The 57,671-nt window shown below is 54.6% G+C and carries 53 protein-coding genes, 3 tRNA genes, 1 pseudogene and 1 riboswitch (1 of these 58 only partly in view); of the genes and pseudogenes, 25 read left to right on the top strand and 32 right to left on the bottom strand.

Annotated features, from left to right (window positions below):
- The first annotated feature begins 293 nt into the window (after positions 1-293).
- Positions 294-920 (top strand): helix-turn-helix domain-containing protein, encoded by a 627-nt coding sequence (locus C4N24_RS15610; protein WP_242983193.1) that lies wholly within the window; start codon positions 294-296, stop codon positions 918-920.
- A gap of 22 nt (positions 921-942) precedes the next feature.
- Here C4N24_RS15610 and C4N24_RS05835 read toward each other — a convergent pair whose 3' ends face one another.
- The 4 genes from C4N24_RS05835 to C4N24_RS05820 all read right to left on the bottom strand — a co-directional run bounded on the left by C4N24_RS05835 (position 943) and on the right by C4N24_RS05820 (position 6,397).
- Positions 943-1,758 carry an Rpn family recombination-promoting nuclease/putative transposase gene (locus tag C4N24_RS05835; protein WP_347475213.1) on the bottom strand — a complete coding sequence of 272 codons (816 nt, stop codon included), beginning with the start codon at positions 1,756-1,758 and terminating at the stop codon, positions 943-945.
- A gap of 613 nt (positions 1,759-2,371) precedes the next feature.
- Complete coding sequence (gene malQ, locus C4N24_RS05830) at positions 2,372-3,874, bottom strand: 4-alpha-glucanotransferase (protein WP_112090678.1); 1,503 nt, start codon at positions 3,872-3,874, stop codon at positions 2,372-2,374.
- A 16-nt stretch (positions 3,875-3,890) separates the two neighbouring features.
- Complete coding sequence (locus C4N24_RS05825) at positions 3,891-4,709, bottom strand: endonuclease/exonuclease/phosphatase family protein (protein WP_112090677.1); 819 nt, start codon at positions 4,707-4,709, stop codon at positions 3,891-3,893.
- 5 nt (positions 4,710-4,714) lie between these two features.
- Positions 4,715-6,397, bottom strand: a complete 1,683-nt coding sequence (locus tag C4N24_RS05820; RefSeq protein ID WP_112090676.1) for a PTS transporter subunit IIBC — start codon at positions 6,395-6,397, stop codon at positions 4,715-4,717.
- A 283-nt stretch (positions 6,398-6,680) separates the two neighbouring features.
- Between C4N24_RS05820 and C4N24_RS05815 the strand changes: the two genes are divergently transcribed.
- Positions 6,681-7,724, top strand: coding sequence for a LacI family DNA-binding transcriptional regulator (locus C4N24_RS05815; RefSeq protein ID WP_112090675.1), 1,044 nt, complete (start codon positions 6,681-6,683; stop codon positions 7,722-7,724).
- Positions 7,725-7,981: 257 nt separating this feature from the next.
- Here C4N24_RS05815 and C4N24_RS05805 read toward each other — a convergent pair whose 3' ends face one another.
- The 7 genes and pseudogenes from C4N24_RS05805 to C4N24_RS05775 form a co-directional block, all read right to left on the bottom strand.
- A complete protein-coding gene (locus C4N24_RS05805) occupies positions 7,982-8,608 on the bottom strand; it encodes a hypothetical protein (RefSeq protein ID WP_242983197.1) in 627 nt (208 codons plus the stop codon).
- Positions 8,563-8,727, bottom strand: a pseudogene (locus C4N24_RS15795) (type I restriction enzyme endonuclease domain-containing protein); the annotation flags it as partial. The pseudogene C4N24_RS15795 and the gene C4N24_RS05805, both read right to left, overlap by 46 nt.
- Positions 8,728-8,876: 149 nt before the next feature.
- Positions 8,877-11,036 carry a 1,3-beta-galactosyl-N-acetylhexosamine phosphorylase gene (gene gnpA, locus C4N24_RS05795; RefSeq protein ID WP_112090674.1) on the bottom strand — a complete coding sequence of 720 codons (2,160 nt, stop codon included), beginning with the start codon at positions 11,034-11,036 and terminating at the stop codon, positions 8,877-8,879.
- Between the two features lie 27 nt (positions 11,037-11,063).
- Entirely contained in the window at positions 11,064-11,255 is a 192-nt protein-coding gene (locus C4N24_RS05790) for a DUF6903 family protein (protein ID WP_097793535.1), read from the bottom strand.
- 11 nt (positions 11,256-11,266) lie between these two features.
- Positions 11,267-12,163 carry a carbohydrate ABC transporter permease gene (locus tag C4N24_RS05785; protein WP_112090673.1) on the bottom strand — a complete coding sequence of 299 codons (897 nt, stop codon included), beginning with the start codon at positions 12,161-12,163 and terminating at the stop codon, positions 11,267-11,269.
- Positions 12,164-12,175: 12 nt separating this feature from the next.
- Complete coding sequence (locus C4N24_RS05780) at positions 12,176-13,060, bottom strand: carbohydrate ABC transporter permease (protein ID WP_005926926.1); 885 nt, start codon at positions 13,058-13,060, stop codon at positions 12,176-12,178.
- 87 nt (positions 13,061-13,147) lie between these two features.
- Positions 13,148-14,521 carry a carbohydrate ABC transporter substrate-binding protein gene (locus C4N24_RS05775; RefSeq protein WP_112090672.1) on the bottom strand — a complete coding sequence of 458 codons (1,374 nt, stop codon included), beginning with the start codon at positions 14,519-14,521 and terminating at the stop codon, positions 13,148-13,150.
- Between the two features lie 415 nt (positions 14,522-14,936).
- Here C4N24_RS05775 and C4N24_RS05770 point away from each other — a divergent pair, with 415 nt between their 5' ends.
- From C4N24_RS05770 to C4N24_RS05760, 3 genes are all read left to right on the top strand, one after another.
- Positions 14,937-15,803, top strand: a complete 867-nt coding sequence (locus C4N24_RS05770; protein WP_112090671.1) for a helix-turn-helix domain-containing protein — start codon at positions 14,937-14,939, stop codon at positions 15,801-15,803.
- 19 nt (positions 15,804-15,822) lie between these two features.
- A complete protein-coding gene (locus C4N24_RS05765; protein ID WP_181573061.1) occupies positions 15,823-16,932 on the top strand; it encodes a phosphotransferase enzyme family protein in 1,110 nt (369 codons plus the stop codon).
- Between the two features lie 242 nt (positions 16,933-17,174).
- Complete coding sequence (locus tag C4N24_RS05760; RefSeq protein WP_242983191.1) at positions 17,175-17,330, top strand: hypothetical protein; 156 nt, start codon at positions 17,175-17,177, stop codon at positions 17,328-17,330.
- Positions 17,331-17,457: 127 nt separating this feature from the next.
- On the opposite strand, the gene C4N24_RS05755 is transcribed toward C4N24_RS05760, so the two are convergent.
- The 9 genes from C4N24_RS05755 to C4N24_RS05715 form a co-directional block, all read right to left on the bottom strand.
- A tRNA-Pro gene (locus C4N24_RS05755) sits at positions 17,458-17,535 on the bottom strand.
- A gap of 150 nt (positions 17,536-17,685) precedes the next feature.
- A complete protein-coding gene (locus C4N24_RS05750; protein WP_242983190.1) occupies positions 17,686-18,471 on the bottom strand; it encodes a ComF family protein in 786 nt (261 codons plus the stop codon).
- Between the two features lie 9 nt (positions 18,472-18,480).
- Positions 18,481-20,622, bottom strand: a complete 2,142-nt coding sequence (locus C4N24_RS05745) for an S-layer homology domain-containing protein (RefSeq protein ID WP_112090668.1) — start codon at positions 20,620-20,622, stop codon at positions 18,481-18,483.
- A gap of 40 nt (positions 20,623-20,662) precedes the next feature.
- Positions 20,663-21,874 carry an ABC transporter permease gene (locus C4N24_RS05740; RefSeq protein WP_112090667.1) on the bottom strand — a complete coding sequence of 404 codons (1,212 nt, stop codon included), beginning with the start codon at positions 21,872-21,874 and terminating at the stop codon, positions 20,663-20,665.
- Entirely contained in the window at positions 21,871-22,620 is a 750-nt protein-coding gene (locus C4N24_RS05735; protein ID WP_112090666.1) for an ABC transporter ATP-binding protein, read from the bottom strand. The genes C4N24_RS05740 and C4N24_RS05735 overlap by 4 nt, the downstream gene beginning before the upstream one ends.
- Positions 22,621-22,634: 14 nt before the next feature.
- Positions 22,635-24,428: an HlyD family efflux transporter periplasmic adaptor subunit gene (locus C4N24_RS05730; protein ID WP_112090665.1), complete on the bottom strand. Its 1,794-nt coding sequence runs from the start codon at positions 24,426-24,428 to the stop codon at positions 22,635-22,637.
- Between the two features lie 218 nt (positions 24,429-24,646).
- Positions 24,647-26,200 carry a 4Fe-4S dicluster domain-containing protein gene (locus tag C4N24_RS05725; RefSeq protein WP_112090664.1) on the bottom strand — a complete coding sequence of 518 codons (1,554 nt, stop codon included), beginning with the start codon at positions 26,198-26,200 and terminating at the stop codon, positions 24,647-24,649.
- A gap of 244 nt (positions 26,201-26,444) precedes the next feature.
- A complete protein-coding gene (gene mtaB / locus C4N24_RS05720) occupies positions 26,445-27,740 on the bottom strand; it encodes a tRNA (N(6)-L-threonylcarbamoyladenosine(37)-C(2))-methylthiotransferase MtaB (RefSeq protein ID WP_112090663.1) in 1,296 nt (431 codons plus the stop codon).
- A gap of 186 nt (positions 27,741-27,926) precedes the next feature.
- Positions 27,927-28,520: a twin-arginine translocation signal domain-containing protein gene (locus C4N24_RS05715; protein ID WP_112090662.1), complete on the bottom strand. Its 594-nt coding sequence runs from the start codon at positions 28,518-28,520 to the stop codon at positions 27,927-27,929.
- A 221-nt stretch (positions 28,521-28,741) separates the two neighbouring features.
- Between C4N24_RS05715 and C4N24_RS05710 the strand changes: the two genes are divergently transcribed.
- From C4N24_RS05710 to C4N24_RS05670, 9 genes are all read left to right on the top strand, one after another.
- Positions 28,742-29,974 (top strand): D-alanyl-D-alanine carboxypeptidase family protein, encoded by a 1,233-nt coding sequence (locus C4N24_RS05710; RefSeq protein ID WP_112090661.1) that lies wholly within the window; start codon positions 28,742-28,744, stop codon positions 29,972-29,974.
- A 226-nt stretch (positions 29,975-30,200) separates the two neighbouring features.
- Positions 30,201-31,532, top strand: coding sequence for a glucose-6-phosphate isomerase (locus C4N24_RS05705; protein ID WP_005920256.1), 1,332 nt, complete (start codon positions 30,201-30,203; stop codon positions 31,530-31,532).
- A gap of 61 nt (positions 31,533-31,593) precedes the next feature.
- Positions 31,594-31,998: a hypothetical protein gene (locus C4N24_RS05700; protein ID WP_005944262.1), complete on the top strand. Its 405-nt coding sequence runs from the start codon at positions 31,594-31,596 to the stop codon at positions 31,996-31,998.
- A gap of 145 nt (positions 31,999-32,143) precedes the next feature.
- Positions 32,144-32,647: a YceD family protein gene (locus tag C4N24_RS05695; RefSeq protein ID WP_112090660.1), complete on the top strand. Its 504-nt coding sequence runs from the start codon at positions 32,144-32,146 to the stop codon at positions 32,645-32,647.
- A 23-nt stretch (positions 32,648-32,670) separates the two neighbouring features.
- Complete coding sequence (gene rpmF / locus C4N24_RS05690) at positions 32,671-32,850, top strand: 50S ribosomal protein L32 (protein WP_005920250.1); 180 nt, start codon at positions 32,671-32,673, stop codon at positions 32,848-32,850.
- 92 nt (positions 32,851-32,942) lie between these two features.
- Entirely contained in the window at positions 32,943-34,280 is a 1,338-nt protein-coding gene (locus C4N24_RS05685) for a DUF512 domain-containing protein (RefSeq protein WP_112090659.1), read from the top strand.
- Positions 34,281-34,330: 50 nt separating this feature from the next.
- Positions 34,331-35,674 (top strand): ribosome biogenesis GTPase Der, encoded by a 1,344-nt coding sequence (gene der / locus C4N24_RS05680; protein WP_005920245.1) that lies wholly within the window; start codon positions 34,331-34,333, stop codon positions 35,672-35,674.
- Between the two features lie 18 nt (positions 35,675-35,692).
- On the top strand, positions 35,693-36,355 hold the full coding sequence (gene plsY, locus C4N24_RS05675) for a glycerol-3-phosphate 1-O-acyltransferase PlsY (protein ID WP_112090658.1): 663 nt from the start codon (positions 35,693-35,695) through the stop codon (positions 36,353-36,355).
- A gap of 260 nt (positions 36,356-36,615) precedes the next feature.
- Positions 36,616-37,089: a pilin gene (locus tag C4N24_RS05670; RefSeq protein ID WP_112090657.1), complete on the top strand. Its 474-nt coding sequence runs from the start codon at positions 36,616-36,618 to the stop codon at positions 37,087-37,089.
- Between the two features lie 52 nt (positions 37,090-37,141).
- Here the strand turns inward: C4N24_RS05670 and C4N24_RS05665 are convergent, their stop codons facing one another.
- A complete protein-coding gene (locus C4N24_RS05665; protein ID WP_097779496.1) occupies positions 37,142-37,348 on the bottom strand; it encodes a hypothetical protein in 207 nt (68 codons plus the stop codon).
- Positions 37,349-37,512: 164 nt separating this feature from the next.
- Here C4N24_RS05665 and C4N24_RS05660 point away from each other — a divergent pair, with 164 nt between their 5' ends.
- The 5 genes from C4N24_RS05660 (at position 37,513) to C4N24_RS05640 (ending at position 41,273) form a co-directional block, all read left to right on the top strand.
- Positions 37,513-38,361, top strand: a complete 849-nt coding sequence (locus C4N24_RS05660; RefSeq protein ID WP_112090655.1) for a bifunctional hydroxymethylpyrimidine kinase/phosphomethylpyrimidine kinase — start codon at positions 37,513-37,515, stop codon at positions 38,359-38,361.
- The gene (locus tag C4N24_RS05655; protein WP_097779495.1) at positions 38,358-38,864 is read left to right on the top strand and encodes a tRNA (cytidine(34)-2'-O)-methyltransferase; all 507 of its coding nucleotides are present in this window, start codon (positions 38,358-38,360) and stop codon (positions 38,862-38,864) included. The genes C4N24_RS05660 and C4N24_RS05655 overlap by 4 nt, the downstream gene beginning before the upstream one ends.
- Complete coding sequence (locus C4N24_RS05650; protein WP_112090654.1) at positions 38,855-39,745, top strand: DegV family protein; 891 nt, start codon at positions 38,855-38,857, stop codon at positions 39,743-39,745. Before C4N24_RS05655 ends, C4N24_RS05650 begins: the two co-directional genes overlap by 10 nt.
- A 225-nt stretch (positions 39,746-39,970) precedes the next feature.
- Positions 39,971-40,072: riboswitch (PreQ1-III riboswitch) on the top strand.
- 7 nt (positions 40,073-40,079) lie between these two features.
- Entirely contained in the window at positions 40,080-40,607 is a 528-nt protein-coding gene (locus tag C4N24_RS05645) for a QueT transporter family protein (protein ID WP_112090653.1), read from the top strand.
- A gap of 15 nt (positions 40,608-40,622) precedes the next feature.
- On the top strand, positions 40,623-41,273 hold the full coding sequence (locus C4N24_RS05640; RefSeq protein ID WP_015536844.1) for an HAD family hydrolase: 651 nt from the start codon (positions 40,623-40,625) through the stop codon (positions 41,271-41,273).
- Positions 41,274-41,630: 357 nt separating this feature from the next.
- On the opposite strand, the gene C4N24_RS05635 is transcribed toward C4N24_RS05640, so the two are convergent.
- The 10 genes from C4N24_RS05635 to C4N24_RS05585 all read right to left on the bottom strand — a co-directional run bounded on the left by C4N24_RS05635 (position 41,631) and on the right by C4N24_RS05585 (position 50,841).
- A complete protein-coding gene (locus C4N24_RS05635) occupies positions 41,631-42,722 on the bottom strand; it encodes a hypothetical protein (RefSeq protein WP_207657269.1) in 1,092 nt (363 codons plus the stop codon).
- Between the two features lie 12 nt (positions 42,723-42,734).
- Positions 42,735-43,583 carry a glycosyltransferase gene (locus tag C4N24_RS05630; protein ID WP_242983188.1) on the bottom strand — a complete coding sequence of 283 codons (849 nt, stop codon included), beginning with the start codon at positions 43,581-43,583 and terminating at the stop codon, positions 42,735-42,737.
- A gap of 26 nt (positions 43,584-43,609) precedes the next feature.
- Positions 43,610-45,016: a class I SAM-dependent methyltransferase gene (locus C4N24_RS05625; protein ID WP_112090652.1), complete on the bottom strand. Its 1,407-nt coding sequence runs from the start codon at positions 45,014-45,016 to the stop codon at positions 43,610-43,612.
- Positions 45,013-46,335 (bottom strand): ABC transporter ATP-binding protein, encoded by a 1,323-nt coding sequence (locus C4N24_RS05620; RefSeq protein WP_112090651.1) that lies wholly within the window; start codon positions 46,333-46,335, stop codon positions 45,013-45,015. Before C4N24_RS05620 ends, C4N24_RS05625 begins: the two co-directional genes overlap by 4 nt.
- A gap of 13 nt (positions 46,336-46,348) precedes the next feature.
- The gene (locus tag C4N24_RS05615) at positions 46,349-47,134 is read right to left on the bottom strand and encodes an ABC transporter permease (RefSeq protein ID WP_112090716.1); all 786 of its coding nucleotides are present in this window, start codon (positions 47,132-47,134) and stop codon (positions 46,349-46,351) included.
- Between the two features lie 54 nt (positions 47,135-47,188).
- Positions 47,189-48,007 carry a glycosyltransferase family 2 protein gene (locus tag C4N24_RS05610; protein ID WP_112090650.1) on the bottom strand — a complete coding sequence of 273 codons (819 nt, stop codon included), beginning with the start codon at positions 48,005-48,007 and terminating at the stop codon, positions 47,189-47,191.
- A 5-nt stretch (positions 48,008-48,012) separates the two neighbouring features.
- Entirely contained in the window at positions 48,013-48,915 is a 903-nt protein-coding gene (locus tag C4N24_RS05605) for a glycosyltransferase (RefSeq protein ID WP_181573055.1), read from the bottom strand.
- A gap of 7 nt (positions 48,916-48,922) precedes the next feature.
- Positions 48,923-50,026, bottom strand: a complete 1,104-nt coding sequence (locus tag C4N24_RS15145; protein WP_146746791.1) for a glycosyltransferase — start codon at positions 50,024-50,026, stop codon at positions 48,923-48,925.
- 634 nt (positions 50,027-50,660) lie between these two features.
- Positions 50,661-50,736 (bottom strand) — tRNA-Pro (locus C4N24_RS05590).
- Positions 50,737-50,767: 31 nt separating this feature from the next.
- A tRNA-Gln gene (locus tag C4N24_RS05585) sits at positions 50,768-50,841 on the bottom strand.
- 272 nt (positions 50,842-51,113) lie between these two features.
- On the opposite strand from C4N24_RS05585, the gene C4N24_RS05580 reads away from it, so the two are divergent.
- A complete protein-coding gene (locus tag C4N24_RS05580) occupies positions 51,114-52,193 on the top strand; it encodes a 6-phosphofructokinase (RefSeq protein WP_112090647.1) in 1,080 nt (359 codons plus the stop codon).
- Positions 52,194-52,280: 87 nt separating this feature from the next.
- On the opposite strand, the gene C4N24_RS05575 is transcribed toward C4N24_RS05580, so the two are convergent.
- Positions 52,281-53,276, bottom strand: a complete 996-nt coding sequence (locus C4N24_RS05575; protein ID WP_112090646.1) for a D-isomer specific 2-hydroxyacid dehydrogenase family protein — start codon at positions 53,274-53,276, stop codon at positions 52,281-52,283.
- Between the two features lie 234 nt (positions 53,277-53,510).
- Here C4N24_RS05575 and pepT point away from each other — a divergent pair, with 234 nt between their 5' ends.
- From pepT to C4N24_RS05550, 5 genes are all read left to right on the top strand, one after another.
- Entirely contained in the window at positions 53,511-54,728 is a 1,218-nt protein-coding gene (pepT, locus tag C4N24_RS05570) for a peptidase T (protein WP_112090645.1), read from the top strand.
- 419 nt (positions 54,729-55,147) lie between these two features.
- Positions 55,148-55,588 carry an Lrp/AsnC family transcriptional regulator gene (locus C4N24_RS05565; RefSeq protein ID WP_015536797.1) on the top strand — a complete coding sequence of 147 codons (441 nt, stop codon included), beginning with the start codon at positions 55,148-55,150 and terminating at the stop codon, positions 55,586-55,588.
- A gap of 158 nt (positions 55,589-55,746) precedes the next feature.
- On the top strand, positions 55,747-56,304 hold the full coding sequence (locus C4N24_RS05560; protein WP_112090644.1) for a DUF4358 domain-containing protein: 558 nt from the start codon (positions 55,747-55,749) through the stop codon (positions 56,302-56,304).
- 406 nt (positions 56,305-56,710) lie between these two features.
- Positions 56,711-57,277, top strand: a complete 567-nt coding sequence (locus C4N24_RS05555) for a glycerol-3-phosphate responsive antiterminator (RefSeq protein WP_112090643.1) — start codon at positions 56,711-56,713, stop codon at positions 57,275-57,277.
- Positions 57,278-57,517: 240 nt separating this feature from the next.
- On the top strand, positions 57,518-57,671 hold the 5' end (the start) of the coding sequence (locus C4N24_RS05550) for an NAD(P)/FAD-dependent oxidoreductase (protein ID WP_112090642.1). The gene runs 1,292 nt beyond the window's last position; 154 of the gene's 1,446 nt are visible here — the first part of the coding sequence; it begins with the start codon at positions 57,518-57,520; the stop codon falls past the right edge of the window.

The following is a 57,671-nucleotide window of genomic DNA, read 5'->3' as shown; positions in this document are numbered from 1 at the left end:
TGTAAATCCATGTAAATACAAGATAAACTGTGTAAATCTATTTTTCACATTCCTATCAGAAGCCGTGCAAAACACTTTTCTCCATACATAGCGCGTTCACTCGCTGTTCTCTCGGAACAGAAAGAGGAACGCGCTTTTTTGTTTTCGGGCTGAACTTCCCGAATCCATCAAAGGAGGGTTTATCGAACCCAATCCTGCTGTTTGACATCCTCAACATTTCAAGCGAAATCTGCTATTCTTTAGCCGGGACGAGAATTCCCGGCTAAATTTTTACATAGATGGAGGTGTCCTTCATGGATGATGTGCAGAATATTTCGGCTCCCTTATACGGAAAAGCCGAACCTACCACCGCTAAAACAACCATGTCGGTTCGTAAGATGCAGCATCTTCTCGGTCTCGGCAAAACGGATAGTTATTGGCTGCTTCATAAGAATTTCTTTGAAGTCATTCTGATAAACGACAAAATGCGTATCGTTATTTCCAGTTTTGAAAAATGGTACGCCAATCAGGTCAAATACCATAAGGTCAATGGTCCTCCACCGGGCGAGGAACTTTGCAAGCGGTCATATTCTATTTTGGAAGTTGCTGAAATATTAAAGGTAAACTCTGACACTGTCTATACACTCATCCGTCAGGGAAAGTTGAAAGCAGAAACGGTAGACTTCTGGATGCGGATGCACAGCGTTTTGATGATTTCTTCTACCAGCATCATGGCGCAGAGCCTGAAATGCCCCATCAAGCAGCGCAGTCCATCCCTGAAAACAGTGCGGTCGATGCCGACGCGGCAGCAGCACTTACCAAATTGCTGGCCACCCCCTCTATGGCCGAACTCATCAAAAATCTTGCAAAGAACTTATAAGCCTCTATACATAAACAGCGACAGCTTTCCGATTGGGAAAACTGCCGCTGTTTGTTTTTAAGAATATCTTGGCTGAATTAAGATCAGGCGGGTTTCTTTGTATCCAGTGCCTTTACTTCTTCAACAGGAAGCTGAACCGACCGAGCAATTTCTTCATAGGTCATTTTTCCAACTTCTAGCAAAGATTTTGCAATTTCAATCGACTGCTCATGCTTTGTCTCTTCTCTCACTTCTTCAAATGCTCTGCACATCGTTGCCACTCCCTTCGTATCTTCTTTGAAATAACGCACCCGCTGTGCCAGAACAGGATAGTTCATGTCATCCGGGTTCGTACAGGTAAAGTCGTGCATCAGCTTTCCCAATGCGGTGTCGTCCTTGATCTGAGAGTTTACATAGATAATATGTGCTTCATCTCCGAAAGATTTCCCCATTTCCTCAATGATGCGATTGATATGATAAATAGGAAGTCCGCCCCGAAGCACATCGTTCTCTGTGATAAAGATTACATAGGTCTCGTTCAGTGCGTCATACGCATCGCCCTTTCGGGTGAGATTGGCATCCAGCAGGCTGCTGTTATATCTTGCCCGCTTTGCGACTGCTCCACTGTCACTGCGCTGAACCTCGACATTGTAGGCACGATTTTCATGATCCACTGCCAGAATGTCAAGCCGCACGGAACGCCCCTGTATATTGTTCAGGTCATGCTGCCCATGGACTTCTTTAACCTTTAAATCATCCCGATTCAGGATGATCCGGAGCAGGAATTCCGCACACGGCTTATCTTCAAAGACCTTGCTCATAAAGTTATCATCCATGAGCCGAAAATCACGGATACGCCGCAGATCTTCCTCATGCTTGCGTTCAAAATCAAGGCCTTTTTGCATTTTGACTTCTGCCACCGGTTCACCTGCTTTCTGTTCCTTGTCTAAGGTAAGAATACCATAAAACCGTTCTTTTTACAAGATGAAGTACTTCCCACCACATAGGTCAGAATCCTTTCATATCGTGTTCTGGCCATGTTCCTATTACAACTGCGATTCCGACATGGTATCATAAATCCAGAAACAGGCTTCAGCTGCTTTTTGCAACTGGTGTTCTTCTGGTGCCTATGAACAGCCACGCGCCTTCCAGCTAATGAAAGGTGAGCGTTGTACAATAGAGCGGCCACTTTTCATTAGCTCAGCTAATTTCCAGCTAATAAACATCTGTTTACACAGAATAAAAAAGGTTCGATTCTATTTGCATACGTTGACATCCCAACAAAAAATTCATTGATATAGAGTAGAATATATTACCCTATTTTGCAATGGGTTTACAGATGCACGGTCTACTCCTAAGCGGAAGGCCGTGTGTTCGAATCACATCGGGGACGCCACTTAAAAATGCGAAGATCATTTTTCCATGGGAAAGACGATCTTCGCATTTTTTCATTTTGAACCTATCACCAAAATCAGCCAGCGAATGCCATTAGCAGAATTTTCAGTTCCGGCTAATCAAGCTTCATAGAGCACCTTATGCCCAGTTCATTCGGCCGTAGCGGGTGGTCAGCTGGCAGATCTCTTTTTGGAGTTTCTTGGTCAGCTGGGTCTTTTTCAGCCGCCAGCGCCAGTTCTGGCCTACGGTAGAGGGCTTATTGATGCGGGCGGCATTATCCAGCCCCAGCCAGTCCTGCATGGGGATGATGCACCTTGCCGCTGCACTGCGCAAAATCAGTGCGATCATGCTTTTATAAAGCTGCTCGTCCGGGGTGGCGTAGTCGTACAGGTAATCCCGCACCATGGCGCGCTCGGCGTCCGAGATGGTCTGGTACCACGAGACCAGCGTCTCGTTGTCGTGGGTGCCGGTATAGGCTACGCTGTTCACCGGGTAGTTGTGGGGCAGGTAGTCGCTGGCGCTGCCGGTATCGCGGGAATCAAAGGCAAATTCCAGCACCTTCATGCCGGGGAAGCCGCTGTCCCGCACCAGCTGCCGCACGGTGTCGCTCATGTAGCCAAGATCCTCTGCGATGATCTCCCGCTTGCCCAGCGCCTGCTCCACGGCTCGGAACAGCTCGATGCCGGGACCTTTTTCCCAGTGGCCATCCACCGCCGTCTCGCTGCCGTAGGGGATGGAGAAATACTCATCGAAGCCGCGGAAGTGGTCGATGCGCACCACATCGTACAGCTCAAAGCAGTACCACAGCCGGGTGATCCACCACTGATATCCGGTCGCGCGGTGGGTTTCCCAGCGGTAGAGCGGGTTGCCCCACAGCTGACCGGTAGGCGAAAAGCCATCCGGGGGAACGCCCGCCACTGCCGTGGGAATGTTGTCCTTGTCCAGCTGGAAGAGCCCCGGGTTTGCCCAAGCGTCCGCAGAATCCAGCGCCACATAGATGGGGATGTCGCCGATGATCTGGATGCCCTTGCTGTTGGCGTAGGCTTTCAGCTTGCGCCACTGCTCGTCGAACTTGAACTGAAGATACTTGTGGTACTCCACCTCAAAGTACAGCTCCCGGCGGTAGTAGTCCATGGCGGGCTGCCAGCGCAGACGGATATCCTCTGCCCACTCGATCCACGGCTTGCCCTCAAAGCGGCCTTTCACCGCCATAAACAGGGCAAAATCGTCCAGCCACCACTTGTTTTTCTCGCAGAATGCCGTAAACGCTTCGTTGTGGCCGATGTCGCTGCGGGAGTACGCCAGCCGCAGCAGACGGCCGCGCTCGGTATACAGGCGGCTGTAATCAATGTCATCTGCCTTGCGGCCGAAGTTTGCCTTTTTGCACTCGGCGGCGGTCAGCACTCCTTCCTCCACCAGTGCGTCCAGATTGTTGAAATAGGGGTTGCCCGCAAAGGCGGAAAAGCTCTGATACGGGCTGTCGCCGTAGCTGGTCACACCCAGCGGCAGGATCTGCCAATAGGTCTGTCCGGCTTCCTTGAGCCAATCCACAAAGTCGTATGCTTCCTGCGAGAAGCAGCCGATGCCGTAAGGGGACGGCAGACTACTGATGGGCAGCAAAATGCCTGCACTTCTCTGCATCTTCTTTTCCCTTCCTTTATAACTCGATCATAACACCGGCGTGGTCAGACACCTGCGGCTCCTGCAAGCCGCCAAACACCACCCGGCTGCTCTTGACAGCCACCGCCTTGGAACACCAGATCTGGTCGATGCGCTTTTTTGCCGCTGCATCCGGGGCATCCCGCCAGCCGTCAATGGCTTCCACCACCGTGTAGCCCGCATCCCGCTGCTGCGCCAAGCGGTAGGTATCCTGCCAGCCGCTGCCCAGCACGAGGTCGTAGCCCTCGCCCCGCACATCGGCTTCGCTGTTGAAGTCGCCCAGCAGAAAGGCGGTCTTTTTAGCGCCCGCCGCCTTTGAAAGCTTTTCCCACTGGGGAGCGAAAGGCTCTACCTCGTCCTTCCACCAGCCCAGATGCACCGTATAATACCAGACATCTCCTGCACAGATGCCCAGCGTGCGGCGGGTCCTCCAGTTGCTGTAATCATTGATCTGGCTCAGCAGCAGGTTTTCGGCGTCGGTGATGGGTGCACGGCTGAACACCGCCGCGCCCTCATCGTAAATGTCGTAGCCCACCTTTGCCGGAAGCCAGCTCCAATAATAGTGCACGCCCTGCGCTTCCAGCATTTTTGCCACGGCTGCGGCGTGGTTGTCCGCTTTCAGCAGCACCATATTGCCGGGGCAGGGGTAGTACCCCGCCGGAGCCTCTGCCAGCAGCGGCGCAGCGGCGGTCTGGTTCACCTCCTGCAGGGCGAACACCTCCGGCTGCTCCTTTGCGATGAAGTCTACAAAAATCTCCCGCTTTGCCTCATGCTCCGGGATGATAAGGCTGTGGGTATTCAATGTCAGCAGTTTCATAGTTTTTACAGAATATCGTTGATGTCAGATTTCAGAACGTCTGCCTTGGGGCCGTACACAGCCTGAATGCCGTCGCCCTTCACCAGCAGGCTCAGCGCACCCTCGGCCTTCCATGCGGCAAGGTCGGCCACCTTGGCAGGGTCTTTTACGGTAACACGCAGACGGGTCATGCAGGCGTCCACTAGCACGATGTTCTCCCGGCCGCCCAGCAGAGCGATGATGCGCTCGGCCTGACCGTTATCGGCCTTTTTGTCGGCCTTCTTTTCGGTCTTTGCGGCGGCGGCAGAATCGTCTGCGTTGTCATCGGTGTAGTTGCCCAGACGACCCGGCGTTGCCAGCTGAAGCTTGCCGATCATGAAGTAGGCCACGAAGTAGCCGATGACGAAGAATGCCACGACACAGATCACGAAGTTGATGATATCGCCGCCCAGACCTGCCTGCAGGGACATGGGAATGCGGGTGATGAACTCCAGATTGCCGAAGGAGTGCAGACGCAGATGGATGATGCCTGCCATGGCGAAGGCGCAGCCCTGCAGCAGTGCGTACACGATGTACAGCGGCATGGCGCAGAACATGAACATGAATTCCAACGGCTCGGTAACGCCGGTCAGGAACACAGCCAGTGCGGTGGAGATGAACATGGACTTATAGTTTGCGCGCTTGTCGGCGTCCACCCGGCGGAACATGGCCAGTGCAATGCCCAGCAGCAGACCGGTAGCACCGATCATCTGACCAACCTTGAAGCGGGCGGGGGTGACGGTAGCCAGCAGATTGTTGTAAGCGGCCATATCGCCGGCCTTTTTGAAGTTGATGAGGTCGTTTGCCCATGCCAGCCACAGCGGGTCCTGACCAAACACCTGACTGCCTGCGTTGACGCCGGTAGCGATGGTGTAGGTGCCGCCGAAGGAGGTATAGTTCATGGGGATGGTCAGCATATGATGCAGACCGAAGGGCAGCAGCAGACGCTCCAGCGTACCATAAATGAACGGAGCCAGAATGGGAGAAGTCTCGGAAGAGTTGGCGATCCAGATGCCGAAGTTGTTGATACCGGTCTGCACCACAGGCCAGAACAGCGACAGCACGATGGAAATAACCACCGAGTAGACAATGACCACCATGGGCACGAAGCGCTTGCCGTTGAAGAAGGCCAGCGCATCCGGCAGCTTGCGGAAGTTGTAGTACTTATTGTAAGCTACGCCGCCCACAAAACCGGCGATGATGCCCACGAACACGCCCATGTTCAGCGCCGGTGCGCCCAGCACAGAGGTGAAATAGCCGTTGACGGCGATCTCCTGCCCGAACAGGGTGTGGGTCACGGCGTTGGGGTCTGCCAGCATGGCACTGGTGACGCCGAAGATGTTGCCGGTGATGACGTTGATGAGGGCGAACGCCAGCACGGCGGCAAAGGCACCGCCCGCACGCTCCTTTGCCCAGCTGCCGCCGATGGCAACGGCGAACAGGATGTGCAGGTTATTGATGACCGCCCAGCCGATGTTCTCCATCGTAGTGCCGATGGTCATGACCGCCGCAATGTCGCTGCCGCCCATCTGCACCAGCTTGCCCAGACTGATCATCAGACCGGCAGCGGGCATAACGGCGATGACCGTCATCAGCACCTTGCCCAGCTTCTGTAAGAAGTCGAAGTTGATGAGCCCCTTTTTACCCGGAGCCGCTTTTGTTGTTGCCATGATGTTCCTCCTTATTCCTTTTGCATCGTTTTGTGCAAGCGTTGCACTACGTTTGCATTACTTTACGCAACAAGGATAATCCAACTCCGCAATTTTTACAAGAGTTTTTTGGGTCAAAAACAAGCTTTCTACGTTTTCTACAATCGCGCGAAGGATTATTTGTGGAAATTGTCGAAGGTACGCAGGCACGGTGTTGCACAGTTTACGCAATCCCGTGCGCAAACATTGACATTGCGCGCAAACAGCTTTACAATAGAACTACTATATCAGGGAGGAACAAACTATGGCAGTTACCATCAAGGATGTTGCAGCGGCAGCGGGGGTCTCGCCCTCCACGGTATCCCGCACCTGCAAGGACAGCCCTTCCATCAGCCGGGAGACCAAGGAGCGGGTGCGCCGCATCATGGCGCAGCTGGGCTACGAGCCGAATTTTGAGACTGAACCGGTGGAGGCTTTTTCCAAGACCATCGGCATCATTCTGCCCTCCTCCCAGCGGGACGTCTACGAAAACGCCTTTCATCTGGAGATCATCCGCGGCATCGGGCAGTTCTGCAACCTGCGGCGGTATGTGAACACGGTCATCACCGGGCAGGACGATGCCGAAGTGCTGGACGCCATCCAGAGCATGGTGGCCAACGCACAGGCGGATGGGTTTATTTTGCTCTATTCCAAAAAGGACTGCCCGGTGGCGGCGTATCTGCGCAACGAGGGGCTGCTCCATGTCATTGTGGGCAAGGCAGCGCAGTCCGCCAACCAGACTATCTACATCGACAACGACAACGCCCTTGCCGGTGAGGAAGCTACCGATTACCTTTATGAGATGGGCCACCGCCGCATTGCGTATTTCGGGGTCAATAACGCCATGCTGTTCTCCGCAGAGCGCAAGCGGGGTTACCAGATGTCCCTGCTCAAGCACGGCATCATTCCCCGGGAAGAGGACTGTGTGGAGGTCAACACCCTGAACGACGCCTACGAGGGAGCGCTGAAAACCCTGCTCACTGCCCCGGACCACCCCACCGCCATGCTGGTCAGCGACGACATCCTTGCCGTGGTGCTGGAACAGTTCTGCGGCAAGCTGGGGCTGCGCGTCCCGAAAGACCTGTCCATCGTGTCCTTCAACAATTCGCTGTTCTCCCGCATCACCAGCCCGCAGCTGACCACCGTGGACGTGAACCCCTACCAGCTGGGCATGGAAGCCGCCAGCCAGACCATCAACCACATTGAGAACCCGAACCTTCTGGCCACAAAGATCATCGTGCCGCATAAGCTCATCCCCCGGGAAAGCTGCTGCCCGCCGCCGGAGGTCTATAGCAATTCAACTTTTTAATGCAACAGCAACATCGTTGAATTGCATATCGCAGAGATGCCGTTTTGATGTTGCGCTAATTTCTTGACTTGCGATAATAAGAATAATGGGATTGTTTTCTCTTTTTCAGAGAAGAGGGGGTACAGAGCCCTGCTATGCAAAAAGTCCACTTGCCCCTGCGATCGACCAGATAAAATCGCCCGCATTGTGGTCAAAATCAAATGAGGCCAGACTATAAACAAAAAAATCCAACAATTTCTAACGTGAAGTCGTTAGATTTATAGTCCAGCAAGGCTGGACAAATCCGAACTTGTCGGGGCAAAGCCCCTCCATCTTGCTTGCGCAAGACCGTTCTGTTGCTCAAAAGCCCCACTGGGGCTTTCGTTGCTTCGCAAACGCAAACTTTTTTCTCCGCAATCGGTGGTCAGAGTGTCCTCAAAACGGACGGTTTGGGTGCCATCCTTGTAGTTGAACGTGATCAGCATCCGGTCATCGTACAGAAAAATGGCATTTACAAAAATTTCAATCCGCGCTTTCCGCTGTTTTTTCTGCGAAATATCGAATTTTCTGAATTTCATCAGCCAGAATCGAATGAAATCTTCATTGAAGCTGGGCTTCTTCAGCTTTTCGTCTGCAATTTTTGCAGTCAGCTCATCTTTCTGGATTTCCAGCGCTTCCAGACGCTCTTTCGTTGTCCGGGTGTACAAGCCGTCCTCGATCGCCTTCATCAGGTTGTCCAGCTTTTTGTTGACCTCTCGCAGTTGCTTTTCCAGCAGCGGGATCGTGGTATTTTCCTGATTCTGGACATCCATGACCAATTGAACGATCTTGTCGATCACCGCATCGTCCTGAATCAGATTCATGGTCTCCCGGACGACCAGATCTTCCAGCCAGTCCTTCTGCACAGTCTTTTTGTTGCAGCCCTTACGCCGCTTGACGTTGGCGCATACTTATATTTTTTCAGCAAGTGCTTCACCATCTTACGCATACTCGCACGGGCAGTTTCTTTTTTCTGCAGGTCTATTACGCTCGCATTACTGAATTTCTGCGTTTCCAGCCATCTCCATTGCAGCGTTCGATTGACACAGGTTGAGTTATCGGCAGATACAGCAAACACAACGGGCGGCTCTGGTAACAGAGCTGCCCGTTGTGTTCGTTTATGAAAAGGAGAACTTAGATCTCATACCACTTGATCTCGTTGGCGTCCAGATGCAGCGCAAAGCTGCTGCCGCCGGTGGTGTAAACGGTGGTATCCTGCGGCTCGTAGGTGTTGTTCACCACGCAGTACTTGCCGTTTTTGACGTAGGCGTGCACCTCCACGTTGTAGTTGGAGCTGAACCATGTATGCAGTTCCTCCTCGCTGTGGGCACTCCACAGGATAGCGCGGTAAAGGGTGCGGCTGTTGGCAAAGCTGTACGGCACGCCGCTGATGTACACGGCACGCCCCTTGCCGAAGTCGTGGGCGGCCATCTGCACTTCCTTGTTCCGCTGCACCAGCACTTCGGTGCCTTCGAGGGCGTAGATGTTCTTTTTGCCCTCGCCAAAGTCCACGGGTTGATCGGCGTCCTGTAGGATAAAGTGGTCGGGGTGCTCCTCCCAGTTGTATTTGTCGTAGTTGAGGGTGAAGCCGTTTTCTTCCTCCACGCCCAGCACGCTGGCAAGCTGGAGAATGTGGCCCTGATACGGGTGACCGGAAGGCTCACCCACGCCGATAAAGCCGCCGCCGTTCCAGACGAACTTGCGGATAGCGGAGGAAATCTCCGGGTCTTCCCACCAGATGCCGCCGGTGTGTGCGGTGTCGGCATCGCCGACATTGATAATGACATCCAACGAATCCAGCAGATGCGGGTCGTTCTTGATGTCCTCAAAGCTGATGAACTTCACATCAAAGGGCGCACCGGACAGCATCTCAATGACACCGGCATAGCTGTAGTTCTGCTTGTAATAGAGGGCGTGATGCACCATGTGGCAGCCCCAAGCCCGCATTTTGCCCCAGCAGTTCAGCACGGCCACTCGCTTGACACAGTAGGGCGTGGTGCCCTTGATGTTCTCGTAAAGTTCGCGGAACTCGTTGCAGACGCTCTCCACGTAGTCCACGAACTCCGGGAACTGCAAGGCCAGTTTCAGATAGCCGCCATAGCCGATGCGGTCGATGGGCTTGCGCAGGATAGCGCGGCGGGCTGTAACCCAGTTCTCCTTGGCTTCCCGCACCGGGTCGCCGCCCTCGTGGAAGGTGTCCGGGAAGAAGTACGGCAGGAAACGGCCCTCGGTGTACTTCACGCCCTCAATGTCAGAGATCAGGCGCAGGGTGGAGCCGTTGCCCACGCTGCCCACTACGGCATCCAGACCGATGCTCTTGAACTCCGGCATAAAGGGTTCGGTGCCGATCCAGTGGTCGCCGAGGAACATCATGGCTTCGCACCCGCACGCGTGGGTGATGTCCACCATCTCCTTGGCAAGCTTTGCCACTTCGCGGCGCTGGAAGGCCTGAAAATCCCGGAATTCCTTGCTGGGCACCCGGTACTGGTTGTTGTAGTAGCCCTGATCGATGATGTACTCCGGGCGGAACTTGTAGCCCACTTCCTGCTCAAACTGGTTGAGGATATAAGGGCTGACCGAAGCAGAGTATCCATACCAGTCCACGAACTTCTCCCGCTTCAGCTCGTCGAAGATCAGGGTGAACTGGTGGAAGAAGGTGGTGTAGCGGATGACGTTAACATAGGGGTGCTCTGCAATGAACTTGCGCAGGCGCTCCATGGAATACTTGTGGGTCTTGGGCTGACGCACGTCAAAGGTGATCTGGTGCTCAAAATTCGTCCAGCCGTTGGTGGTAGCGTTGTACATATGCACCGGGTCCCAGATGAGGTAAGCCAGAAAACTGACGGTATACTCATGGAACGGTACAGCCTGCACGGTCACGCTGCCGTCGGCGTAGCTCCACTGCTCCGGCGGCACGGGCTGACCGGTGGTTCGATCCATGACCTCCCACCAGCGGGTGATGTCGTCGTTGGTGTTCACCTGCATCAGCTCCGGGCTGATGCCCTTCATCAGCGGGATGGTCACGGTGTCGCCGGGTGCGGTGTAGAAGCCGGTCATGATGTAGCACTGCTGCACCTCGTCCGGGTTCGCCTTGGCCCATGCGTTATCCTTGCGGGTGGTATAATAGGTGGAGTAGATCTTTGCATCGGCATCCTTCAACTGCTGCGGGAAGTCGGTGCCGTCGCAGTCGCGGATGGCGTCTGCACCCCACTTTTTTAAGATCTCCAGCGTTTCGGGCACAACGTCCAAGTCGGTGGGGATGGTCACGCGCCCGGACTTTCTTGTTTCATCCATAGGGATTCTCCTTTACCTCTCTTATCCTCAATCCTGATAGGTCGCATTGTAGATGGCCAGCACTGCCAGCAGCAGCGCTACGCCCACCAGCATGATGCCAAGCCCTGCCAGCTGCCCGGTCATTTTCCAGCCGGACACCACCAGCACCAGTGCCAGTACGAACAGCACCAGCATCAGGATCATGCGCAGGGCGGGATGGTTTTTCCAGTATGCTTTCATCGTTTGTCACCTTAACCTTTCAGGCCGCCCACGGTCATGCCCTGCGTCAGCTGCCGCTGCACGCAGATGTACAAAATCAGGGTGGGCAGCATCACCAGCACAAGACCTGCGTACATGGTGCCGTACTGGGCAGCGCTCTGCTGCGCCTGCATCAGGTTCAAAAGACCTACTGGCAGGGTGCGGGGTGCCTTGGTGGAGCTCATCAGGGTCATGGAGATGATATACTCGTTCCAGAAGGACAGGAAGTTGAACAGGATGATGGTGATGATGGAGGGCTTTGCCATGGGGAAGATGATGCGGGTCATGGTGGAAAAGTAGCTCGCACCGTCGATGTAGGCGGCCTCCTCAAAATCGTGGGGCAGGGTGGCAAAGTAGCCCGACAGCAGGTAGATGGTAAAGGGCAGCGCGGTGGCGGCGTACACCACCGCCAGCACCACCAGATTGTTCAGCAGAAAGCCGCTGCCGAAATGGCTTTTCAGCCACACATCGCCGTCCCGCAGCATCAGGAAGATGGGCACCACGATGTAGTTCACGTTGATGAACAAGCCCGCCATGAACAGGGTGTTCAGCACCTTGCACCCCTTGAAGTGGAAGCGGGACAGGCAGTAGGCGGCGGGCAGGGCAACGACCAGCAGCAGCGCCAGCGCCAGCGCGGTGACGATGACCGAGTTGAGCATATATTCGCCCATTTTCGCGCCGTTCCATGCGTTGACAAAGTTCTGCCAGTAGAACCCGGCGGGCAGTGCCCAGGGGTTGCCGTAGAACTCTGCATTCTGCTTGATGGAGGCCATGAACACCCATGCCACCGGCACGATGATGGTAACGGCCAGCAGGATCAGCACAAAATAGATAAAGAACTTATAGAGACCTTCCGCAGAGCGGGAAGATTTTTCGGTGGTATTCTGCATCTTCTTCCCTCCTTAAAATTCCAGCGTATCGCGGTTGGTGACCTTGTTGACACAGGCGGACAGGGCAAACGAGAACAGGAAGATTACCACGCCGATGGCCATACTGTAACCATACAGGCCAGCGTCTTTCTGGCTGTACATATAGCTCAGCGCCACATCCGATGCGCCGTTGGGCCCGCCGCTGGTCATGGCCTTGACGAAGAGGAAGGCCATGTTGATGGTAGAGATGATAAAGAAGGTGAGGGTGGTGCGGATATTCGTCCAGATGAGGGGGATGGTGATCTGGAAGAACTGGGTCAGCCGCCCGGCACCGTCCAGATTGGCGCTCTCGTACAGGCTGATGGGCACGGCAGACATGGAGGCCATGTACATGACCATGTAGTAGCCGATGGCCTGCCACACCATGGCAATGATGATGGAGGGGATGACCAGTTTTTCGCCCTTCCACAGGATGGGGTCGCTCATGTTGCGGAACAGGCCGATGATGCTGTTCAGCATGCCGTTTTCCGGCTTATAGATGGCAGAGAAGATGCCGGAGATGACGACCACCGACAGGATGTTGGGGATGTAGAAGATGATGCGGAAAAAGTTCTGGCCTTTGATCTTCTCCCGGGTGAGGATGGCGGCAAATACCAGTGCAAAGGCGAAGGTGATCAGGGTGACCGTTACCACCAGCAGGATCATATTCTGCATGGAGCGGATGAACTGGGCGTCCCGCAGCAGATGCTGGAAGTTTTTAAGCCCCACAAAAGTCTCGTTGGGAGAATAGGCACCCCGCTCATACAAACTCATGCGGAACACGTTGAGGGTGGGCAGGATCATAAAGAGGAAAAACAGGATGGTAGCTGGTGCCACACAGAGGAATACGAACCGTTTGCGGCTTTTATCCGTTCTCATAGGGGATTGACCGCTCCTTTCTTGATGGTACTGTACAGCCCAAAAAAGCGGAGGCGGTAAAAACCGCCCCCGCTGGGCAGGGCTTAATTACTCGATGATGTTGGCGCGCATCTGGTCGCTGGCGGACTTGATGCCATCGATCCACTGCTGCTCGGTCATGCTGCCGGACACCAGAGAGTTGACAGGGTCGAAGAACACGGTGCGCACTTCCACGCCGGGGATGGCGCTGAAGGCTGCAAAGTTGCCCATGGCGGCCTTCGCGCCGTTATCGTAGATGGAGTAGAACATCTTGTTGTCGCCTTCCAGACTGTCGGCGATGCCCAGCACAGGCTGGATAGCGCCGCTCTCGGCAAACAGCTTGCAGGCTTCATCGCTGTACAGGTAAGCCACGAACTGCTTGGCGGCATCCTGATGCTCGGCACCCGCCGGGATCCATGCCTGCTCGAACCAAGTGTAGCTGTAACCATCGCCGCCGGCCTTGACAGCGGGCAGGGCGGTCATGCCCCACTCAAAGCCGTCTGCACGGGGAGCCTCGGCCATCTCGCCCACGATCCAGGTGCCGTTGGGCATGAACAGGGCCTTGTTGTCCAGCACCAGCTGCTGGTTCTGGGTAAAGTCCTGATCGTTGGCCTGTGCGGGGGTGATGGGGTTGGTGTAGGAAGCCAGCTTTGCCACGATATCAAAGCAGGTCTTTGCTTCGGGGGTGTCCCAGATGCCTTCTTCGTAGTGGGTAGCCTTGTTGAAGAAGTCAGGGCCGCCTGCGGCGTACATCAGTGCGTAGAAGAATGCGTCGAAGTAGCCGGTGGTGGGGTAGGTGAACAGATAGGTGCCCTCGGCAGCAGCTTTATCACCCAATGCCCACATCTCGTCCCAAGTAGTAGGCACATCCCAGCCCTTTTCCTTCAGGAAACCGGCGTTGTAGAACAGGCCGCAGGGACTGTAGAACATGGGAGCCAGATAGGTTTTGCCGTCGCCGTAGGGGTTGGTCAGGGAGGTGTCGGTAAAGCCGCCGGCGATCTTCTCGCTCACCTTTTTGCTCTCGCCGGGCACGGTCATGCTCAGCACGTCAGTGATGTCGGCGATCAGGTTGCCCTTGATGAACTGCTCGGTCAGGGCAGCTTCACGGCCGGTGGCCAGATGGACAACGTCGGGGTAGTCGCCGCCCTGCATGGAGGGGCCGATGACGTCCTCCAGCTTCTTGTCGGTGGTCAGGTCCACCTTGATGCCGGTCTGGGCGGTAAAGGCCTCGGCGACCTTCTTCCACATCTCAGCGCCGTAGCCGGTCTCGATGGCGGCTACCTTGATGGTAACGTCTGCAGCCGCCGCTGCGGAAGAAGCGGCGGTGGAGGATGCCACGCTGGATGCGGTGGAGCTGGAAGAGCCGCCGCAGGCAGCCAGACCCAGTGCAGCGGCGCCAACGCCGGCCGCCTTCAGGAAATTACGACGAGAAATACGATTCATACTATGTTGCCTCCATCATTTTGTTCCATTCAAACACAGCCGGGCAAACAGGCTTTGCCCGAAGGACTGTGTGTTTTTCTGTCTCCAATATAAATTCTTTCGCTTCCTTGCTCAAGAGGTTTGTTGTTTCATTTTTTATAGATATTGCTTTCTGAAAAAATTTTCCAGCAAAAGTGCTAAAAATCTTTTAAAAGTTTCAGCATAATCCCCAACCTGTAACTGTTTTGACATATTTCGAAGGGACTTGAGAAACAAAAATATAAAAATTAGCCTAAAATCAGGGCTTGCTTTTTTTGTGTATTCCCTCTATAATGAGGGTAAAGTGCACGAAACAACGCACCATTTTTTGGTAATGTTTTCATAATGTTGCGTTTATTTTTAGAAAATTTGCGTTTCCCGAAGGAGCCGATCATCTATGAGTACCCAGCGCTTTGATATCCGCCACGCGCCCGCCCCGCGGGAATCCTTCCGTCTGCTGTACATCAGCAAGAGCCGGTTTGGCGGCGATTGGAACAGTACCACCCACACCCACTCCTGCACGGAGCTGTTCTACTGTCTGAGCGGAGAAGGTCAGTTTTATCTAAGCGGTCAGCTTTATCCGGTCAAACCGGATGATATGGTCATTGTGAACCCGCAGGTGGAGCATACCGAGCTTAGCCTGAACGCCTCGCCCTTGGAGTATATCGTGCTGGGCGTTGCCAGCATGGAGTTTTTGTTCAGCAAGGCAGATACGAACTACGCCATCTTCAATTGCCGGGAGAACCGGGAGCGGATGGTCACGTTGCTGCATATGCTGCTGGCCGAGGCCGACCGCAGCTTAGACGGCTGCGAGACCGTTTGTCAGGACCTGCTGGAGGTACTGCTGATCTGGCTGGTGCGCTGCACCACCATTTCGCTGCAGCTGGAGGAGGCTGCCCCGACCGAGAACCGGGAGTGCGCCGAGATCAAGCGGTATCTGGACACCAACTACCGCGAGGATATCTCGCTGGACCTGCTGGCAGAGCTTGCCCACCTGAACAAATACTATCTGGCCCACACCTTCCAGCGGGAGTACGGCATTTCCCCCATTACTTACCTGAACCGCCGCCGCATTGAGGAGAGCAAGCATATGCTGGGCAACACCAGCTACAGTCTGGCGCAGATCAGCGAGCTGATGGGCTTTTCCTCCCCCAGCTATTTCTCCCAGTGCTTCCGCAAGGCGGAGGGCATGACCCCCAACGAATACCGCCGTCAGACGCGGCAGGGAAAACGCCCCGCCCCGACAAAACGGCATGAAATATAACGAAAACGAGGAATTTATGATGAAATCCGTTACCCTTTCTCTGCTCCAGTCTGCTGCAAATGCCTTTGATTTTGGCGGGCCTGTGCTCTGCGATGCTCACCACTATGGTGAGGGGCATATCAACGACACCTTTGTGGTCTGGCGGGAAGATCATTCCAAACGCTTTATTTTGCAGCGCATCAACACAGATACCTTTACTAACCCGGTGGGCCTGATGGAGAATGTCTGCGGCGTGACCCGGCATCTGCGGGCGAAAATTCTTGCCGAGGGCGGCGACCCAGCACGGGAAACGCTGAATGTCATCCCAACTTTGTCCGGGTCGACTTGCTATCTGGATGCAGACGGCGGCGCATGGCGTGCCTACGACTTTGTAGAAGATACCATCTGTTTGCAGCAGGTCGGCAGCGAAGCCGACTTCCGCACCGTGGCCGAGACGCTGGGCAAGTTCCAGAACCAGCTGGCGGATTACCCGGCCTCCACCCTCCACGAGACCATCGCCCGCTTCCACGACACGCCCAACCGCTATGCCAATTTTGAAAAAGCCCTCGCCGCCGATGCACTGGGCCGGGCAAAAAATATCACGTCGGAAATCGAATTTATCCATGCGAGAGAGCAGGACTGCCATGTCCTGCTGGATCAGCTGGCAGCTGGCGAAATTCCTCTGCGCGTCACCCACAATGACACCAAGATCAACAATGTCCTCATCGATGCCGCTACCGGAAAAGGCATCTGTGTCATTGACCTCGACACCGTGATGCCGGGACTTTCGGCCTACGACTTCGGCGATTCCATCCGCACCGGTGCCAACGACTGCGCTGAGGATGAACCTGACCAGAGCAAAGTCCATTTTGACCTGCATCTGTACGAAGTGTTCGCCAAAGGGTATCTCTCCACTGCCGGGGCATCCATGAGCATGGCAGAAAAAAAGAGCCTTGCATGGGGCGCAAGGCTCATGACGCTGGAATGCGGCATCCGTTTTCTGACTGACTATCTGGAGGGCGACCATTATTTCCATATTGCTCGCCCGGATCACAACCTCGACCGCGCCCGCACCCAGTTCACACTGGTGCGGCAGATGGAAGAGGTTTTCGATCAGATGCTGGAAATCGTCTGCCCGGACAATCACTGATTTCGCAATCTCCTCCATTCGGATACAGCAAGAAGCATGGACGCTCTCCTTTTCGGGGGCGTCCATGCTTCTTTTTACAGCTTATGCCCGATAATGTGCAGCGTGATGTGATTCTGGAGATCATTCACAAGCATAAGGACCACCTTACCTCTCTGGAAGCCGCACTCGCAGATGTTAAAGACCAGACAGCATAACAACAGGCACATGGTATGCTGTTTACCGATGTCCAAAGGAGCGTGCGTTTGAACAAAAAGAAAAAGCCCACAAACACTTCCCCTTATCCCGATGAAGTCATCGACCGTCTGGCGCGGGCATTCTACCCGGCCATCCTTGCCTGCTGGAACAGCGAGGAAGGCCAACGGTCACTTGTCGGGGCGGAGGCCCCTCCATCTTGCTAACGCAAGACCGTTCGGTCGCTCAAAAGCCCCACTGGGGCTTTCATTGCTTCGCAAACGCTAATTTTCCGAAGAAAACAAATAATCCGAACCCATCTCCTATCGGAAACAAGTTCGGATTATTTTTGTTTGGTCCGAGTGGCGAGAATCGAACTCACGGCCTCTTGAACCCCATTCAAGCGCGCTACCAAAACTGCGCTACACCCGGATATCTGTTTGCGTTTGCCGCTCACAGCTTGATTAGTATACCCGACTTTTCCCGTTTTGTCAAGCGCTTTTTCCAAATTTCTTATGCCGTTTTTACATTTTGCTTTCCCGGCCTTTGCCCGCCGAAGGGATGCGCGAAAGAGCGTTATTTTCAAAAATCGCTATACACATCTTCCTCGTCATCCTCGCAGATCGGGGTGGTGTCGTCCGGCGGTGCGCCAAACTCTACCGTGGCAAAGGCCAGCGCGAACACGCTGTCTGCCCCGGCGTGCAGCAGTGCCTGTGCACAGGCGGCAGCCGTTGTGCCGGTGGTGATCACGTCATCCACCAGCAGGATGCGCTTGCCCTCCACCTGCTGCGGCTGTGCCGCCCGGAACGCACCTGCTACGTTGGCCATGCGCTGCTCCAGCGGCAGACCAGCCTGATGCCGTTTGGCGCGGGTGCGCACCAGCGCCTGCGGTGCCAGCGGCACCTCCATGGCTTTTGCCAGCGGCAGCGCCATCAGCTCCGGCACGTTGTAGCCGCGCTTTTTGCCGGAGGCCGGCACCGGCACGATCAGGTCGTACCCGATAGCTGCCCACGGCACCGGCTGCGGGAGCAGCTCGCCGTACTGTACAGTCAGTTCTCCGCCAAAGGCCAGCTGCACCAGACGGTTGCCCATCTCCACAGCCCGCCACGGCTTGCCCTGATACTTTGTGTTCAGGATGCCGCGCCGCACACAGCCGCTGTAGCGGTAGGGCGCAGCTGCACCAGCCAGATTGCTGATATAGTGCTGCGCCGGGTCCAGCCGGATGCCCGGCTTGCGGCGCAGCGCTTCCAGCTGCTCTGCGCAGTCCGGGCAATCCCGTACATCTCCCAGCACCCGGCCGCAGAAGGGGGCACTCACGCGGGTAGAGCAGCTGCCGTACCGCCCGCAGCGTCCTGCGCCGGGGGTCATAGTAGTCCATCAGTCCTTTTTGACTGCCACGATCACCCGCACGCGCTTGCCTGCTGCGCAGCCAAAGTTATCGTACCAGCCGGTCAGGTAGTAGCCCTCGGAGTTCACCTCGGAAAGCTTGGTGGCATAATACTGACCCTTGTACCACAGGTACACCTGCATATCGTCAGCCGTCTCGTAGCGGGTGCCGTTGCTCATCACCGATGCTGCGCCCACCTTGTCGATCTTCATGGGCATCAGCTGGATCATGGTCTTTACCGTGCCGTTCACGTTCTGCCGCACTGCCAGACCGCCCGCCAGCACCGGATACTTGACGGAGGTGGAAAAGCTGGCCTGACTACCGTTGACGTAGCAGATATAAGTAGCGCCGCCGCCCACAAAGTTGAGGATGGTGCTCATGGGCTGACCAGTGATATCGGCCAGCTGCTTGAGACCGATGCTCAGCAGCGAACCGGAGCTGCTGGTGATGCGGTTCCAGACCGTGCTCAGCAGCGAGCCGTCAATGACGCCCCACAGGATCTCGCTGGTGGTGGGCACCAGTACATCGCGCAGATCATCCGTCACCGTCGTGGTGTTGGTGCTACTGCCGGTGCTGCCGGAGCTGGAAGAGCTGTTCCCGGAGGAACTGCTCCCCGAACCGGAGGAGCCGCTGCCGGTCAGGGTGCCCAGAATGGAGCTGGCGTTGACGGCCAGATTCTTCACATCGTCCAGCACGCCGTATTTCCACAGGTCGCCGGTGACATCGTTCAGGATCAGGCGGTCGATCTGCCCCTGCTCATTCAGCGTATAGTAGCGCACGGTCAGGGCGTTCAGCTTTGTCCCCGCTATTCGGCTGGGACGAACCGTCCCAGCCAACCCCTCCGATGTCGTATCCAGAATTTGTACGTCATCGGCCAGAGCATAGTCCCCCAGCGCGGTGGCGGTGTCGTTGATGGTGCCGCTGACCGATTTGGACTCGATAGCGGTCACCTGCTCCCCTTCGGGTGTCACGCTGATCTCTACCAGCCAGCCGGTGGGATAGTTCAGGCTTTTGTCGATGTTCACGGTGCGGATGATGCCGTCGGTGCACATCACCGAGATCTTTTGCAGCACATCTGCGCCGTTATCCTCTACAAGACTGCGGTTGGCGGTCTGCACCACGCCGTAGAACACGCTGTCGGCTTCCTCTCCGGTGATCACATCGGCTACCTCGTTGTCCATGCCCAGCAGCAGGGTAACTACTTCGCCCACGCCGCCGCCGTTCAGGGAGGAGATCTTGGACGCCACCGCAGCGCTGCCCAGACTGTAGGTGCTGCCCGCCACAGTCAGTGCGGTGGGTGCGCTGGCGCTGGGCGATACCGCGGTAATACGGCCTGCGGCGCGGCGGGTATAGATCCACACCGTCTGCAGGCTTTCGCTGTAATAGTACACATCGTACTTGTTCAGCTCTGCCGAAGCGGAGGTCTTATCGTTGCGGTAGACGCTCACCGGCGTAAAGGGCAGCTGGGTGCCCTCCTCCGCCACAAAGGGACCCTTGCGGCTCTTGAGCAGCACCGAGGAGGTATCCACCTGACCGTTGGACACCGTAAAGCCCAGCGAGCTGCCGTAGGCGCTGCCGCTGGCGGTGTTGGCGCGCAGGGCGTTGTACAGCAGCAGGGTGCACTGCTCGTAGGTCATAGCCTGACCCTGCGTGCAGGTCAGCTGATCCCGCAGACCGATCTGCTGCGCCTTGTTCAGCTGTGCCTGCGGGAAGGAGCCGGTCAGGTCGGTGGTCTTATAGCTCAGCAGCTTCAGCACCGCTGCACAGGCTTCCTCCAGCGTGACGGTGTTGTCCGGGCGGAAGGAGCCGTCGGTGTAGCCGTTCATCCAGCCCTGCTGCACCGCAATGCGGATGTAGGGTGCCCACTGGGAGTTGCCGGGCACATCCCGGTACAATGTGCCCACAGTTCCCTGCGCGTCCACACTCTCCCGGTAGGTGGAAAAGGACACCAGCATTTTGGCAAAGGCACCGCGGGTAACGTTGGCGCCAAGCTCCTGACCGGTGGGCACAGCGCCCAGAGTGATAGCCGTCTGCAGAGCCGTATTGTTGATGCTGGCCGCCGAGACCGGCAGCACCAGCACCGACACCGCAATGCTGACCGCCAGCAGAAATGCGAGAATCCGTTTTTTCATTGGTCGTACCTCTTGTTCTTTGTTTATCACGCCGCCGCGCTCAATCGTAGCGCAATGCTTCAATGGGGTTCAGCCGGGCTGCGCGCCGTGCCGGCAGATAACCGAACAGCACGCCGATGCCCACCGAGATGCCAAAGGCCACCACGATGGAGTTAAAGGAGGGGCTTACCGTAACGGTGGTATCAGTCATGAACATGGGCAGCACCCTGTTCGCCACCATGGACATTACATAGCCCAGCGCAATGCCTAAAACGCCGCCCAGCGCAGAGGTGGTAGCTGCCTCCACCACGAACTGCGCCAGAATGGTGCGTTCCTTTGCGCCCAGCGCCTTGCGGATGCCGATCTCGCGGGTGCGCTCGGTGACCGACACCAGCATGATGTTCATAATGCCGATGCCGCCCACCAGCAGCGAGATGCTGGCGATGCCGGTAAGTATCACGATGACCATGTTGATCATCTTGTTCATTTCCTCCAGCCACTCGCTGGCACTGTACACATAGTAGCCGTTCTCGCTCTTGAGGATCGACATCAGTTCCTCTTCCATGGTGGTCTTGGCCTCGTTGGCAAGGCTTTCGTCGGCCATCATGGCGGTGTAGCAGTCCACCATGCTTTGGCTGGAAAGCCGAATCACGGTGGTGTAGGGCAGGTAAACGCAGTCATCGTCGCTGCCCTGCTGCATGGTAGGGTCGCTGACCTTGGCAGACAGCACGCCTACAACGCGGAACTTGTTGGCACCGATCTTGAGGGTCTGTCCCACGCCGTTGCCGCCAAAGGCCACGCGGTTGAGGTAATCGCCGATGACGCAGACCTGCTTATTGTCCTGCATATCCATGTACTGCAGGCCGCGCCCCTGAACGATCTGGTAGTTTTTCATTTCGGTAAAGTTTTCGTCCACACCGCTTATGTTGGACCAGCGGTAGCTGGTAGTACCGATCTTCAGCGTACCGCTGGCGTTGCCGCCGAAGTTGACCTGCGGCGACACCGCCTTGATCAGATTGGAATGCCGCTGGCAGATGTCGTACATCTCCTCCACCGGCACGGTGCGGGAGCCATAGCCCCACACCTGAATGCTGAGGGTGTTGGTGCCCAGTGCGGAAAAGCTGTCCCGCATACTTTTGGTCATACCGTTGCCCAGACCCACGATGACGATGACCGCCATCACGCCGATGATGATGCCCAGCATGGTCAGAAAGGTGCGCAGCTTGTTGCTCCACACGTTCTGGATGGCCTGCCGGAAGGTTTCAAAGATCATGCCTGTTCCTCCTTTTCCGGCGTTTCGGGCAGCAGGGTGGGCTGCACCATGGCCTCCGGTGCGTGGGAGTCGCCGTCATACACCACCTGACCGTCCTCCAGCCGGATGATGCGGTCGGCCTGCACGGCAATGGAGTTGTCGTGGGTGATCAGCACTACGGTGTGTCCCTGCTTGTGCAGCTGCTGCAAAAGCCCCAGCACCTCGCGGCCGGTATGGGAGTCCAGCGCGCCGGTGGGCTCGTCTGCCAGAATGACCGGCGGGTTGCGCACCAGTGCCCGCGCAATGGACACACGCTGCTGCTGACCGCCGGAAAGCTGGTTAGGGCGGTTTTTCAGCTTGTCGCCAAGCCCCACCTGCTCCAGCACCTCCCGGGCGCGGACATGGCGGTCGGCGCGGGAGATGCCCGCATACACCAGCGGCACCTCCACGTTTTCCATCAGGTTCAGCTTGGGCAGCAGATTGTACTGCTGGAAGATAAAGCCCAGCATCTCGTTGCGGATGGCGGCCAGCTCGTTGCGGTTCATCTTGCCCACATCCCGGCCGTTGAGCCGGTAGGTGCCGTGGGTGGGCACATCCAGACAGCCGATGATGTTCATGCAGGTGGATTTGCCCGAACCGGACTGGCCCACGATGGCCACGAACTCGCCTTTTTCGATTTTCATGGTGATGTGGTCGGCAGCCTTTACCGTGGTATCGCCCATCTGGTAATACTTGCACACCGCATCAAACTCGATCAGAGCGCTCATTCATCCCTCCTGCGTCAATTCACCACAACTGCACCGGTCTCAGCGGGGTCAATGCCTTCTGCCGGCTCTTCAGCGTCCGCTGCGGGTTCTTCGGCGTTTTCCGTCTCCTCCGGCAGCATTTCCTCGCCGCCTTCGGCAGGGTCTGCGGCGTTTTCGGTACCGCCGATCACTTCACCGTCGGAGTAGTCGTAGCCGCCGTCGTCATAGTAGCTGTCGCTGCTCACAGAGCTGGGGTCGTAGGCGATGGTATCACTCTCGGACAGGCCGCTGGTCACCTGCGTATAGTTGTCATCACTGACGCCGGTCTTGACCTTGACGTACACATAACCCTCCGGTGCGCTCATGGAAGCATCAGCGTTCACGGCGCTGGGAGAATCCTGCCGCACCAGCACATAGCTGCCCCGCACAATGGCGGCGTTAGGCACGGTAAGCGCATTTTTGGCCTGTGCCACCACGATCTCGGCGTTGGCGTTCATACCCGGGCGCAGACCGGTGGTCTCGTCAATGCGCACGGTCACCGGGTAGGTGGTGGTACCGCCGCTGGTATCACCCTTCATGGACACACGGGTGACCAGACCCTCGTAGGTCTTATCCTTCACGGCGTCTGCGGTCACCTGTACGGACTGCCCCACCTTCAGGCTGCTGACCTGCAGCTCGTCCACTTTGATAGTCATTTCCAGATAGCTCAGGTCGTAGATGATGCACAGGTCGCTGCCGGTGCTCAGGGCATCGCCCACCTTGGCATTTTTCTCGATGATGGTGCCGCTGATGGGCGAGGTGATGGTGTAGTTATCCATGGTGTCCTGCATATTCTGCATGGACAGTTCCGCACCGCGCAGGGTCTCGGAGGCAGACTGGATGGACTCGGTCAGTTCCTCACCGCTGAGGGTCAGGATGATGTCGTCCTTGTTCACGTTGCCGCCCTCCCGCACATTGATGGCGGTGACAGTACCGGAAGTCAGCGCAGTCAGGGTGCGCTCGGCCTGATACTGGAAGTTGGCTGCCGCAATGGAACTGACCCCGTTGACAGTAGCCGTAGCAGCCTGTGCCGTGGTCAGACCGCCCGCGTTGGACACCGAGAGGGTCACAGTGCGGGTAAGCAGGTTGCCGGTGCTCAGGGCATCGGTGCCGGTCACGGCGGTAATGGTGCCGGGCAGCACCTCAAAGGTGCCGTCCAGCGTGACCTCGGCGGTCTGCCCTACCGAGAAGTTGGCAGCATCCGCAGCCGGGAACTCCAGCACCAGATTCATCTTGGAGCTGTCCCGCACCACGGCCACCTCCTGACCGCTCTTTACCTCATCGCCCTTGTTCACCTTCAGGCTGCTGACGACGCCCGCCACCTCAGCACGGACATACTGGCGGTCTACGGTCTTATCGTAGCTGCGCTGCGCCTGCTGCAGGGTGATGGCTGCCTGCTCCACCTTGGTGGTGGCGTCGGAGGAATCCACCGTGTACAGCACAGTGCCCTCTTCCACGATATCGCCCTCTTCAAAGCTGCCGGTCAGCACCTTGCCGGACACCAGCGATTTGACACTGTAAGTATTGGCGGGATTCAACGTGCCGGTGACGCTGAGCGTGTTGGAAACATCCCGGGTCTCGGGCATGACTTCCGTATAGGAAGTATCCACATTAGCGGGCTTTGCGCTCTTGGGCTTCAGCAGCCACCAGCCGCCTGCCAGCACCACAATAGCTACCGGCACCAGCCACTTCCAGTTCTTTTTGGCAAAGGCCGCCGCGCCGCCTTTTTTCGGTGCAGCTGCTGTGCCCTGCTGCGGGTCGGCGGGCTGTTTAGACTTGTTCCAGATCATTCTTGCCGTTCCTCCTAGGTTCTTTTATGACAAGATACTTTTTTGTAAAAAGCATCCATCAGAAACTCTTATTTGTAGTGTATCGCATTTTGCCCCGATAAACAAGCGTCCAATTTTCGTTTCACGGCATTTCCACAAAGTTTCAGCTTTTTTTAACAAAAAGGCTGCTGCACAAAATCACTGTGCAGCAGCCTTACGGGTAATTATATTACAGCGGCTCAGACCTCAAAGTTGGGGTCGTCCTTCAGCATATGGATGTTGGACATAAAGGCGCTCTGCTCGGGGTCGGTGAACTCGGCATCCTTCACATACTTGTTCAGCACAGCTGCGGTGCGCACGGGGTCGGCAATAGTGCCGGCACCGCCGATGCAGCCGCCGGGGCAGCCCATGCCCTCCAGCAGATAGCCATTGTACTTGCCGGCCTTGGCCAGCATCAGCAGCTTCTTGCAGTCGGCCAGACCCTGTGCGGAGGCGATCTTCACCTCCATGTCGGGACGCCATTCCTTGATCTTGTCGGCAACAGCCTTGGCAACGCCGCCGGACTGTGCAAAGCCGCGGCCCGCAGCAGAAGCGTAGCACAGATCCATCTCGGCGGGATCCACTTCCAGATTGTCCAGATCCAGATCCTTGGCTTCAATGATACCTGCCAGCTCCTCAAAGGTCAGCACGAAGTCCACATCGGAGCGGACGGTACGGCGGGAAGCTTCCAGCTTCTTGGCGGCGCAGGGTCCGATGAAGCACATACGTGCTTCGGGGTCGGCCTGCTTCATCATGCGGGCGGTGAACACCATGGGGGTCATGGTCATGGAGATGTTCTTGGCAAGGCCGGGGAAGGTGGTCTTCGCCATCATGCTCCATGCCGGGCAGCAGGAAGTAGCCATGAAGTCCAGCTTCTCGGGCACTTCCTCCAGGAAGTCGTGTGCTTCGTCCACGGTGCACAGGTCGGCACCGATGGCGACCTCCACCACATCGCAGAAGCCGATGGCCTTCAGGGCGGACTTCAGCTTGCCGGTAGAAGCCAGAGAGGGGAACTGGTTGATGAAGGCGGGAGCGACCAGCGCATAGATGCGGTCGCCGCGGTTGAAGCCCTGAATCAGCTGATAGATCTGACCCTTGTCGGCAATGGCACCGAAGGGGCAGTTCACCAGACACTGACCGCAGGACACGCACTTGCTGTAATCGATCTCGGCACGGCCCAGCTCGTCAGAGTGGATAGCACCCATGCCGCAGGCAGCGGCGCAGGGACGCTCGGTCTTGACGATGGCGTTGTAAGGGCAGACGGTGACGCAGCGGCCGCACTTGATGCACTTGTCCTGATCGATGGTGGAACGGCCGCTCTCCCAAGTGATGGCCTTCTTGGGGCACACTTCCATACAGGGGTGTGCAAGGCAGCCCTGACACAGGTCGGAAACTTTGACCAGCTTTTCGGGGCAGCGGTTGCAGGCAAACTTGATCACGTTGACCAGCGGGGGATCATAGTACTTATCGGCGATGGAGGCGTCCTCCAGACCGGAGACAACGCTGTTGTGCTCGTCCATGCGGCGGGTGGGCAGACCCATAGCCAGACGCACGCGCTCCTCAACGATGGCGCGCTCGAGGAAGATGTCCTTGCGCAGCTTGCCCTCTTCACCGGGGATGATGGTATAGGGGATCTTGCGCATCAGGTGGTTGGCCTGCTCGCCCTTGACGTTGGCGTAAGCCATGCGGGCGACCTCGGTAAACACCTGACGGCGGATCTGGATGACCGTGGTATTGATTCCTCTGAAACTCATTCCAATCTCTCCTTGCTTTGAAACAGCCATAAAACGGAGCCGCCTGCCCTGTGTGCAGAGCATAAAACGGCGCTATACGGGCGCGGATGGTACCGTGCTGGTTGCTTACAGCACGCCGAACCCGATGAATCCATCTTCATTTTAACATAAAGACGTGCGTATGGAAAGGGCAAAATACAAAAATCGTTAAAAATTTATTGTATTCATGCGGATGCACAGAATGTACAAGTAAAATGAAAAATTTTCAGCAAAGTGCTGCACGCACCCGCTCGCCGTCGTAGCGGCCAAGCTTTACCCGCACGATCTGCCCGCTCTCGCAGCCGGGAGCGGAGACCACCACCGGGATGTACAGCCGGGTGTAGCCGGTAAACAGCGTGCCGGACAGGGGCGTTTCCAGCAGCACCTCGTCCTCGGTGCCCTCAAAGGCAGCCAGTGTCTCGCAGCGCACCTGCTCGGCTACGGCGTTCATGCGGCGGCTGCGCTCCTGCTTTTCCCTCTCGTGGATCTGATCCGGGAAATCGTAGGCCGGGGTGCCGCTGCGGCGGGAGTAGGGGAACACATGGACCTTGACAAAGCCGATCTTCTTCAAAAATGCGCAGCTCTCCTCAAAGTCCTCTGCCGTCTCGCCGGGGAAGCCGCAGATGCAGTCGGTGGTAAAGCTGACCGGGCGGCTGCCGTAGGCGGCGCGGATCTGTTCCACCACCTGTGCGTACTCCTGCGCGGTATACACCCGGCGCATCCGGCGCAGGGTGGCGGTGCAGCCGCTCTGCAGGCTCAGGTGGAACTGCGGGCACAGCTTTTCCACCGCCGCCAAGCGGGAGATAAATTCCGGGGTGAGCATATCGGGGTCAAGACTGCCCAGACGGATGCGCTCGATGCCCGGCACCTGTGCGCATTTTTCCACCAGCTCCACAAGGTTCGTGCCGGTGTCCAGCCCGTAGCTTGGCAGGGAGATGGCGCTGAGCACCACCTCGCGGTAACCGGCAGCGGCCAGCTGGTGCAGCTCGGCCAGAATGCTCTCCTCGGCACGGCTGCGCACCGGCCCGCGGGCGCGGGGGATGACGCAGTAGGCGCACTGCCGGTTGCAGCCGTCCTCTACCTTGATAAAGGCGCGGGTGTGGGTCTCGAACCGCTCCACCGGCAGCTCCTCGAACTGCTCGCCGCGCTGGTGCGGGGCAATGGCTACGATGCGCTCGTGGCCGTCCAGCAGCTTTTGCACGTTGTCCAGAATGGCCTTGCGGTCGCCGTTGCCGCACACAAGGTCGGCTTCCATAAACTGCGCGGCTTCCTCCGGGAAAGCCTGCGGGTAGCAGCCGGTCAGCACCGTCACCGCACCCGGGTTCTCGCGCTTTTTGCGGCGCAGCCACTTGCGGCTTTTTTGGTCGCCAAAGTTGGTCACGGTGCAGCTGTTCACAATGAACACGTCCGCAGCCTCGCCTTCCTGCGCAATGGTAAAGCCGTTGGCACGGAACAGCTGTTCCAGTGCGCCGGTCTCGTTCAGGTTGACCTTGCAGCCCAAGGTATAAAAACAAACTCGCATGAGAGGGGTTCCTTTCCACAAAATGGGATAAAAATAGGGTTTACTCTTCATTATATAACAAAACAACGGCAGCACGCAAGACCGGAATTGCACCGTCCGGCGGCAATTGGTGGAAAACCGGGCGCAAAAAAGGCTGCTACACAAAGCACTGTGCAGCAGCCTTCAACAGGTGCGAATGAGATAGGATCAGGCCGCTGCCACCTTCAGCGCAACGGTGATCTTGCCGTTGACGACCTTCAGGTTGTTGGCAACGGTGGAATCAAATTCGTAATTGGCGGGTACCTTGTCGTTGTTCTTGGCGACCTCGGCAATGATCTTGCGGGCAGTGTCCTCGTCGATGCCGGTCACGCCCTTGGGGAAGCTGTGCTTGCCGGAGGTGACGCTCTTGCCGTTGACCAGCACCTCGTACTCGACCTCGACCATGGCGACCTTGACAGCGATGATCATGCTCTCCTTGCCGGTCTCCTTGTCCTTGACGAAGGTAAGGCAGTTCGGATAGTCCTTGTCCACGGTCACATCCGCGCCGCGGTATGCCTCGGGACCCTGTTCCTTGACCAGCTTCAGAGCCAGATTCAGGTTGCCCTTTACCGTATTGATAAGAATGCGGGGCATGGTCTTGCTGAAAACCTCGGTATAGGTCTTTCCGTCATCAACGCTGCCCATGATCACCAACTTAACATCATCGAACCAGGAGCAGCCGGTCAGCATGGAAGCGCCGGCAGTGGCGACCGCGGTAACACCAGCCAGCTTGAGGAACGTACGGCGAGAAATCGTGCTCATAAGAATCCCTCCAGAATAAAATCAATACATATCCAAAACACAGGGGATCTCCTGTTGGTCATAGCATACCGCAAAATAAGGCGTTTTGCAACGGATGTGTTCACACTTTGTAGATAAGCACTGAATTCCCGCACAAAAACTGAATAAATTGCCCAGCGGCATACCTGCAAAAGCGGCGGCATACACTGCAAAAAGAGAGTTTGCGCGGGGAGGTATGAGGAATGGAACGGAGAAATCTGGCGCTGCTGTGCGCGGGGGTGATCTGCTTCTGGCTGTTTGCGCTGGCCTTTGGTACGGCGCAGGGCAAAGGGCTGCGCATCCAGCCGGCGGTGCAAACGCAGGCAGAACCGGCAGTGCAGCCCCTGACGGTCACCCCGCCGCAGCTTACCCTGCCCTGCCGCGCGGCGATGCTCATCGACCAGACCAGCGGCACGGTGCTTTATGAGATGAATGCCGACCAGACCATGCCCATCGCTTCCATTACTAAGGTGATGACCCTGCTGCTCACCTTTGAAGCGGTGCACGCCGGGCGGCTGACCATGGACACTGCCGTGCCGGTCAGCGAGCACGCCTACCACATGGGCGGCAGTCAGATCTGGCTGGAGCCCGGGGAGCAGTTCACGCTGGACGAGATGCTCAAAGCCATCTGTGTGTCCTCCGCCAACGATGCGGCGGTGGCAGTGGCAGAGCTGGTGGGCGGCAGCGAGACCGCCTTTGTGCAGCAGATGAACGCCCGCGCCGCAGAGCTGGGCATGGAGCACACCACCTTCCGCAATGCCTGCGGGCTGGACACCGAGGGACATCTTTCCACCGCACGGGACGTGGCCATCATGAGCCGTACCATCCTGAATACCTGCCCGGAGGTGCTGCACTATACCGGTATCTGGACGGACACTTTGCGCGGCGGGCAGACCCAGCTGGTGAACACCAATAAGCTGCTGCGGCGGTACAACGGCATCACCGGGCTCAAGACCGGCACCACCGGCGGGGCGGGCGTGTGCATTACCGCCAGCGCCACCCGGGACGGGCTGGACCTCATCGCGGTAGTTCTGGGTGCACCTTCCAGTAAGGAGCGGTTCGAAGCCGCCACTACCCTGCTGGATTACGGCTTTGCAGCCTACCGCGCCGCACCGGTGCCCCTGCCGGAGGATCGCCCGCTGCAATTAAAGGTAAAGGGCAGCACGGAGGAAACTGTGCCGCTGGATTATGCTGCTCTGCCGCAGACTGCCCTGCTGCCCGCAGAGAGCGCCGGGCAGCTGACCGTGCAGCTATCCCTGCCTGAGGTGCTGGAAGCCCCGGTGACCCGGGGACAGACGGTGGGCAAGGCACAGCTGCTGTGCGGCGAAGCAGTACAGGGGGAGTACCCGGTGTGCGCCGCCGCCGATGCGCCGCGCATGGACTTTGATACCGCCTTGCAGCTGCTGTGGGACAGCCTGCGGGGTGCTGCAGCATGACCCTGCGCCGAAAAAGGCGCTTCAGCGCACAAAAGTGCGCCGGACGCCCGGCAGAGCTGTTGGATACCTGAACAAATATGGATGAAGAAACAAAAAAACACTATTAAAATTGTATGAAATCTAAGGAATTTGACCTTGACTTTACCCGGAGGGAACGGTACACTTATACCAAGATATTTCCTCGCAGGGCAAAGACCCGGCAGATCGTTTGGAGGTTTTAATAATAATGAGTGTCGCACTGAACACGAAACACCTCTCCAGCTTCATCAGCGAAGAGGAATATGCAGCTATTTATCCGCAGGTAGAAGCCGCCCACAAGCAGCTGGAAGCCAAGAATGGCCCCGGCAGCGATTTTCTGGGCTGGATGACCCTGCCCCGGGATTATGACAAGGAAGAGTTCGCCCGCATCAAGGCAGCCGCTGCCAAGATCCGCGAGGACTCTGACGTTCTGGTCGTGGCCGGCATCGGCGGCAGCTATCTGGGCGCACGCGCTGTTGTGGAAGCCGTTAAGGGTATGTACCACAACGAGCTGGAAGATGGTCTGAAGATCTACTTCTGCGGCAACAGCATCAGCCCCACCTACCTGAACAACATCATCAGCCTGTGCAAGGGCAAGCGCTTCTCCATCAACGTCATCTCCAAGTCCGGCACCACCACCGAGACCTCTCTGGCCTTCCGTGTGCTGCGTGAACTGCTGGAAAAGGAGATGGGCGTGGAGGAAGCCAACAAGCGCATCTACGCCACCACCGACCGTGCCAAGGGCACCTTGAAGCAGCTGGCTGACGCACAGGGCTGGCCCACCTTCGTAGTTCCCGATGACGTGGGCGGCCGCTACTCCGTGCTGAGCGCCGTGGGTCTGCTGCCTATCGCCGCCGCCGGCATCGACATCGATGCTCTGATGCAGGGCGCTGCCGACGCTATGGAGCGCTTCTCCGTGCTGAGCCCCGATAACGATGCTTACAAGTACGCCGCCATCCGCAACATCCTGTACCGCAAGGGCAAGGCTGTGGAGATCCTGGAGTGCTACGAGCCGGACTTCACCCTGATGAACGAGTGGTACAAGCAGCTGTTCGGCGAGAGCGAGGGCAAGGACAACAAGGGTCTGTTCCCCGCAAGCTGCATCTTCTCCACCGACCTGCACTCCATGGGTCAGTTCATTCAGGAAGGTGCCCGCATCATGTTCGAGACCATCGTGGACGTGAAGAAGCCCGCGCAGGATCTGTTCATCGACCCGCTGGAGGGCAACTTTGACGGCCTGAACTTCCTTGCAAACCAGAACATGAGCGTGGTCAACCGCAAGGCCATGGAGGGCACCATTCTGGCACACACCGACGGCGGCGTGCCCGAAGTGCTGATCGAGGTGGACGACCTGTCTGCTTATAATGTGGGCTACCTGATCTATTTCTTCTGGCGTGCCTGCGCCTGCAGCGGCTACCTGCTGAGCGTGAACCCCTTCAACCAGCCCGGCGTGGAAAGCTACAAGAAGAATATGTTTGCCCTGCTGGGCAAGCCCGGCTACGAGGGCCTGACCGCAGAGCTGGAAGCAAAGCTGAAGTAAAAGCCGAACGTAAAAAATGATCTCCCGCCGCAAGGCGTGGAAAATACAGGAGGACTGAACTATGATTAAACTGATTGTTGGTACCAAGGGCTCCGGCAAGACCAAGGCTATGATCGACCAGATCAACGACGCGGTCAAGACCTCCAAAGGCAATGTTGTTGTTGTGGAAAAGGGCATGAAGCTCACCTACGACATCGCTCCTGCAGCACGTCTGATCGATCTGGACGAGTACAAGATCTCCGGCGGCGAAATGCTGTACGGCTTTGTGGCCGGCCTGATGGCAAGCAACTACGACATCACCGACCTGTACATTGACGGCATCCTGAAGGTGCTGGATCACGATATCAACCGTCTGGGCGTTGTGCTGGATGAGATGGCAGCCATTGCCGGCGACAGCGTGAAGGTCACCGTGACCGTCAGCGCAGACGAGGCCGCACTGCCCCACGATGTGAAGAAGTACCTGTAATCTGATAAAAGAACAGGGCTAAAAGCTTTTCCAACAGGCAGAAGACCGGAGAAAAATAAATTTTTTCGGTTTTCTGCCTGTTTTGGTGTTGACAAAGGGTTGCTTTGGCGCTATACTAACAAAGCAGCCTTTTCAGAGGTGTACTATGCAATTTGACCTGAGAAAGTTTATCACCGCCGGCGCAAGACCGTACCATGCAGAGTTTCAGTGTGATTTATCTGCGTACGATTATGCCGGTGCAAGGATCCCGCAGCCGGTCACAGCCGTCTTTGATGCGCAGACCGATGGCGACGAGGTTCAGATAACATTGCGGGCAAAGGCATTGGTGCACGGAGAGTGCGCCCGCTGTTTGGACCCGGTCACCCGGGAAGAGACAGTCGATACGGAGTGGATCGTCAAGGAGCGGGATCTGGATGACCCGGATTTCGATCTTCCGCTGGATGAAAAAGGACACTTGGACGTAGACGAATGGCTCAATCAGGAGTTTATGTTCCAGATCCCCACGGTGCTGCTTTGCAGCCCCGACTGCGCCGGGCTTTGCCCGCAGTGCGGTAAGAAAAAGGCGGAATGCACCTGCCCACCGGCAGAGCAGACCGATGCCCCCGTAGACACTAGGCTCGCGATCCTTAAATCACTGCTGAACAGATAAACCCATCAAGGAGGTGCAAAAATATGGCAGTACCTAAGAGACATCTTTCCAAGGCCCGCCGCGACAAGCGTCGCAGCAATGTTTGGAAGCTGGAGGCCCCCGCACTGGTGAAGTGCAGCAACTGCGGCTCTCTGAAGCTCCCCCACCAGGCATGTGGCAACTGCGGTTACTACAAGGGCGAGGAAGTCATCAAGAAGGCCTAATTTGCGCGTAATTGGTGGCATAATGGTGTTATGTACAGAAGGGGAGGGCGCAAAGCCTTCCCCTTCTTGTTCTTTAGAGGAGGTGGATGCAGATGGCGATACGGATCGAGCAGGTAGATGCCGGCAGCGAAGCCGAAGCTCTTGGCCTTGCCCCCGGTGACGAGCTGCTGAGTGTGGACGACAACGAGCTGAACGACACGCTGGACTACGATTTTTATACCGACAGCAGCAGCTTCCACCTGAAAGCCCGGGTAGCAGACGGCATCCGGGAGTGGGAAGTGCAGCGGCCGCAGCGCGGTCCCTTTGGCTGCGGGTTCAAGACCTATCTGGGCGATGCAAAGCATTCCTGCTCCAACCACTGTATGTTCTGCTTCATCGACCAGCTGCCCCCCGGTATGCGCGAGAGTCTGTATTTCAAGGATGATGACGAGCGGCTGAGCTTTTTGTTCGGCAACTACATCACCATGACCAATATGCAGGATCACGAGATCGACCGCATCATCAAGATGCACATCTCCCCTATCAATATCTCGGTGCACACAACCAACCCTCAGCTGCGGGTGCGGATGCTGGCCAATAAGCGCGGCGGCGAGGTGCTCAAGTACCTGCCCCGGCTGGTGGAGGGCGGCATTGCCGTCAACTGTCAGCTGGTGCTCTGCCGCGGCGTGAACGACGGCGACGAGCTGCGCCGCACCCTTGCCGACCTGCTGGAACTGACCCCCATGGTGCAAAGCATTGCAGCCGTGCCCTGCGGCATTACGGATTACCGCAAAAATCTGTACCCGCAGGTGCCCTACGATGCAAAGACCAGCGCCGAGGTCATCGACATTATGGAAGAATTCGGCGATGAGTGCAAGCGCCGCCACGGCAAGCGCATCATCTACCCCAGCGATGAATGGTATCTCAAGGCAGGCCGTCCCATCCCTGCGCCGGAGTTCTACGAGGACTACGACCAGCTGGAAAACGGCGTGGGCATGATGCGCCTGTTCGAGGAAGAATTTCTGGCCGAGCTGGACAAGCCCCACCGGGTCTACGGCACCAAGGAACTGGATGTGGTCACCGGCACCATGGCAGCGCCCCTCATCACACGCATGATGGAGGAGCTGCACCGCCAGTACCCCATGATCACCGTGCACGTCCACACCATCCAGAACCGCTTTTTCGGCGGCAATGTGGGTGTGACCGGCCTGATCACTGCCACCGATATCATAGACCAGTGCGCAGGCAAACTTGCCACAAAAACGCTGGGCATCCCGGCTGTGATGCTGCGGGAGGAAAAAGATACCTTCCTTGACGATATCACGGTAGAGCAGCTGGGACAGCAGCTGGGCGTAAAGGTGGAGGTTCTGCCCACAGCAGGCGGAGACGAAGCCCGCGCTTTGCTGCGCAGCGGCCTGCACATTGCCCGCAGAAGAAAGAGCGGCAGCTGATAACGCCATTTTTATTGTATTTTACCCCTTTTAAGAAAGGAGGAGACCCCATGAGCAAACCGATCGTAGCAGTGGTGGGACGCCCCAACGTGGGCAAATCCACCCTGTTCAATAAGCTGTGCGGCCAGCGCCTTGCCATTGTGGAGGATACCCCGGGCATTACCCGCGACCGCATTTTTGCCAACTGCGAGTGGAACGGCCACGAGTTTTTGCTGGTGGACACCGGCGGCATCGAGCCCAAGGCCACCGAGGGCATTCTTGCCCATATGCGCGAGCAGGCACAGATCGCCATCGACACCGCCGACTGCATCATCATGGTCACGGACGTGCGCAACGGCCTGACCGCAGCCGACGAGGACGTGGCGCATATGCTGCGCCGCAGCCACAAGCCCATCATTCTTGCCGTGAACAAGTGCGACAAGGTGGGCGAAGCTCCCATGGAGCTGTACGAGTTCTACAACCTCGGCTTTGACGAGGTGATGCCCATTTCTTCCGTGCACGGTCACGGCACAGGCGACCTGCTGGATGCAGTGTGCGCACATCTGGACTTCAGCGAGACTGTGGTGGAGGAGGACCGCATCCCCGTTGCCATCATCGGCCGCCCCAACGTGGGCAAGTCCAGCCTGACCAACCGCATTCTGGGCGAGAACCGCATGATCGTGGCTAATGAAGCCGGCACCACCCGCGATGCCATCGACACCCCGGTGGACAACGCCTACGGCAAGTTCATCTTTACCGATACCGCCGGTCTGCGCAAGCGCAGCAATATCAGCGATGGCTTGGAGCGCTACATGGTGGTGCGCGCACTGGCTGCTGTGGAGCGCAGCCGCGTGGCGCTGATCCTTGTGGATGCCACCGTCGGCTTTACCGAGCAGGACAGCAAGGTGGCAGGCTACGCCCACGAGCAGGGCAAGGCCTGCATCATTGTGGTGAACAAGTGGGATGCCGTGGAAGGCAAGGAGACCAACACCATGGAGCTGCAGCGCCGCGGCTATGCCGAGTGCTTCAGCTTTATGGGCTATGCACCCATCATCTTCATCTCTGCCCAGACCGGCTACAACGTGAACAAGCTGATGCAGCTGATCCGGGATGTGGATGCCGAGAACGGTGCCCGCGTACCCACCGGTGTGCTGAACGAGATGCTGGCTCGCGCTACCGCCCGGATGCAGCCCCCCAGCGACAAGGGCCGCCGCCTGAAGATCTACTACCTGACGCAGGCCTCTACCCGTCCCCCCACGTTCGTGGCCTTCGTGAACGCAAAGCACCTGTTCCACTTCAGCTATCAGCGGTATCTCATCAACCAGATCCGCGAAAACTTTGGTCTGGAGCATACGCCCATTCGTCTGGTCGTGCGGGAGCGCGGCTCCGGCGAGGTGGGTGCCAAGGACGTATAACACGTCAGGAGGGCTCAGATGATGGAATCTGTTCTCATCGCTGCGGTGTCCGCCGTGCAGGCATACCTGCTGGGCAGCATCGACACCGGTATCCTCGTCAGCAAGTTTTTGTACCACGATGATGTGCGCAAGTACGGCAGCGGCGCTGCCGGCATGACCAATATGCTGCGCACCTTCGGCAAAAAGGCAGCGGCACTTACCGCTTTCGGCGATGTGCTCAAGGGCGTGCTGGCTGTGTGCATCGGCCGCTGGCTGTTCACCCTGATGCCGGAGAGTACCACGCTCTCGCCGTATCTTGCGGTGTATCTTGCCGCCATCTTTGCCATTATCGGCCACTTGAAGCCCCTGTATTTCGGCTTTAAGGGCGGCAAGGGCGTACTGGTGGCGGGTGGTACCATTCTGGCCATCCAGCCGGTGCTGATTCCCTTTCTGGCGGTCATCTTTCTGGCCTGCCTGCTGCCCACGGGCATGGTATCGCTGGGCAGCGTGACCATGGCGGCACTCTACCCGGTGCTCACCATCTTGTACGGTGTGTTCCGGGGCTACTCCGCCGCCGATCTTACCGTGTGTGCCATCGGCTCGGTGATCATGGGCGCGATGGTCATTTATATGCACCGCTCCAACATCCAGCGCATCCGCGAGGGCAAGGAGTACCGCTTTGGCCGTCACGGCAAAAAGTAACCTCAAATAGCACTACGCCCCGCAGCGGCCTTCTATCAGCCGCTACGGGGCGTTTTTGTCAGACAGCAGTCAATGGCAGGCCGCGTCTTTTCCGCTTCTCCAAGCTCTGTGACCGATTCGAAACATTTTTGTGAAAGACTGCCAAGGCGCATTGACAACGCCGTCCGGTCATGTTATGTTAGTATTGACAAATCAGTACTTTATAGGGCATTATATACACTGTTTCACCATGCCGCAGCTGCGGCAGAAAGGATAAAACCATGACCACTGCCTTAAAACGTACCGGCGCTGCCCTGCTGACGCTGCTGATGTTCTGTGTGCTCACACTGGGCGCTTCTGCCGCAGCCAATACCCCCGTTGGGGTCAAATTCTGGAAGGAAAAGTCCGATAAGGGATCCATGGCCAACTCTGGCATCGATTCTGACCGCGAAGCCACCCTTACCCGCCAGTCCAACGGCACCTACACCCTGACGCTGCCCGTCAAGCAGGTGACCAAGCTCAATGTGACCGGCTACCTGTCCGGCCTGACCATCGGCGATGTGACCTACGCCGGCACCCTGACCGGCGATATTGAAAAGGGCAACGGCATCCTGACCATCAAAAACCTGCCTGCCTCAGTGCTGACCGGCAGCGAGGTGGGCAAAGCGCTGACCGTGACCTGCAATATCCAGATGGATCTGAGCCTGCTGGGCGAGATCAACACCACCGCCCGGATGTGCATCTGGGCAAAATAAGCCGCACGATAACAAAAAGCGCCGTTCCACCCGGGACGGCGCTTTTTGCTGTTCAGCAGTCGATGTGCTTTTCCACAAAATCGGTGGCCATCTTATCCAGCTGCATTACCGCGTTTTCTGCGCCCTTCATCACCTTGCGCACGTTGCGGCGCATCTGGCGCTTGCTCTGGGTGGCCATCATGGCACCGGCAGCCCCCAGGGCTGCACCGGCGGCCATGCCCACTACCATGCCTGCGGCAGAATTTTCTCGCTGTTTCATTCTGAATTTCTCCTTTCGGCCTGTCATGACAGGGCTTGCAGTGCTATTATTTCCGCAAAAGAATCTGGTATGCGCTTTTTTTATGCAGCAATTTGTGGTATACTGTTGTATGATGCTTTTTATAGGCCGCTGCGCGCGGCTTTTCGGCAAGGAGGTTTTCCTATTTGCAAAAACCCGTTGAACCAAAAAAGATCCTTTGCATCCACGACCTGTCCGGCGTGGGACGGTGCAGCCTTGCAGTGATCCTGCCCGTGCTGTCGGTCATGGGCTTCCAGCCGGTGGCGCTGCCCACGGTGGTGCTTTCCACCCACACCGGCGGTCTGGGCATCCCCGCCCGGATGGACAGCAGCGCCTACGGCATGGCCGCGCTGGAGCACTATCAGGCGCTGGAACTGCAATTTGATTGTATCTATACCGGCTATCTGGGCGGCGAAGCACAGGTAGCGCTGGCTGAAAAAGCCTTTGCCCTGTGGCCTGCCGCCTACAAGGTGGTGGACCCCGTGATGGGCGATAACGGCAAGGCCTATTCCACTGTTACCCCGGCGCTGATCGAGCGCATCCGCAATCTGTGCCGCGCGGCAGACCTGATCCTGCCCAACTACACCGAAGCACAGCTGCTTTTGCAGCAGCAGCCCGTGACCGAGCAGCTGGACGATGCCGCCGCGCAGGCGCTGGCAGATGCTTTGCAGCCGCTGGCCCCCAACGCGGTGGTCACCGGCCTGCCGCTGGGCAAGTACATCGGCTGTGCCGGTACCGGCACGGATCGTTTCGTTATCAAAAAGCTGCATATCAGCCGCAGCTTCCCCGGCACGGGGGATCTGTACGGCGCAGTGCTCATCGGCTCGCTGCTGCAGGGCAACGCCCTGAGCGCTGCTGCCGATAACGCCGCAGAGTTTGTTTCGCTGGCTATTCAGGGTACGCCCTGCACGCAGGACACCCGCTTCGGCGTGTGGTTCGAGCCGCTGCTGCCCCGTCTGTGTCCCCTGCGGGAGGAACCGGAGGGCATCTTATGATGAACAAGCCGACTTTGAATATCGTTCTGGTAGAGCCCCGCATCCCCCAGAACACCGGCAACGTGGCGCGTACCTGCGCCTGCACCGCCTGCCGTCTGCATCTGGTAGGCCCCATGGGTTTTGCCATCGACGACAAAAAACTCAAGCACGCCGGGCTGGACTACTGGCACTATCTGGACATTACCTACTACGACGGCCTTGCGGACTTTTTCGCCCGCAACAACGGCCCTTACTATTACTTTACCACCAAGGCTCCCCAGCGCTACACCGATGTACAGTACCCGGACGGGGCTTATCTGGTGTTCGGGCGCGAGGACGCCGGTCTGCCGGAGGCGCTGCTTGCGGAAAATCAGGAGCACTGCATCCGTATGCCCATGCGGGACACCTGCCGCAGCCTGAACCTTTCCAACAGCGTGGCGGTGGGCGTGTACGAGGTGCTGCGGCAGTGGGATTTTCCGGAGCTGCTGGACCACGGCCACCTACGAGATTATGAATGGAAATGAGGGAAATTATGAGCAAGATCGCGATCCTGACCGATTCCTCCTGCGATATCCCGCAGGAGATGGCTGAAAAGTACGGCATTGATATCATGAGCTTCCACATCCTGCTGGATGATGTGGACTACGTTGAGCGTGTGGACTGCACCAACACCGAATTCTACGATAAGATGCGCGCGGCAAAGGGTGTGCCCTCTACCGCCGCCATCACGCCTATCCAGTTCTGTGAAAAATACTGCCAGTATGTGGACGAGGGCTACACGGATGTCATCCATGTGCCCATCAATAAGTCCGGCTCCTCCACCTACAACAACGCCCTGATGGCGCAGGGTATGCTGCGGGAAGAGCGCCCGGAGCATCATCTGAACATCCATCTGCTGGACCCCCACACCTATTCTATGGTGTTCGGCTGGTATCTGTGCGAGATGGCACGCAAGCTGCAAAACGGCGCAGAGATCCGCCACGTCATCCACGAGTTTGAGCGGCAGATGAACTGCATGGAGGTCGTGCTGGGGCCTTACAGCCTGAGACAGATGAAAAAGAGCGGCCGCATCTCCGCCGCCGCAGCCGTCATGGGCGAGCTGATGGGCATTCGTCCCATCATTACCCTGATCGACGGCAAGACCAAGGTGGAAGCCAAGGTGCGCGGCGATGAAAAAGTCGTGCCCGCTATGGTAGACCTGTGCCAGAAGCGCGCCGGGGATGTGGAGGACTTTGAGTATATGATCGGCCACACCAACATCCCGCAGGCAGAGGATCTGGAAAAAGCCTGCCGCAAGGCCTTTGGCAAGCCGCCGCTGGCCGTATTTGAGCTGGGCGGTGTGGTCTCTGCCAACACCGGCCCCGACACCGTAGCGCTGACATATACCGGCCACCCCAGAGGTTAAAACCATTTGGAATGGCCGCCGCTGCGCTTTGGCCATATTCAGCGGAATCATTATTTGAAATTTCGGAATACCGGAGCGTCTGCGGACGCTCCGGTATTCCATTTTTACATGAATACGCCCAGAGCAGCGCGGCGGGCAAGTTTTAATCGTCCTCTTCCCATTGCAATCTGTCCGATTTTGTGATATACTTCCTTCTGCTGTGCTTTTTTGTGCAGTATCCTCAAAGAGCAACTTAGGATTTTAGGCTCCCCGGCATCACTCGAGCAGTGCCGGGCAAAACCCACAGGAGCTGGCGGTTCCTGTGCGGTCAAAATCAAACCGCTGGAGTATTATCATGAATCAGAATTCTTCCGTCCGTAAGCTGGTGCACTGCGGTGTAGTGGCAGCCATCTATGTGGTGCTGTGTCTGGCACTGCAGCCCCTTTCCTATGGTGCTGTGCAGGTGCGCGTGGCCGAGGCTCTGTGCCTGCTGCCCGTGTTCGGTGCCGAGTACATCGTAGGTGTTGTGCTGGGCTGCTTCCTTGCAAACCTGCTGGGCTCCACCATCGTGGATGTGATCTTTGGCACACTGGCTACCCTGCTGGCCTGCCTTGTCACCTACAAGCTGCGCAATGTGCGCTTCAAGGGTCTGGCCATTGCCGCCAGCCTGCCGCCGGTGCTGTTCAACGCGGTGATCATCGGCATTGAGATCGCCGTGATGTTCCCGGACCCCACGTCCAGCGCCCCCATCTGGCTGGCCTGCATCACCAACGGCATCTCGGTGGGCATTGGTGAGCTGATCAGCTGTACCGTGCTGGGCGTCGTGCTGGTAAAGCTGATCGAGAGCAACGCCGCACTGCGCAAGGTGTTTGCGACGGAATAACACAAGGAGGTTTCCATGCAGCCGAACGGTATGATCTTCTGGGACTGGAACGGTACCCTGATGGACGATGTGGATTTTACCCACAGCTGCCTGAACTGGATGCTGGAGACCCACGGCTACCCCCAGCGGTACGATCTGGCTGCCTACCGGGAGCTGTTCGGTTTTCCCATCGAGGACTACTACCGCTGCGCCGGGTTCGACTTTGCGCGGCACCCCTACCCGGAGCTTGCCGCCCGCTTTATGGAGCATTACAACGCCGGTGTGCCCGGCTGCGCTGTAACGGCACATGCCGTTGACACCCTGCAAACGCTGGCCCGCATGGGCTGGCAGCAGGCCGTGCTTTCTGCCTCCCGCCGTGATTACCTGATCGAGCAGGTATCCGCCCGGGGTCTGCAAGGCTTTTTTACCGAGTTGCTCGGCCTTGCGGACATTTACGGCGTAAGCAAGGTACAGCTTGGCACCGACTATCTGCGCCGCACCGGCATTGATCCTGCGGCCTGCGTGATGGTCGGCGACACCGACCACGACGCCGCGGTGGCTGCTGCCATTGGTGCGACCTGTGTGCTGTACACCGGCGGGCACCAGTCCCGCGCCCGGCTGGAAAAGGTCAGTCCCTACGTCATCGACGACCTTGCCCAGCTGCCCGCACTGCTGGAAACGATATAATATTAGTGGCTCAGAAACACCTGTCGGTGTTTCTGAGCCACTTTTTTTGCAGACAGCGGTCTGCCCTGTTCAAGTCCTGCTGCTTCGAAAGAAAGACCGTGCGATTTTCTTTTTTTAATCGTATTTACGTCTGCCCGCCCGAATTTTCCTGTTTTCAGCCCATTTAGGGAATTTTGTCGCTCTGTCAATCGCCATTTTCACGCCCTTCTGTTACAAGAGAACCAGAAAAAAGTTTAGAGGAAATGGGAAAAGACATGGTTTTTTGGGGCGGGTGTGCGGTTTCCTTCCAAAATCAGGAAAGCTACCATTAACGATATGTTCTCATACTGTGAACTCAGCATGAGGGCATATCGTTAATCAAAACTGCTTTTTAAACCGTTCAGCAAATTCCTGCCACTGGCCATGAACCAGTAGAGAAACCGCTTTATTTACCTTAGCGCCAAAAGTATGTGGTTTTGCAATACCTATTAGCCTACGCCGCATTTCACTATTGCTCATAGCAAATGGATTATCTATGCTAAACATCACATCGTAATTGCTGCGGTAGCGCAAACGCAGCGAATCATCAATTTTCTCGTTATTTTTGCAGACACCATACGTCCATGCAGTATGTGAGACATCATCTGCATTGTTTTTTTCATGCTGCTGCGCATATTCTCTGTACAAAGTATGAAACGGAACTTCATCTTCTGGCAACCAATCTCTCATGCACTTTTCTGCTGATGCGCCGAAGCCTGAAAAATGAATAAAGCGCAGCGAATCTCCCTGGATAAAATACTTTCCATTTTCGCAGGTCATGCCACACTCGTATAATGACCATGGTGCAAAATCATATCCACGATGTTTGAAAATATATGTATCAAAAAAGCACGGTGCCAAATCAATCCATTTTTGATCCGTGAAAATCCCACGCTGGATATCATCATAGCAAAACAGATATAAACGTTCTGCCCACCAATTAATAAATCTTTTTGCCTCATCTGAATTATTAACTGCAAGAAAACCAAGATTATAAACTCCGTGCGCTGTAGACGATAGTTCCATATCAATATTTCCCGGCTGAAGTAGATGAGGGCAAAGAACGATGGGTTTCGTATTCAAAAGTTCTCTTAATTCTACAAAATCCGAGTAAACATAACAATCCGGATCCAAATAAATAAATTTGTTTTCATTTGGATAGCTCTTTTGCAGATAACGAAAGAACTGACCTTTCACTGCAGTTGATGCTTCAACAATCGCATGTTTATAGATAAATTGGTCAAAGTTTCCTTCCCACATATCCTTGGACAGAATCACCTGATCAAACGCATCGAAGTTTGCGCAGTTCGGCATTTCTCGCTCTGTCAAACATACAAAAAACTGCGCATCCGGCATATGAGTTTTCACTGATTCTGCAAGGCATCTTGCTTTATGCAGATAGTTTGCACAGATCGATGTAAAAATAATCATATATTTTTCTCCTTAATTATGTTCGATAATCCATTTTATAAACTTCCCTAAAATCGGAATATTTTTCACGCCCTGAACCATTTTCAATTCAGTTTCCAATTTTTTTCGCAAAAAAATCTGTTCAATCAGAGCATCTCTCATAATAGGAATGACTTCATCATAATTATTTTTATAGAAATCCTTATGGTTTTCAAAAATGCGTCGATAAATCTGTTGCACTTGCGGACAACTTTCTTGAAATGAAGTTGTTCGTGAGACAGGTTTGATACGATAGTGAAATAACACCTCTGGAATCTGATAAATTTCCCTTCCCAACTCCAAAATCGAAAGCCAAAAATCGTAATCTTCCATTCCAGCATCCATATTTGTTTTGAAGCCACCAACAGTTTCCCAGTCGGATCGGTAAAACATTGATGTAACAAATACTATATTATCTAGCAACATCGCTCTTCGTGAATAATCCGGTAATTCCCATCGACCACTTTTTTCACCAAAAAGATCTGCCTGACAATATACAACTCCGATATCCGGCTGCGTTTCAAGTACATTCACGGCTTTTTCCAGATAAGTTGGCTCAATGGTATCATCTGAATCCAGCGGTAGAATATACTTTCCTCTTGCACGTTCAATTCCATAGTTTCGTGCCCCCGCCGGTCGCAGGTGATTTGTATGGAGAACCGTAGTTTTTCCATCATTAAGAGTAGAAAGAATTGATACTGTTTCCGAATCATCGGATCCATCGTCAACAATAATCAATTCAAAATTGGAATATGTCTGCCTTCGTAGACTGTCGATAGCTTCCTTAATATATCTACCATCATTATAGCATGGCATTATTACACTAACCAGTGCCGCACTCACTCTAGTCATCCTCCTACATCATCTTTTTATTTTTCAACTTCTCGAATCAGATCAAAAATTTTCCATAGCTTTCCATGTTTGATCTCTTCAACAAGCACTTGGAGAGTTTGAAAATGTTCTTTCAAAAGCGTCTTGTCTTGTCGAAGAGCCTCTTCTCGCCTTCCATTTTCTTCCATTTCCTTTTGAATGCGCTCTTTCAACAATATCTTATCTTGCCGAAGACTCTCTATTTCAGCTTTTTGATCTGTGATTTTCCTTTTTGAAACGAGATCCGTTTCCCTCAATTTTTCTTGAAGAGCCTCTTCTCGCTTTCCGCTTTTCACTATTTCTTTTTGAAAACATTCTGCCGCATACAATTCTCTTTCCCCGTAAAAGGGAACAAGCCTATATTTAATTTTTAATGCTGAGTACTCTTCATTAATCAAATAATTCATTTCATTCATATGGTTTCCCATATGAACAAAGAACGATTCATTACCTAATTTCTGTGCTGACGTCCAATTGTACGACATTTCACTTTCAGAATTTCCATATCCTATTATTTGTAGGTGTTCAATGATTCCTGAACCTTCATATGGTATAAACCGAATGCTCTTCATTAAATAATCTTTAGGCAACTCAACAGTAACTTCATTCCATCCTTCCTGAATTTCAACCGAAATCTCATTTTGAGATTCTCCGTCAGGAAGAATCCTCGCATAAACCGGCTCTTTGATTTGTCCATTTCCTAATAGATCAATTGTTTTTTGCTCCGAATTAAATGAAAGTTCTAGCAAATATTGATATACCTCTCCATATTTGCGCTGCTTCAAAAGATGTCCTAACTCAGCTCCAAGATCTTCATATCTTGAAGGCAATTCTGTATCCGAAACACATTTCAATACCGCTTCCTGCTTATTAATATAGAGTCCTACATTTTTGAGCATCTGACAAATAGATTCATATGCAAAAAAGTGAATATGGGTGTTGTCAAGTAACCCAAGTCTTCCATATGTAAAGCGATTTTGTAATAGCTCAATGATAACAGCATTGTGTGCAACATTTGGAACCGAAAGCAAAATCTTACCAGTTGGCTTCAGAAGCTTCGATGCTTTCTGTAGTGTATGTTCTGGGTCAGCAAGGTGTTCTAATACATCCAGCGCAACAATATAGTCATATCTATTTTCGGAAAAGACCTCATACCAGTAGTCCAAATTTAAATTTCCGTTTGTACCGACAACCGCCTTTTCAGCATACTGTGCCGCTAATTTTCCATCCTGCTCGTCTAACTCTACAATATCAATGTGGCATTTCTTTTTCTCATATAGTGATTTTGTTAGAGTTCCCCCAGCGGGGCCCAATTCTAAAACTCTGGAATTGACTTCAACATTTTCGAAAGCCCACCGATTTGTGCGGTTCTCTTCGATATTATAACCAAAGTCGTATTTGCTCATTTATCAACCTCTTTGCAATAAATTTTCGTATTGCAATCCAGCATAATAACTCCACCGTTTCCGCCAACATTCGTTATCTGAACATAGAGAACACCATACAGCCACGTTAAAACCTTATAATTGTCTCTCGAACCTTCAGAAACAGCAATCGATATTACATAGTCGCCGTTAACAATCGGTGGCATCTCAAATGTAAAATCCACTCGATTATATGTATTAGCCTTTACGGTAAAAGGCTTCTTAAATCCTGTTGATTCGCTGTTGCAGTTAATAATCCACAATCCTTTTACCGTTTCAAGAACGAAGCCAGTGATGCATTCTGGAATATCGACTTTTGATTCAAAAATTACAGATAAATTATATTGTTCTCCAGCACAACATGCGGAAACGCGTTCTCCTTTGGAATTTTTTAAGAAAGCACTCACTATTTTGACGTTATCGTTTAAAACGCTTTCATTTGAATATGTAATACCAGGCCAATCATCAATGTCAAATTTCTCTGCATCAAGCACGGCGTCCCCTTGCCCGATTTTAATTGATTCAGAACTTCTACGTTGCTTTTCCTGTTCGTAATCTGTACTACGTTTATTATTAATCAAATTCAAATATTGATTGCATACCTCCACGCTGTCTCCAACCATCATCTGCTTTCCATGCTCAATCCACAAAACTCTAGAACAGAGCTGCTTGATTGTACCAATATCATGTGATACAAATAATACCGTAATTCCTTTTGCACGTAATTCTTCAAATTTTCTATAGCACTTATTCTGAAAAAAAACGTCTCCGACAGAGAGTGCCTCATCCACAATAAGAATTTCCGGCTCAATACTTATTGCAACCGAGAACGCCAGTCTAGCAAACATACCGCTAGAATATGTCTTTATAGGCTGATAAATGAAGTCCCCAATATCTGCAAACTCAACAATTCCAGCAATTTTTTTATCCATCTCCTTTTTGGTAAATCCCATCATGGTACCATTCAGGTAAATGTTCTCGATTCCTGTATAATCTCGATTGAATCCTGCACCAAGCTCTAATAGTGCCGAAATTCTTCCATTCACAGTAATTTTTCCACTAGAAGGATGTGCTACGCCAGTAATAAGCTTTAGTAATGTAGATTTACCTGATCCATTTGTACCAATGATGCCAAAGGTCTCCCCTTGCTCTACATCAAACGAGATATTATTCAGCGCATAGTATTCACTATGGTACTTTTTCCCTGAAAAACTCAAAATTTCTTTGATGCGATCTTTTTGTTCTGAGAAAATATCATATTTTTTAGAAACTTGCTGTACTACAATTGATTTTTCTGGCATTCTTTATTACCCCTTATAATACATCATCGAAATGTTGCTTTGCTTTATTGAATGTCCGGCTTCCAATTAACCAAAGCACAATTGTAATTCCCCAGAAATATAAAGTATTGACCCTATGGGCATAGAACGGAATCTGGTAAACAAAGCAGTCACGATATCCATTACAGATATAATATATCGGATTTAAACGAATGAGCATCTGTGCACCTTTTGTTAATTGAGATGGATCCCAGAAAATCGGTGTCACCCAAAAACCTGTCTGAATAATAATTGATACAATATTGGCCACATCACTAGTAAACGGTGTAACAGCGGAAGTCAGCAAACCAATTGCTAAAGAAATAGCCATACAGCAAACAGCATAATAAATAACTTGCAGATAATAAAGATTCGGCAACCTGCCATAGCACAGATTCACAAAAATAATAAAGGCAATAAAAAACAGATGAATCAAGGTATTCGAAACAATTTTGATTGCAGGAATGATTTCTACTGAAAAATTCACTTTTTTTACAAGATAACTATATTCCTGAATACTATTAGTAGCCTGACTAACGGATTCTGAAAACAGATTCCATGACAAAAATGCAGGCATATACCACACAATAAAAGGAATATCTCCTTCCAGATTAGATGACTTAAAGCCTGCCTGAAATACAAGCCAAATTACAAGCATATTAATTAATGGCTGCATAACAGTCCACGCTGCCCCTAACACAGAAGATGAAAATCTTGATTTCACATCGTTCTTTGCAAGTTCAAATAAAAGTTTTCTTTCTTTAAAACATATTTTCAACATATTAATCACTCGTTTTTCTCCACAACCATAGATTTAAAATAGAAGCCCCAAAAGCTACCACGCCTTCCAATACTTCTTTAGAAAAGCCGACAGCATTTTTTTCCATCTCGGCGTATATTTTTGTCTGATAAAATCATTAATTTCTCGGTGACATTCTCCGAAGTTCAGCACATCTACATATTCCGAGAAATATTTCTGTACATCGTTATAAGCATGTTTAAGCTTTCGATCTCGCCGGAAATTATTTAATGGCACACGATACATACTTGTAATTTCATTCACCATTTTGAAATTTGTGTGTGCCGCGTAACGCACCCACAAATCCCAATCCTCCAGGTAGTCTACATTTTCTCGAAAGCCACCATATTGCTCAAAAAGACTCTTTTCAAACATCACAGATTGGATTGGGAGATAATTCGTATGCAGCAAATACATACGGTTAAACGGCTCTCGAAATCGGACTTTTTTTCGGACATCATAAAAAGTCCTTTTTCTTTTCCGATAAATTGCGGCGGCTTCCTCGGCAACGGAATAAACGGCCTTTTCCTCTGCTGACTGCAATGTTTGCAGTAGTATTTCTATATGTTCTGGGTATAACACGTCATCATCATCCAGAAAATTCAAGTACTTTCCCTGTGCTACCTTCATACCCAAATTTCCAGCTTTTGCACGTCCAACTCTTTTCCCTGTTGAAATATATCTTAGTTGCAGGTCAGAATATTCCGTGCATATCATTTGACGTGAAATCTCAAGTCCATCTTCAATCACTACAGTTTCAACATCTGGGTAGGTCTGCTTTCGAATGCTCTCAAGTGCTCCTCGTAGAACCTCTGGTCGTCCACAGGTCCGAACAATTATTGAAACTTTATCCATCTTTCTCACTTTCGTTTAAATGCCCCAAACACCACCAGCCACAAATCACTCAGGCAGTTTCTTGGTGAATTGTAGTACCCCCACCACGGTGCCAGTGCCAGCCAGCGGAGCGGACTGCGTGTTTCCATGAGCTTCTGCCGCTTTGCACACCAGATCTGCGCCGCAGCAAGCATTTTGCAGCGTTCTACCGGCACAGCATCCGGGTGCTCTGCCGCAAAAGATTGCAGGGCACAAAGCTGTTTGTGGATATAGCGCAGGTTTTCTTTTTGCAGGGCAACATCTTTGTAGCGCACCCCGGATGCATTATTAGAATACCGCACGTAATCCATCAGCACACGGTTGTAAAACCATGCGCCGTCCTGCACTGCGGCCATAAGCCATAGAAATTCGTCGTGGGGCGAACCATCAAACCACAGCTCTTTGACCGCATCAAAAAAGTCGCGCCGCACCGCATAAGTACAGCCCGGATAAGGGTTCATAAAGAAATGTTTGGTAAATCCATATCTTGTAATTAGGCCCTGCGTTTCTGCAGGTGTTTTCTTGTAAACCGTTGCTTTTAGGGCTCCAGGCTCGTAGAGCACACGGTAATCGCAGGCAAGGAGTTTGATTTCCGGGTGCTGTTCCATCACTGCGGTCATTTCTGCAAGCTTCTTCGGGTACCAGATATCATCCTGGTCGCAAGGGAAAAGAATGTCCCCTGCGGCTTTTCGCAGACCCTCCATAAAGTTTTGCTTCCAGCCTTTGCGCTTGGCATTGACATAAAACTGCCAGCTCTCCAGACAATTCTTGCGGATGAAGCTCTGTACCAGCTCAATTGTGCCATCCGTGGAGCCATCATCAAAGATCAGCACCTCATCTGGTGCACGCTCCTGCTGCAACAACGACAGAAGCTGCTTTTCCAGATGCATTTTTCCGTTATAGGTGGTCACGACCACTGATATTCGCAAAATGATGTTCCTCCATTCCATACAGCGCACAGACCTGCCTGTCCAGATTTTCTTCTGCAAATCCAGCACTCTCTACGCAATGTCCCGCAAGGCTACGTTCCATCGGCTTTGTCTGGACAATACGCTCTGCCCATGCTTCATCAGGCTGTGTAAGTGCGAGGAACTGAGTCTGCGGCAGGATCTTCACTTCCTGCGTGATCGTGTCAGCAAAAATGCAGGGCAGACCGCTGGCCTGCGCTTCTACACCCACAATGGGCAATCCCTCAAACAGGCTGGTCATCACAAATACATCCATCGCCTGCAGATAATCTTCCGGCCTATTCACATTACCGCAAAACAGCACCATCTCCGCAATGCCAAGCGCCTTGGCTTCCTGCTGAGATTGTTCGAAATTTTCTCCTTGGCCGCAAAGCAGAAGCCTTGCCTGTGGCTTTTGCTGCAAGACTGTTTTGAAGATGCGGAAAAGCCGAGTGTGATTTTTTTGCTGACTGAAACGGCCAATGTGGCCAACCACAAAGCAGTCCTGCAGCCCCAATTTCGCCCGCATTTGTTCTCGTACGGACGGGGAAAAGGAAAAACGCTCGCAGTCTATTCCATTGACAAGCACCCGGAATGGCCGGGTATATAACATCTCTCCCGCCGCACGCGAACACGCCACCGGATCCGTAACCAAACGGTTCAGCAGTCTGCCAAGGGTCGCTTGCTTAAGGGCAGGCTGGTGCGCGCAGTTATGACAATGCGTAATGCGCACTGTCGCGCCGCCAGCCCATACAGCCAGCAAGTCAAATGCCATCGTGGCACTATTGCCGTGGATGTGCACAACTTCATAGCCTTTCTTCTTGACCAATGCTGCCAGTGCGGCCATATAGCAGGGCAGCTTTTTTTTACGGGAAGGCAGCTGATATACGCTGCCGATCGCTTCCAGCTGCGGCTGGATATCCGCACTGCAGCCTTCACCCAGTGCAAAGCCCACCAAATATTCCCGTGCCGCTATGCGGGCTACCCGGAGCAGGATCTCTGTCAAACCGTCCATGGTAAGCCGTGTTGTTGCGATCAGCAAAACCTTCTTCATGGCCGATTGCCCTTCTTTTGCTCCATAGTATCCCACATAATTCCTATCTTTTCCAACTTTTCTGCTCGTTCTGAAGTTATGATGCAATTACTGTTTTTGCCTGACTTCTTCCGGGCACTTTTTGTCAAGCCAATCATCGGCTCCGTTTATAACCATCTGCCATACAGCTGACACAAGGAGTATTCAGATCTCCGTAAGGGTATCTTCCATTGCAATCATTTTCGACGTAATTGTACGAATTCTCCTGTTATTTTATCATGGATGCAGAGGGAAATCAATATAAACAGAGCGGGTTTTCTCAGACAAAAACATTGCATGAAGCGTTTCTTTTCAACAACACGCTTATTTTAAGGAGAAACGTCCCAGCCGATCCCCCATGCTCGAATAGGTTGTCAATCTGGCGTCAACTTCTGCTTGCCAGCAGCCACACAAAAAAAGACAGTCCCACCACCCGGTGGAACTGTCCTCGACATTTTCCTCGTTCAGCTTTACAAAAAAGTCTGTCAGAGTCAGCCTCCAACAGATTTCCTGTTTGCGCCTGAAATAATTTTTGGCACTTTTTCAAAACCGGCTCGTCATTCTGCCGAATAAAGAAAAAAGCACGAAAATTCTTAGCGAATCAACGTGCATTTTTTGGTCGGAGCAGCGGGATTTGAACCCACGGCCTCCTCGTCCCGAACGAGGCGCGCTACCAACTGCGCTATGCCCCGAAAATACCGCAGCTTATTCGGCTGCGGTAACTGGTTGGGGATGAGAGAATCGAACTCCCACAAGTAGAGTCAGAGTCTACCGCACTACCACTATGCAAATCCCCAATATTCGGTTGTGTCAGCCGCGCCGTGCGTTGCTGACAAGGGATATTATACACGCCGGCGGGCTGCTTGTCAACCATTTTTTCAGTTTTTCTGCAAAAGTTTTCGCAGCGGCCGCCCGGTGTACATAGGCTTGTAAATTTTTGGTTTTTCTCTTGACAGCACTCCCCTTTCGGAATACTCTAATACTATAAAAAGGTAGGACCCCGGGTGCTCCGGCATCCTTTGCCGGGCGGTCCGGCTTTGCCTGAATGATAAGGAAAGAGGGCTTTTGAATGAAAAAACGTGTTGGTATCCTGACCTCCGGCGGCGATTGTCCGGGCCTGAACGCCACCATCCGTGGCGTTGCAAAAGCACTGTACGCCCGCATGGGGGATAACGTGGAGATCGTAGGCATCGCCAATGGCTACAGCGGCCTGATCAACGGCGATTACCGCGAGATGACCGAGGACGACTTCCGCGGCATCCTGACCTTAGGCGGCACCATTCTGGGCACCAAGCGCACCCCCTTTAAGATGATGCGTGTGGTGGAGGACGACAACATTGATAAGGTCGCCGCCATGAAAAAGACCTACAAGGCTGCCAAGCTGGACTGCCTGCTGTGTCTGGGCGGCAACGGCACCCATAAGACCGCCAACCTGCTTTCACAGGAGGGGCTGAACATCATCGGCCTGCCCAAGACCATTGACAACGATATCTACGGCACCGATGTGACATTCGGTTTCCATACCGCTGTAGACATCGCCACTGACGTCATCGACCGCATCCACACCACCGCCGGCAGCCACAGCCGCGTGATGTGCATCGAGATCATGGGCAACAAGGCCGGCTGGCTTACCTTGTATTCCGGCATTGCCGGCGGCGCGGACATCATCCTGCTGCCTGAGCTGCCCTACGATATCGACCGCGTGTGCGAGGCCGTGGAGCGCCGTGCGAAGAAGGGCTCGAACTTCTCCATCCTCGCCGTGGCCGAGGGTGCCATCAACACCGAGGAAGCCCGCATGAAGCGCAAGGACTGGATGGCCAAGCGTGCTGAGGCAGGGCTTGGCACCACCGCCACCAACCGCATTGCGCAGGCGGTACAGAAAAAGACCGGCATGGAGACCCGCGTGTGCATCCCTGGTCATATGCAGCGCGGCGGCAGCCCCAGCGCCTACGACCGTGTGCTTGCCACCCAGTTCGGCAGCTATGCCGCACAGCTGGTGGAGGTGGAGCGCTACGGCGTGACCGTGGCCATGGTGAACCGCCGGGTGACCGAGAACCGTCTGGCAGACATTGCCGGCAAGACCCGCAATGTGCCTGAAAACTGCGAGCTGCTGAGCGTGGCACGCCGCATGGGCGTCTGTCTGGGCTGAGCACCAATTTGCGTTGGGATACTATGGATAAATAGCACAAAAATCGGACAGACCGCGGTCTGTCCGATTTTTGCATTTCACCATTTCTCAGCGGTCAGTCACATCATGCCGGGTGGGCAAGCCCTCGGCAAAGGCGGCAGCGCTTTCCAGCACACTGAGCACCATGCTCTTTACAGCCTCGTAGGTGTAGAAGGCCGTGTGGTCGGTCAGGAGCACGTTGGGCATCGCGCGCAGCGCAGCCAGCTCCGTGTTCGGGATCACATCCCCCATGCGATCGTAATAGTACAGACCGTTCTCGTTTTCCAGCACATCCAGACTGGCAGCACCCACCTGCCCGCTTTCCAGCGCCTTCAGCAGAGCATCGCTGTCGATCAGCTTGCCGCGGGCGGTATTCACGATGGTCACGCCGGGCTTCATCTTGGCAAAGGCTTCGGCGTTGAGCAGGTGATGGTTTTCCTCGGTGGCATTGGTGTGCAGGGTGATGACATCACTCTCGGCAAACAGGGTGTCCAGCGGCACATACTCCGCGATCTTCTTTACCTCTTCACTCTGGTACAAGTCGTAGGCCAGCAGACGGCAGCCAAAGCCGGACAGGTGCTTCAGCACAGTCTGCCCGATGCGTCCCGTGCCAATGACGCCCACAGTGCAGTGGGAGATATCCCGTCCGAGCTTGCCCTTCAGGGAGTAGTCCTGCACTTCGCCCCGCTTGAGGATGTGCCCCGCCTTGCGCAGACTCATCAGCATGAGCATAATGGCAAAGTTCGCCACGCCCTCGGGAGGATAATCCGCATTGGATATCTTCATGCCCAGCTCCCGTGCCTTTTCCAGATCTATATGGTCGTAGCCGATGGAGCGGCAGCAGATGGCTTTCACCCCAAGATCGTGGAAGCGCTGCAGCATGGGTGCGCTCATATCGCAGGGAGTCACCGATACCGCATCGCAACCTGCGGCCAGCTGGGCGTTCTCCATGGTGGGATACACCTCAGTATAACCGTACTCGATGCCATACTGCTTTGCCAGTTCCTCTACGATGCCCTGCTCATCGTAGGGGCGCAGGGTGTAGAAAAACACTTTGACTGCCATAAAATCTCCTCCTGATCTTTCTGCTGTGCGGTGCGCCCGCTTCTTTATAAGGGTGTCTTTATTGTAGCACGTTTATGACTGACGGACAACTTTTTACGTTGAATTTTGCTATTGCGCCCGTGCTTTCTGTCCCAAGTGGGCAAAAAAGGTTGTCAAAACAGGAAAAACGGGGTATGATAGAAGCTGGATCACGGGCTGTGATCCTTCAATATTGCTAAAGGAGTGTGCTTTATTATGCGCGCCTATGAACGACTGCTTGATTACGTCAGGGTCTACACCACCTCGGACCCGGAGTCCGGCACCCATCCTTCCGCTGCGCGGGAGTTTGATCTGGCTCACAAGCTGGTGGAGGAACTGAAGGCTCTGGGCGTGGAGGATGCCCGGGTGGACGAACACTGCTACGTCTACGGCTCCCTGCCCGCCACCCCCGGCTACGAGGAAAAGCCCGCGCTGGGTCTGATCGCCCACATGGACACCGCCCCGGATGCCGGCGGCGAGAACGTGAACCCCATCCTGCACGAGAACTACGACGGCGGCGATGTGGTGCTGCCCGCCACCGGCAAGGTGATGAAGGTCTCCGCCTTCCCCTTCCTTGCCTCCATGAAGGGCGAGACCCTGATCACCACCGACGGCACCACCCTGCTGGGTGCAGATGATAAAGCCGGTGTGGCTGAGATCATGACCGCCGTGGAGACCGTTATCCGCGAGGGCCGTCCCCACGGCAAGCTGTGCATCGGCTTTACCCCGGACGAGGAGATCGGCGAGGGTGCCGATCTGTTCGATATCCCCGGTTTTGGTGCAGACTTTGCCTACACGGTGGACGGCGGCGATGCCGGCGACATCGAGTACGAGAACTTCAACGCCGCTGCTGCCACCGTGACCATCCACGGCTTCTCGGTGCACCCCGGCTCTGCCAAGGACACCATGATCAACGCTTCCAACGTTGCCATGGAGTTCCACGGCGCTCTGCCCGTGATGGCGCGTCCCGAGACCACCGAGGGGCGTCAGGGCTTCTACCACCTGTGCCAGATGTACGGCGACGTCACCACCGCAAAGCTGGGCTACATCCTGCGCGACCATGATGCCGCCAAACTGCAGTTCAAGAAGGACAATATGCAGGACATTGCCGATTACCTGAACGGCAAGTACGGCGCAGGCACCGTAGAAGTGGAGATCAAAGACAGCTACCGCAATATGCTGGAAAAGATCAAGCCCCACTTCCACCTCATTGAGACCGCCCGCAAGGCTGTGCGCATGGCCGGTCTGGAGCCGGTGGAGGTGCCCGTGCGCGGCGGCACCGATGGCGCTACCCTGAGCTGGAATGGTCTGCCCTGCCCCAATCTGGGCACCGGCGGCTTCAACTTCCACGGCGTGTGCGAGTGCACCACCGTGGAGCGGATGGACCGCTGCACTGAGATCGTGCTGAACATCATCTCTCTGTACGCAGAATAATTTTTCTTTCGTTTTCTGTAAAGCCCTTCTGCATAAAAGCATGACCCCGCGTGAAAACGCGGGGTCATGCTGTATAGTTCCCCAAAAACGCATAAAACACAAAAACCCGCCTGGCAGCGGGTTTTTGTGTATAGAGGGGTGGGAAAGTATATAAAGTGGTGAATCTCAATATCAGCGGCAGGCTTTTGTGCAGTGCGCTGCCTTGCATGATGTATTATACCCGTTTTTCTTTTCTTGTCAAACAATATTTTTGGATTTTGCTTTAAAATAATACTTTACTTTTTCGCAAAAACTTTATATAATTAACATAGAATTTCAGAAACGAAATTTTATTCCATTTCCGTGGGTTTGCACAACATAAAAACTTTACTTTCAGAAAATTTTATACAATCCAACATATTTTTTAAGGAGACTTTTATATGGACGATCTCGATCGCAAGATCCTCACGCTTCTGGCCAAAAATGCGCGGATGCCCGTCAAAGAAATCGCAGAGCAGGTGTCCCTTACCAGCCCGGCAGTTTCCAGCCGTATCCACAAGCTGGAGACAGACGGCATCATCAGCGGCTATACCGTCACGCTGAACCGTCCGGCAGACCGGATGTATGTGGATGCGCTCATCAGCCTTTCGGTGGCTCCCTCCAAGCAGGATGCCTTTCTGGAGCTGCTGCAGAACAGCCGCGAGGTGCTGCAGTGCTACCACGTTACCGGCGCGTATACCTTTCTGGTCAAGGTCAGCTGCGGCAGCATGGCACAGCTGGAACATCTGATTCTGCAGTTCCAGAAGCTGGGCACTACCAGCACCCAAATCATCCTGTCCACCCCGGTGAACCACGGCGATCTGGACGCTTTGATGCTGTAAGCGGGCACTGTTCATAAAACTGTTACTTTTTCCCTGCAATTCTGCTGTGCAGTGATTCGTATCCAGAATAGCAGCCCAAAACCGGCACACACTACCTGTAGCGTGTGCGCCCCGGCTGCACCTTCCACACACAGCACTATGAAAGGAACTTTAATACTATGAAAAGATTCATCGCCGCCCTGCTGGCAGGGCTGACCCTGTTTACCTTGGTGGGCTGCTCCGGCGGCAGCAAGGCCGACAGCTCCACCCCCAAGGACTACTCCCAGATCATCCACGATGCCCGCAGCGACGAGGACAACGAGTACGATATGATCTTTACCAAGGGCGAGGACGGCAAGTTTACCGCCATTGACGGTTACAGCTCCGAGTACAAGGCCGACCAGCTGGACGAAGAGATCCGGGATATCCTGATGCCGCTGCTGAATCTGGAGGACGACCAGTACACCGCCTTTGCCGCCAGCATTTCCAGCATGATGGTGCGCAGCTATGCTGTTGCCATCGTAAAGCCCGCCGAGGGCAAGACCGATGCAGTAAAGGCTGCACTGGAAGCCTATGTTGCCAGCGAACAGCAGTCCATGGAACATTATCTGGAGGATCAGTACCTTGTTGCAAAGGCTGCCACCGTCACCGTAGCGCCCACCGGCGAGGTGGTTCTGGTCTGCGCTGAGGATCACGACACCATTCTGTCCAACATTGAAAAGGCTCTGGCCGCGTAAAATGCGTTTCTGAAAGAAGCCGCTGCACAGCGTTTTGTGCAGCGGCTTCTTTTTTTCAGAACTTCAGCCGCTCCTGCAAAAAACGGCACAGCGGTGCAAGGGCATCCGGGGCAAAGCCGGGCACCAGCAGGGTCTGCCCGTCCAGCTCTGCTGGTGCAATATGCGTCCGCTGCACAAAAGGGCTGCTGCACATCGCGGTGCAGCAGCCCTTCAGTTTACCTTTCCATGCACAGCACATCCATGTTGCCAAAGCCCTGCATGGCGTTGATATCCTTGATGATGGCGCTGCCTGCGGAGGCTGCCGCAATTTCACCGGAATTTTTGCTGAAAATCATTGATTTTATCTGTCAAAGCATTCATAATATCTTTAATTGTAAAAGACGTTTTCGTGTGCAGGAGGAAAAGCATGAAACAGGAGCTGATGGACGCCATTCAGGAAATGCCGGTCATTGCTGCCGTCAAGGACGATGCCGGGCTTTGCAGCGCGCTGACCAACGAGAATATCCGGGTGGTCTTTGTATTATATGGAGATATCTGCAATATCTCCTCCATCGTGCGCCGCATCCACGAAGCGGGGCGCTTTGCCGTGGTGCACATAGATCTTATTGCCGGGCTGGCGGGCAAGGAGGTAGCGGTGGACTTCATCCGCAATACCACCGAAGCGGACGGCATCATCTCCACCCGGCAGTCCTTCATCCGCCGCGCCAAGGAGCTGGGGCTGGCTGCCATCCTGCGGGTATTCCTGCTGGATTCCATCGCGCTGGAAAGTCTGGACAAGATCCCCGCAAACCTGCCGGACTGTCTGGATCTGCTGCCCGGCGCTATGCCCAAGATCCTGCGCCGCGTCTGCGCCAAGGCCAAGGTTCCGGTGCTGACCGGCGGACTGATCGCGGACAAGGAGGATGTGATGGCGGCTCTGGAAGCCGGTGCCACCGCTATTTCCACCACCAATCAGGCGGTGTGGGATATGTGATCCGCATTCTGCGCAAAAGCGGCGGGTGTTTTTTGTAAGGGTTTCACAAAAAGTGCAAAACACCTTGCTTTTTGTGCAGGGACAGGGTATCATAAAAGTAAACAAGTGCTGTTTGTTTCAAGAGATATGAGCGAAACGGACAAGGGCAGTTGCCTTTGTTTCGGTTCGCTCTTTTTTTGTGCAACCAACAGATGCCCGGCTCCCGCAGGCCAAGGCAGAACGGACAGGAGGAAAAGAACAATGTATGATATCGCGATCATCGGCTGTGGCGTCATTGGTGCTGCTGCCGCCTATGCGCTGTCGCGCTACGACAACAGGGTGGTCATCCTTGAGGCCGAAAACGATGTGGCAGACTGCACCACCAAGGCCAACAGCGCCATTCTCCACGCAGGCT

It is taken from the genome of Faecalibacterium prausnitzii (assembly GCF_003287405.1).
GTDB classification, from domain to species: domain Bacteria; phylum Bacillota; class Clostridia; order Oscillospirales; family Ruminococcaceae; genus Faecalibacterium; species Faecalibacterium intestinale.
Note: the sequence above shows the minus strand (reverse complement) of the source record. Positions and strands in the feature narration are given on the sequence as shown.

Coding starts and splice junctions, on each gene's coding strand:
- C4N24_RS05645 (WP_112090653.1), top strand. CDS start 40,080: ATGAATCAGAATTCTTCCGTCCGTAAGCTGGTGCACTGCGGTGTAGTG.
- der (WP_005920245.1), top strand. CDS start 34,331: ATGAGCAAACCGATCGTAGCAGTGGTGGGACGCCCCAACGTGGGCAAA.
- C4N24_RS05605 (WP_181573055.1), bottom strand. CDS start 48,915: ATGCATCTGGAAAAGCAGCTTCTGTCGTTGTTGCAGCAGGAGCGTGCA.
- C4N24_RS05610 (WP_112090650.1), bottom strand. CDS start 48,007: ATGGATAAAGTTTCAATAATTGTTCGGACCTGTGGACGACCAGAGGTT.
- C4N24_RS05555 (WP_112090643.1), top strand. CDS start 56,711: ATGAAACAGGAGCTGATGGACGCCATTCAGGAAATGCCGGTCATTGCT.
- C4N24_RS15610 (WP_242983193.1), top strand. CDS start 294: ATGGATGATGTGCAGAATATTTCGGCTCCCTTATACGGAAAAGCCGAA.
- C4N24_RS05790 (WP_097793535.1), bottom strand. CDS start 11,255: ATGAAAGCATACTGGAAAAACCATCCCGCCCTGCGCATGATCCTGATG.
- C4N24_RS05765 (WP_181573061.1), top strand. CDS start 15,823: ATGAAATCCGTTACCCTTTCTCTGCTCCAGTCTGCTGCAAATGCCTTT.
- C4N24_RS05580 (WP_112090647.1), top strand. CDS start 51,114: ATGAAAAAACGTGTTGGTATCCTGACCTCCGGCGGCGATTGTCCGGGC.
- C4N24_RS05635 (WP_207657269.1), bottom strand. CDS start 42,722: ATGATTATTTTTACATCGATCTGTGCAAACTATCTGCATAAAGCAAGA.
- C4N24_RS05775 (WP_112090672.1), bottom strand. CDS start 14,521: ATGAATCGTATTTCTCGTCGTAATTTCCTGAAGGCGGCCGGCGTTGGC.
- C4N24_RS05825 (WP_112090677.1), bottom strand. CDS start 4,709: ATGAAACTGCTGACATTGAATACCCACAGCCTTATCATCCCGGAGCAT.
- C4N24_RS05770 (WP_112090671.1), top strand. CDS start 14,937: ATGAGTACCCAGCGCTTTGATATCCGCCACGCGCCCGCCCCGCGGGAA.
- C4N24_RS05725 (WP_112090664.1), bottom strand. CDS start 26,200: ATGAGTTTCAGAGGAATCAATACCACGGTCATCCAGATCCGCCGTCAG.
- pepT (WP_112090645.1), top strand. CDS start 53,511: ATGCGCGCCTATGAACGACTGCTTGATTACGTCAGGGTCTACACCACC.
- C4N24_RS05735 (WP_112090666.1), bottom strand. CDS start 22,620: ATGAGCGCTCTGATCGAGTTTGATGCGGTGTGCAAGTATTACCAGATG.
- C4N24_RS05695 (WP_112090660.1), top strand. CDS start 32,144: ATGCAATTTGACCTGAGAAAGTTTATCACCGCCGGCGCAAGACCGTAC.
- C4N24_RS05715 (WP_112090662.1), bottom strand. CDS start 28,520: ATGAGCACGATTTCTCGCCGTACGTTCCTCAAGCTGGCTGGTGTTACC.
- C4N24_RS05575 (WP_112090646.1), bottom strand. CDS start 53,276: ATGGCAGTCAAAGTGTTTTTCTACACCCTGCGCCCCTACGATGAGCAG.
- C4N24_RS05565 (WP_015536797.1), top strand. CDS start 55,148: ATGGACGATCTCGATCGCAAGATCCTCACGCTTCTGGCCAAAAATGCG.
- malQ (WP_112090678.1), bottom strand. CDS start 3,874: ATGCAGAGAAGTGCAGGCATTTTGCTGCCCATCAGTAGTCTGCCGTCC.
- C4N24_RS05750 (WP_242983190.1), bottom strand. CDS start 18,471: ATGACCCCCGGCGCAGGACGCTGCGGGCGGTACGGCAGCTGCTCTACC.
- C4N24_RS05820 (WP_112090676.1), bottom strand. CDS start 6,397: ATGGCAACAACAAAAGCGGCTCCGGGTAAAAAGGGGCTCATCAACTTC.
- C4N24_RS05815 (WP_112090675.1), top strand. CDS start 6,681: ATGGCAGTTACCATCAAGGATGTTGCAGCGGCAGCGGGGGTCTCGCCC.
- C4N24_RS05685 (WP_112090659.1), top strand. CDS start 32,943: ATGGCGATACGGATCGAGCAGGTAGATGCCGGCAGCGAAGCCGAAGCT.
- C4N24_RS05640 (WP_015536844.1), top strand. CDS start 40,623: ATGCAGCCGAACGGTATGATCTTCTGGGACTGGAACGGTACCCTGATG.
- plsY (WP_112090658.1), top strand. CDS start 35,693: ATGATGGAATCTGTTCTCATCGCTGCGGTGTCCGCCGTGCAGGCATAC.
- C4N24_RS05745 (WP_112090668.1), bottom strand. CDS start 20,622: ATGAAAAAACGGATTCTCGCATTTCTGCTGGCGGTCAGCATTGCGGTG.
- C4N24_RS05560 (WP_112090644.1), top strand. CDS start 55,747: ATGAAAAGATTCATCGCCGCCCTGCTGGCAGGGCTGACCCTGTTTACC.
- C4N24_RS05730 (WP_112090665.1), bottom strand. CDS start 24,428: ATGATCTGGAACAAGTCTAAACAGCCCGCCGACCCGCAGCAGGGCACA.
- rpmF (WP_005920250.1), top strand. CDS start 32,671: ATGGCAGTACCTAAGAGACATCTTTCCAAGGCCCGCCGCGACAAGCGT.
- C4N24_RS05785 (WP_112090673.1), bottom strand. CDS start 12,163: ATGCAGAATACCACCGAAAAATCTTCCCGCTCTGCGGAAGGTCTCTAT.
- C4N24_RS05740 (WP_112090667.1), bottom strand. CDS start 21,874: ATGATCTTTGAAACCTTCCGGCAGGCCATCCAGAACGTGTGGAGCAAC.
- C4N24_RS05710 (WP_112090661.1), top strand. CDS start 28,742: ATGGAACGGAGAAATCTGGCGCTGCTGTGCGCGGGGGTGATCTGCTTC.
- C4N24_RS05650 (WP_112090654.1), top strand. CDS start 38,855: ATGGAAATGAGGGAAATTATGAGCAAGATCGCGATCCTGACCGATTCC.
- C4N24_RS05665 (WP_097779496.1), bottom strand. CDS start 37,348: ATGAAACAGCGAGAAAATTCTGCCGCAGGCATGGTAGTGGGCATGGCC.
- C4N24_RS05780 (WP_005926926.1), bottom strand. CDS start 13,060: ATGAGAACGGATAAAAGCCGCAAACGGTTCGTATTCCTCTGTGTGGCA.
- C4N24_RS05620 (WP_112090651.1), bottom strand. CDS start 46,335: ATGCCAGAAAAATCAATTGTAGTACAGCAAGTTTCTAAAAAATATGAT.
- C4N24_RS05705 (WP_005920256.1), top strand. CDS start 30,201: ATGAGTGTCGCACTGAACACGAAACACCTCTCCAGCTTCATCAGCGAA.
- C4N24_RS15145 (WP_146746791.1), bottom strand. CDS start 50,026: ATGAAGAAGGTTTTGCTGATCGCAACAACACGGCTTACCATGGACGGT.
- C4N24_RS05615 (WP_112090716.1), bottom strand. CDS start 47,134: ATGTTGAAAATATGTTTTAAAGAAAGAAAACTTTTATTTGAACTTGCA.
- mtaB (WP_112090663.1), bottom strand. CDS start 27,740: ATGCGAGTTTGTTTTTATACCTTGGGCTGCAAGGTCAACCTGAACGAG.
- C4N24_RS05670 (WP_112090657.1), top strand. CDS start 36,616: ATGACCACTGCCTTAAAACGTACCGGCGCTGCCCTGCTGACGCTGCTG.
- C4N24_RS05700 (WP_005944262.1), top strand. CDS start 31,594: ATGATTAAACTGATTGTTGGTACCAAGGGCTCCGGCAAGACCAAGGCT.
- gnpA (WP_112090674.1), bottom strand. CDS start 11,036: ATGGATGAAACAAGAAAGTCCGGGCGCGTGACCATCCCCACCGACTTG.
- C4N24_RS05655 (WP_097779495.1), top strand. CDS start 38,358: ATGATGAACAAGCCGACTTTGAATATCGTTCTGGTAGAGCCCCGCATC.
- C4N24_RS05625 (WP_112090652.1), bottom strand. CDS start 45,016: ATGAGCAAATACGACTTTGGTTATAATATCGAAGAGAACCGCACAAAT.